This window comes from Truepera radiovictrix DSM 17093 (genome assembly GCF_000092425.1).
Taxonomy (GTDB): Bacteria; Deinococcota; Deinococci; order Deinococcales; family Trueperaceae; genus Truepera; species Truepera radiovictrix.
Map to the genome: position 1 here is coordinate 90,001 of NC_014221.1, position 56,436 is coordinate 146,436.

General features: G+C 67.6%; 49 protein-coding genes, 2 tRNA genes, 2 rRNA genes, 2 pseudogenes and 1 CRISPR repeat array (2 of these 56 cut by a window edge). Of the genes and pseudogenes, 33 read left to right on the forward strand and 22 right to left on the reverse strand.

Features of this window, described 5'->3' with window-relative positions:
* Both TRAD_RS00400 and rrf read left to right on the forward strand, forming a co-directional pair.
* Positions 1-1,332: ribosomal RNA gene (locus tag TRAD_RS00400) — 23S ribosomal RNA — on the forward strand (it extends 1,620 nt beyond the left edge of the window).
* Positions 1,333-1,383: 51 nt separating this feature from the next.
* Positions 1,384-1,500: ribosomal RNA gene (gene rrf, locus TRAD_RS00405) — 5S ribosomal RNA — on the forward strand.
* A gap of 375 nt (positions 1,501-1,875) precedes the next feature.
* On the opposite strand, the gene TRAD_RS00410 is transcribed toward rrf, so the two are convergent.
* Positions 1,876-4,434 (reverse strand): S8 family serine peptidase, encoded by a 2,559-nt coding sequence (locus TRAD_RS00410; protein ID WP_013176601.1) that lies wholly within the window; start codon positions 4,432-4,434, stop codon positions 1,876-1,878.
* Positions 4,435-4,443: 9 nt separating this feature from the next.
* Positions 4,444-6,117 carry a carboxypeptidase-like regulatory domain-containing protein gene (locus TRAD_RS00415; RefSeq protein WP_013176602.1) on the reverse strand — a complete coding sequence of 558 codons (1,674 nt, stop codon included), beginning with the start codon at positions 6,115-6,117 and terminating at the stop codon, positions 4,444-4,446.
* Between the two features lie 494 nt (positions 6,118-6,611).
* On the opposite strand from TRAD_RS00415, the gene speA reads away from it, so the two are divergent.
* Both speA and TRAD_RS00425 read left to right on the forward strand, forming a co-directional pair.
* Positions 6,612-8,525, forward strand: coding sequence for a biosynthetic arginine decarboxylase (gene speA / locus TRAD_RS00420; protein WP_013176603.1), 1,914 nt, complete (start codon positions 6,612-6,614; stop codon positions 8,523-8,525).
* Positions 8,526-8,644: 119 nt separating this feature from the next.
* Positions 8,645-8,719 (forward strand) — tRNA-Asn (locus tag TRAD_RS00425).
* A gap of 187 nt (positions 8,720-8,906) precedes the next feature.
* On the opposite strand, the gene corA is transcribed toward TRAD_RS00425, so the two are convergent.
* Positions 8,907-9,905 (reverse strand): magnesium/cobalt transporter CorA, encoded by a 999-nt coding sequence (corA, locus tag TRAD_RS00430; RefSeq protein ID WP_013176604.1) that lies wholly within the window; start codon positions 9,903-9,905, stop codon positions 8,907-8,909.
* Here corA and TRAD_RS00435 point away from each other — a divergent pair.
* From TRAD_RS00435 to TRAD_RS00465, 7 genes are all read left to right on the forward strand, one after another.
* Positions 9,844-10,626 (forward strand): Clp protease N-terminal domain-containing protein, encoded by a 783-nt coding sequence (locus tag TRAD_RS00435; RefSeq protein WP_083770696.1) that lies wholly within the window; start codon positions 9,844-9,846, stop codon positions 10,624-10,626. The two genes, corA and TRAD_RS00435, sit on opposite strands and share 62 nt — an antisense overlap.
* Before the next feature lie 48 nt (positions 10,627-10,674).
* Positions 10,675-11,475, forward strand: a complete 801-nt coding sequence (hisF, locus tag TRAD_RS00440; protein WP_041947075.1) for an imidazole glycerol phosphate synthase subunit HisF — start codon at positions 10,675-10,677, stop codon at positions 11,473-11,475.
* Positions 11,472-11,669, forward strand: coding sequence for a hypothetical protein (locus tag TRAD_RS00445; RefSeq protein WP_013176607.1), 198 nt, complete (start codon positions 11,472-11,474; stop codon positions 11,667-11,669). The genes hisF and TRAD_RS00445 overlap by 4 nt, the downstream gene beginning before the upstream one ends.
* Positions 11,662-11,997, forward strand: a complete 336-nt coding sequence (locus TRAD_RS00450; protein WP_013176608.1) for a type II toxin-antitoxin system PemK/MazF family toxin — start codon at positions 11,662-11,664, stop codon at positions 11,995-11,997. Before TRAD_RS00445 ends, TRAD_RS00450 begins: the two co-directional genes overlap by 8 nt.
* Positions 11,994-13,136 carry a trans-sulfuration enzyme family protein gene (locus TRAD_RS00455; RefSeq protein ID WP_013176609.1) on the forward strand — a complete coding sequence of 381 codons (1,143 nt, stop codon included), beginning with the start codon at positions 11,994-11,996 and terminating at the stop codon, positions 13,134-13,136. Before TRAD_RS00450 ends, TRAD_RS00455 begins: the two co-directional genes overlap by 4 nt.
* Before the next feature lies 1 nt (position 13,137).
* Positions 13,138-13,794, forward strand: a complete 657-nt coding sequence (locus TRAD_RS00460) for a nucleoside/nucleotide kinase family protein (RefSeq protein ID WP_013176610.1) — start codon at positions 13,138-13,140, stop codon at positions 13,792-13,794.
* Positions 13,795-13,896: 102 nt separating this feature from the next.
* On the forward strand, positions 13,897-14,907 hold the full coding sequence (locus TRAD_RS00465) for a deoxyhypusine synthase family protein (RefSeq protein WP_013176611.1): 1,011 nt from the start codon (positions 13,897-13,899) through the stop codon (positions 14,905-14,907).
* A 21-nt stretch (positions 14,908-14,928) separates the two neighbouring features.
* On the opposite strand, the gene TRAD_RS00470 is transcribed toward TRAD_RS00465, so the two are convergent.
* The 3 genes and pseudogenes from TRAD_RS00470 to TRAD_RS14910 form a co-directional block, all read right to left on the reverse strand.
* Positions 14,929-15,201 (reverse strand): amphi-Trp domain-containing protein, encoded by a 273-nt coding sequence (locus tag TRAD_RS00470; RefSeq protein WP_013176612.1) that lies wholly within the window; start codon positions 15,199-15,201, stop codon positions 14,929-14,931.
* A gap of 146 nt (positions 15,202-15,347) precedes the next feature.
* Positions 15,348-16,108, reverse strand: a pseudogene (locus TRAD_RS15540) (IS5 family transposase).
* Positions 16,109-16,239: 131 nt separating this feature from the next.
* On the reverse strand, positions 16,240-16,836 hold the full coding sequence (locus TRAD_RS14910; RefSeq protein WP_013176613.1) for a TetR/AcrR family transcriptional regulator: 597 nt from the start codon (positions 16,834-16,836) through the stop codon (positions 16,240-16,242).
* Positions 16,837-16,936: 100 nt separating this feature from the next.
* Between TRAD_RS14910 and TRAD_RS00480 the strand changes: the two genes are divergently transcribed.
* The 5 genes from TRAD_RS00480 to TRAD_RS00500 all read left to right on the forward strand — a co-directional run bounded on the left by TRAD_RS00480 (position 16,937) and on the right by TRAD_RS00500 (position 21,866).
* Complete coding sequence (locus TRAD_RS00480) at positions 16,937-18,148, forward strand: cytochrome P450 (protein ID WP_013176614.1); 1,212 nt, start codon at positions 16,937-16,939, stop codon at positions 18,146-18,148.
* Positions 18,149-18,294: 146 nt separating this feature from the next.
* Positions 18,295-18,822, forward strand: a complete 528-nt coding sequence (locus tag TRAD_RS00485; RefSeq protein ID WP_013176615.1) for a DUF4126 family protein — start codon at positions 18,295-18,297, stop codon at positions 18,820-18,822.
* 168 nt (positions 18,823-18,990) lie between these two features.
* The gene (locus TRAD_RS00490; protein WP_013176616.1) at positions 18,991-20,190 is read left to right on the forward strand and encodes an NAD(P) transhydrogenase subunit alpha; all 1,200 of its coding nucleotides are present in this window, start codon (positions 18,991-18,993) and stop codon (positions 20,188-20,190) included.
* Positions 20,174-20,473, forward strand: a complete 300-nt coding sequence (locus TRAD_RS00495; RefSeq protein ID WP_013176617.1) for an NAD(P) transhydrogenase subunit alpha part 2 — start codon at positions 20,174-20,176, stop codon at positions 20,471-20,473. The genes TRAD_RS00490 and TRAD_RS00495 overlap by 17 nt, the downstream gene beginning before the upstream one ends.
* Before the next feature lies 1 nt (position 20,474).
* Entirely contained in the window at positions 20,475-21,866 is a 1,392-nt protein-coding gene (locus tag TRAD_RS00500; RefSeq protein ID WP_013176618.1) for an NAD(P)(+) transhydrogenase (Re/Si-specific) subunit beta, read from the forward strand.
* Positions 21,867-22,114: 248 nt separating this feature from the next.
* A CRISPR array of direct repeats spans positions 22,115-22,451; the repeat unit is 36 nt; unit sequence GTTGCAAAAGGGTCTGCCCCGTCAGGGGATTGAAAC.
* A gap of 209 nt (positions 22,452-22,660) precedes the next feature.
* Here the strand turns inward: TRAD_RS00500 and TRAD_RS00505 are convergent.
* A tRNA-Ile gene (locus TRAD_RS00505) sits at positions 22,661-22,737 on the reverse strand.
* Between the two features lie 118 nt (positions 22,738-22,855).
* Here TRAD_RS00505 and TRAD_RS14915 point away from each other — a divergent pair.
* Positions 22,856-24,700 carry a lytic transglycosylase domain-containing protein gene (locus TRAD_RS14915; RefSeq protein ID WP_148221142.1) on the forward strand — a complete coding sequence of 615 codons (1,845 nt, stop codon included), beginning with the start codon at positions 22,856-22,858 and terminating at the stop codon, positions 24,698-24,700.
* Positions 24,701-24,726: 26 nt separating this feature from the next.
* The gene (locus tag TRAD_RS00515) at positions 24,727-25,251 is read left to right on the forward strand and encodes an HPP family protein (protein ID WP_013176620.1); all 525 of its coding nucleotides are present in this window, start codon (positions 24,727-24,729) and stop codon (positions 25,249-25,251) included.
* A gap of 21 nt (positions 25,252-25,272) precedes the next feature.
* Here the strand turns inward: TRAD_RS00515 and TRAD_RS00520 are convergent, their stop codons facing one another.
* Both TRAD_RS00520 and TRAD_RS00525 read right to left on the reverse strand, forming a co-directional pair.
* Complete coding sequence (locus TRAD_RS00520; protein ID WP_013176621.1) at positions 25,273-25,779, reverse strand: NUDIX hydrolase; 507 nt, start codon at positions 25,777-25,779, stop codon at positions 25,273-25,275.
* A 102-nt stretch (positions 25,780-25,881) separates the two neighbouring features.
* Positions 25,882-27,780, reverse strand: a complete 1,899-nt coding sequence (locus TRAD_RS00525; protein WP_148221143.1) for a polysaccharide biosynthesis protein — start codon at positions 27,778-27,780, stop codon at positions 25,882-25,884.
* Positions 27,781-28,410: 630 nt separating this feature from the next.
* Between TRAD_RS00525 and TRAD_RS00530 the strand changes: the two genes are divergently transcribed.
* From TRAD_RS00530 to TRAD_RS00545, 4 genes are all read left to right on the forward strand, one after another.
* Positions 28,411-29,424: a GNAT family N-acetyltransferase gene (locus tag TRAD_RS00530; protein WP_013176623.1), complete on the forward strand. Its 1,014-nt coding sequence runs from the start codon at positions 28,411-28,413 to the stop codon at positions 29,422-29,424.
* A gap of 259 nt (positions 29,425-29,683) precedes the next feature.
* Entirely contained in the window at positions 29,684-30,367 is a 684-nt protein-coding gene (locus TRAD_RS00535) for a sugar transferase (RefSeq protein ID WP_013176624.1), read from the forward strand.
* A complete protein-coding gene (locus tag TRAD_RS00540; protein ID WP_013176625.1) occupies positions 30,364-31,449 on the forward strand; it encodes an ATP-grasp domain-containing protein in 1,086 nt (361 codons plus the stop codon). The genes TRAD_RS00535 and TRAD_RS00540 overlap by 4 nt, the downstream gene beginning before the upstream one ends.
* A gap of 18 nt (positions 31,450-31,467) precedes the next feature.
* The gene (locus TRAD_RS00545; protein ID WP_013176626.1) at positions 31,468-32,526 is read left to right on the forward strand and encodes a sugar-transfer associated ATP-grasp domain-containing protein; all 1,059 of its coding nucleotides are present in this window, start codon (positions 31,468-31,470) and stop codon (positions 32,524-32,526) included.
* Here TRAD_RS00545 and TRAD_RS00550 read toward each other — a convergent pair.
* The 4 genes from TRAD_RS00550 to TRAD_RS00565 form a co-directional block, all read right to left on the reverse strand.
* On the reverse strand, positions 32,523-33,722 hold the full coding sequence (locus TRAD_RS00550) for a GTP-binding protein (RefSeq protein WP_013176627.1): 1,200 nt from the start codon (positions 33,720-33,722) through the stop codon (positions 32,523-32,525). The two genes, TRAD_RS00545 and TRAD_RS00550, sit on opposite strands and share 4 nt — an antisense overlap.
* A 474-nt stretch (positions 33,723-34,196) precedes the next feature.
* Positions 34,197-35,171, reverse strand: coding sequence for a ribonucleotide-diphosphate reductase subunit beta (locus TRAD_RS00555; protein WP_013176628.1), 975 nt, complete (start codon positions 35,169-35,171; stop codon positions 34,197-34,199).
* Positions 35,171-36,835, reverse strand: coding sequence for a ribonucleoside-diphosphate reductase subunit alpha (locus tag TRAD_RS00560; protein ID WP_013176629.1), 1,665 nt, complete (start codon positions 36,833-36,835; stop codon positions 35,171-35,173). Before TRAD_RS00560 ends, TRAD_RS00555 begins: the two co-directional genes overlap by 1 nt.
* A complete protein-coding gene (locus tag TRAD_RS00565) occupies positions 36,832-37,233 on the reverse strand; it encodes an acyl-CoA thioesterase (RefSeq protein ID WP_041947076.1) in 402 nt (133 codons plus the stop codon). Before TRAD_RS00565 ends, TRAD_RS00560 begins: the two co-directional genes overlap by 4 nt.
* 486 nt (positions 37,234-37,719) lie before the next feature.
* Between TRAD_RS00565 and TRAD_RS00570 the strand changes: the two genes are divergently transcribed.
* From TRAD_RS00570 to TRAD_RS00595, 6 genes are all read left to right on the forward strand, one after another.
* Complete coding sequence (locus tag TRAD_RS00570; protein WP_013176631.1) at positions 37,720-38,070, forward strand: hypothetical protein; 351 nt, start codon at positions 37,720-37,722, stop codon at positions 38,068-38,070.
* Positions 38,071-38,326: 256 nt separating this feature from the next.
* Entirely contained in the window at positions 38,327-39,268 is a 942-nt protein-coding gene (locus TRAD_RS00575) for a heme/hemin ABC transporter substrate-binding protein (protein WP_013176632.1), read from the forward strand.
* An 11-nt stretch (positions 39,269-39,279) separates the two neighbouring features.
* The gene (locus tag TRAD_RS00580; protein WP_013176633.1) at positions 39,280-40,179 is read left to right on the forward strand and encodes a heme/hemin ABC transporter substrate-binding protein; all 900 of its coding nucleotides are present in this window, start codon (positions 39,280-39,282) and stop codon (positions 40,177-40,179) included.
* Positions 40,176-41,207, forward strand: a complete 1,032-nt coding sequence (locus TRAD_RS00585) for a FecCD family ABC transporter permease (RefSeq protein ID WP_013176634.1) — start codon at positions 40,176-40,178, stop codon at positions 41,205-41,207. The genes TRAD_RS00580 and TRAD_RS00585 overlap by 4 nt, the downstream gene beginning before the upstream one ends.
* Positions 41,200-42,009, forward strand: a complete 810-nt coding sequence (locus TRAD_RS00590; RefSeq protein WP_013176635.1) for a heme ABC transporter ATP-binding protein — start codon at positions 41,200-41,202, stop codon at positions 42,007-42,009. Before TRAD_RS00585 ends, TRAD_RS00590 begins: the two co-directional genes overlap by 8 nt.
* An 18-nt stretch (positions 42,010-42,027) precedes the next feature.
* Positions 42,028-42,621 carry an antibiotic biosynthesis monooxygenase family protein gene (locus TRAD_RS00595; RefSeq protein WP_013176636.1) on the forward strand — a complete coding sequence of 198 codons (594 nt, stop codon included), beginning with the start codon at positions 42,028-42,030 and terminating at the stop codon, positions 42,619-42,621.
* Positions 42,622-42,656: 35 nt separating this feature from the next.
* On the opposite strand, the gene TRAD_RS00600 is transcribed toward TRAD_RS00595, so the two are convergent.
* The 9 genes and pseudogenes from TRAD_RS00600 to TRAD_RS00635 form a co-directional block, all read right to left on the reverse strand.
* Positions 42,657-43,616 (reverse strand): D-2-hydroxyacid dehydrogenase, encoded by a 960-nt coding sequence (locus TRAD_RS00600; protein WP_013176637.1) that lies wholly within the window; start codon positions 43,614-43,616, stop codon positions 42,657-42,659.
* Positions 43,617-43,686: 70 nt separating this feature from the next.
* Positions 43,687-44,331 (reverse strand): annotated as a pseudogene (locus TRAD_RS00605) (restriction endonuclease); the annotation flags it as partial.
* Positions 44,332-44,585: 254 nt separating this feature from the next.
* Positions 44,586-44,768, reverse strand: coding sequence for a hypothetical protein (locus tag TRAD_RS15545; protein ID WP_013176639.1), 183 nt, complete (start codon positions 44,766-44,768; stop codon positions 44,586-44,588).
* Complete coding sequence (locus TRAD_RS00610) at positions 44,765-45,295, reverse strand: ATPase (protein WP_013176640.1); 531 nt, start codon at positions 45,293-45,295, stop codon at positions 44,765-44,767. Before TRAD_RS00610 ends, TRAD_RS15545 begins: the two co-directional genes overlap by 4 nt.
* A gap of 1 nt (position 45,296) precedes the next feature.
* The gene (locus TRAD_RS00615; RefSeq protein ID WP_041947078.1) at positions 45,297-45,938 is read right to left on the reverse strand and encodes a DNA methyltransferase; all 642 of its coding nucleotides are present in this window, start codon (positions 45,936-45,938) and stop codon (positions 45,297-45,299) included.
* A 178-nt stretch (positions 45,939-46,116) separates the two neighbouring features.
* Positions 46,117-47,595 (reverse strand): NAD-dependent succinate-semialdehyde dehydrogenase, encoded by a 1,479-nt coding sequence (locus TRAD_RS00620; protein ID WP_013176642.1) that lies wholly within the window; start codon positions 47,593-47,595, stop codon positions 46,117-46,119.
* On the reverse strand, positions 47,588-48,949 hold the full coding sequence (gabT, locus tag TRAD_RS00625) for a 4-aminobutyrate--2-oxoglutarate transaminase (RefSeq protein WP_013176643.1): 1,362 nt from the start codon (positions 48,947-48,949) through the stop codon (positions 47,588-47,590). Before gabT ends, TRAD_RS00620 begins: the two co-directional genes overlap by 8 nt.
* Before the next feature lie 150 nt (positions 48,950-49,099).
* Complete coding sequence (locus tag TRAD_RS00630) at positions 49,100-50,452, reverse strand: flavin monoamine oxidase family protein (protein WP_013176644.1); 1,353 nt, start codon at positions 50,450-50,452, stop codon at positions 49,100-49,102.
* Complete coding sequence (locus tag TRAD_RS00635) at positions 50,449-51,132, reverse strand: GNAT family N-acetyltransferase (RefSeq protein WP_013176645.1); 684 nt, start codon at positions 51,130-51,132, stop codon at positions 50,449-50,451. Before TRAD_RS00635 ends, TRAD_RS00630 begins: the two co-directional genes overlap by 4 nt.
* Positions 51,133-51,721: 589 nt before the next feature.
* Between TRAD_RS00635 and TRAD_RS00640 the strand changes: the two genes are divergently transcribed.
* The 5 genes from TRAD_RS00640 to TRAD_RS00660 form a co-directional block, all read left to right on the forward strand.
* A complete protein-coding gene (locus TRAD_RS00640; protein ID WP_013176646.1) occupies positions 51,722-52,576 on the forward strand; it encodes an ABC transporter permease in 855 nt (284 codons plus the stop codon).
* A 27-nt stretch (positions 52,577-52,603) separates the two neighbouring features.
* On the forward strand, positions 52,604-53,515 hold the full coding sequence (locus TRAD_RS00645) for an ABC transporter permease (RefSeq protein ID WP_013176647.1): 912 nt from the start codon (positions 52,604-52,606) through the stop codon (positions 53,513-53,515).
* A gap of 372 nt (positions 53,516-53,887) precedes the next feature.
* Positions 53,888-54,670 carry a Bug family tripartite tricarboxylate transporter substrate binding protein gene (locus TRAD_RS00650; RefSeq protein WP_221401622.1) on the forward strand — a complete coding sequence of 261 codons (783 nt, stop codon included), beginning with the start codon at positions 53,888-53,890 and terminating at the stop codon, positions 54,668-54,670.
* A 5-nt stretch (positions 54,671-54,675) separates the two neighbouring features.
* Positions 54,676-55,116, forward strand: coding sequence for a tripartite tricarboxylate transporter TctB family protein (locus TRAD_RS00655; RefSeq protein ID WP_013176649.1), 441 nt, complete (start codon positions 54,676-54,678; stop codon positions 55,114-55,116).
* Positions 55,117-56,436: the 5' portion of a tripartite tricarboxylate transporter permease gene (locus TRAD_RS00660; protein ID WP_013176650.1), read on the forward strand. The gene runs 201 nt beyond the window's last position; the window shows 1,320 of its 1,521 coding nt (coding positions 1-1,320); the start codon lies at positions 55,117-55,119; its stop codon lies beyond the right edge, outside the window.

The following is a 56,436-nucleotide window of genomic DNA, read 5'->3' on the forward strand; positions in this document are numbered from 1 at the left end:
ATCCAGGGTGCCAAGAAAACCCTCTAAGCGAAGAAGCGAGAGCGCCCGTACCGAAAACCGACACAGGTGGGCGAGTGTAAAAGCACTAAGGCGCGCGAGAGAACTCTCTCTAAGGAACTCTGCAAAATGGCCCCGTAACTTCGGGAGAAGGGGTTCCGCGGGTACCGTGAGCGAAGGCTTGCGGGAGGCGGGCACAGGAAATCGGCTCTAGCGACTGTTTACCACAATCACAGCACTCTGCGAACCCGGATAGGGGAGGTATAGGGTGTGACACCTGCCCGGTGCCGGAAGGTTAAGTGGAGGGGTGAGAGCCCTGAAATGAAGCCCCGGTGAACGGCGGCGGTAACTATAACCGTCCTAAGGTAGCGAAATTCCTTGTCAGGTAAGTTCTGACCTGCACGAATGGTGTAACGACTGGAGCGCTGTCTCGGAGAGAGACTCGGTGAAATTGAACTGGCCGTATAGATGCGGCCTACCCGCAGCAGGACGAAAAGACCCCGTGGAGCTTTACTACAGCTTGATATTGGCGTTAGGACCGATCTGTGTAGGATAGGTGGGAGACGTTGAAGCCGGTGCGCCAGCATCGGTGGAGTCGCTGGTGAAATACCACCCTGATGGGTTCGGACGTCTAACCTGCGCCTGTGATCCAGGTGAGGGACAGTGTTAGGCGGGTAGTTTGACTGGGGTGGTCGCCTCCCAAAGCGTAACGGAGGCGCACAAAGGTTCCCTCAGCACGGTCGGAAATCGTGCGTAGAGCGTAAGGGTATAAGGGAGCTTGACTGCGAGACATACAGGTCGAGCAGGGACGAAAGTCGGTCCTAGTGAACCGGTGGTACCGAGTGGAAGGGCCATCGATCAACGGATAAAAGTTACCCCGGGGATAACAGGCTGATACCGCCCGAGCGTTCATAGCGGCGGCGGTGTTTGGCACCTCGATGTCGGCTCGTCATATCCTGGGGCTGGAGAAGGTCCCAAGGGTCCGGCTGTTCGCCGGTTAAAATGGCACGCGAGCTGGGTTCAGAACGTCGTGAGACAGTTCGGTCTCTATCCGCTGTGGGCGTAGGAAAGTTGAGGAGAGCTGTTCCTAGTACGAGAGGACCGGAATGGACGCACCGCTAGTTTCTCAGTTGTCTACCAAGGGCATAAGCTGAGTAGCTATGTGCGGAACGGATAAGCGCTGAAAGCATCTAAGTGCGAAGCCGACTCCAAGATGAGCTTTCCCATCCCCTTGTGGGAGTAAGACCCCCGGAAGACCACCGGGAGATAGGCTGGGCGTGTACGCACGGCAACGTGTTTAGCGGACCAGTACTAATCGGTCGAGGACTTAACCTCTAGTTTATGGACTCATCCCCCTTATCGCCGTTTCGCTGTCGTTATTTTGCTCTTCGCGCCTATAGCGGCATGGACCCACCCGATCCCATCCCGAACTCGGAAGTTAAGCATGCCAGCGCCGATGATAGTTGGGGGGCGACCCCCTGCAAAAGTAGGTCGGCGCGAGGACCTTATCTTGAGGTGCGCTCATCGGCTACGGCTGGTGGGCGCTTTTCTTGTTTTGCCCCTTTTCGCCCCTTTAATTCACTGAGCTCAGTACCGACTCTACCTCAAAGGTGTAGAGCATGGACGCAGCTTTGCGTCCCTAGTATGGGCCTGGTATGGGGCAGCAGGCGAGCCTTCAAACCCTGTGGCTTTCAGCAGTGTTCGTGGCGCAGAAGCTCTCACCACAAGACAGCCTGGTTGCCGACTGCAGCAAAGCTGCTCTCGAGCCCACAGGTCTACAAGCAAATCGGGTCTATAAACAAACGAGGTCCGGACGCAACTCCGGACCTTCGCCACTGCTTTGAGTACGGCTTCCTCAGGCCTCGAGCGGCGCCGCGCTTACTCGGTAGGTGGGTTCAGGTGGCGTGTAACGCTGAAGTTGTAGGGGCCGGTGGTGGCGTTTTGCGGGTTGATCGCGTCCCAGGGGGCGACGACGAAGTAGTAGAGGCCACCCGTCTGTGAGGCATAAAGGACCCTCGAGGCGCGCCCGTTGTAGTCGTCGTTAAAGGCGACCTGTTGACCCGCCTCGTTGTAGACGCCCAACAGGGTGTCGGGCTGCCCGTCGACAGCGGTCACGATGTCCCCGACGACCGTCGCGCCAGCGGGCACCTCCACCTGGAAGATGTCGGTGTCGCCTTCGGTGAGCTCGGCGTCGAGGGCGCTGCCCAAGGGGATCCTCTGGGCGTCGGTGAAGTCGATGTTCTGAATCGAGGTGCCGATGACCACCGCCGAGCCGTTGGGCTCTTCCTCCTCGCCGATGTAGCGCGCGATGTCGAGGTCATAGAGGTTAAAGGGGCTGTTGCTCCCCTCGAGCCCGCTCGTCTCCGTCACCTCGATGTAGGCGAGGCCGTCTTCGGGCGCTTCGAACTCGACGAAGGGGTTGAGGGTAAAGGCCTGGGTGCTGCCGCTCTGGGCGATCGGCGTGCCGGAGGCGTCGTAGACCGTGAGCGCCGGGGCGACGTTCCCCGAGGCGGTTTTCAGGCTCGCGCGGTAGACGCTGCCGGCCGTGACGGGGATGCTGTAGACGTCGACGTCGCTCGCAGCTTCCGGGTCGTAGAGGCTCGCGCGCACGGTGACGCCGACCTCCTCGAGCTCGGCAGCCGTCTCCAGGGTGTTGTTGGGTTCGAAGGGGTCTTCGAAGGGGCTCAGCTCGAGCGCCAACCGCACCGCCGTGGCTTCGCCGGGGCGGATCTCTACGCTCGTCTGCGCGGTTCCGACCTCGATGCCGTGGACCGACCGGTAGGGTCCGCTGGCCTGAAGGGTGTAGCGACCCGACGGCATCTGCTGAAAGAGGCCGATGCCCAGGGGGGTGAGCAGGGTGCCGTCGGACGTTTGGGTGTACTTCACCGCGGCGTCCCCGTCTTCCGGGATGAGCGTGAGCCCAACCTGCGGGACGCGGATGTCGGGGTTACCCGCCCACACGACCTCGGCGAGGAGGGAACCGCCGTCGGGGATGGGGTCGCCGGAGAGCACCCGGGCCACGGCCGCCGCCGAGTCGGCGATGCCCGCGCCCAGCGCGCTGCGCTCGTAACCGCTCGGTTGGAAGGCCGTTTCAGTCAAAACGCGCTGCACCTGAGCGGCGCTCGGGAGGGCGGTGATGTTGCCCTCGGCGTCGCGTTCGGCGCCCGCTTCGAGGATGAGCGCTGCGGTGCCGGCGACCGCTGGGCTCGAGAACGAGGTGCCGTTGATGTAGGTGTAGGCGACCTCCGGCTCCTCCTCGCTGCACGAGGCGCCGTCGGGGGTCGCGAAGATGCAGCCCCGCGTGGTGGTCGTCCAGATGTTCTCCCCCGGGGCGGCGAGGTCGAGGTGCAACCCGCGGTTGGAGAAGTTCGTACGCGTCCCCCGCGCGGTCGTCGCCGCGACGTTGATGAGCCCGGGGTTCCACGAGGGGAACGAAGGCCCTTCGGTCGGCGTATTGCCCGCCGAGGTCACCAGCACGATCCCCGAGGCGAGCATCAGGTCCATTGTGTCCTTGATGAGTTGGTTGTAGAAGGCGCCGCCCCACGACATGTTGACGATGTGGACGTACGGCCCCGTCTCGGGGTCGGTGCCGGGGGCGCGGTCGTCGCCGCCGAAGGCGAAGTCGGGGCCCAACACTGCAAAGATCGCCGAGTTGACGATGGCGCTCAGCACCAGACCGCCCTGCTCGGGTTCGTTGATCGCCAAGGGGACGATGCTGGCGCCGTAGGCGGTACCGCGCCCGCCGAGGTCGTTGCCGACCGCCGCCGCGGTCCCCGCGACCGACGTGCCGTGAAAGCCGACGCCGTCGTGCGGCGTTTCGGGGGTAATGAGAGCGGCTTCGATGGGAACCTCGGGGTTCGAGGCGGCGAAACCGTCGAAGCCCGGGTAGAACATGTTGTCGACCAAGTCGGGGTGGCGGTGGTCGATAAAGTCGTCGTGGATGCCGATGCGGATGCCGCTGCCGGAGACCCCTTGGCTCCACGCCCCGAGCGAATTCATCTGCCGGTGCATCCACTGCCGGCCAAACTCGGGGTCGGAGACGCTGACCTGGGTGGGCGAAAGGGCGGTCGTCGCGACGCCCCGAGCCGGTTCGGGCCGAAAGTGCACGAGGTTGGGTTCGGCGTAGCGCACCCCCTCGAGCCGTTCGGCGCTGACCTTGGCTTTGGGGACGCTGAGGCGCGGCGGCAGCTGCAGGAGCGCGGCGCGCAGGAGTGGCCAGTCTTGCTGCACGGTAGCGCCGAGCCGGCGCGCGATGGCCTCGGGGGAGGCGCCCTCGCGGTAGCCGACGATGAGCTGGCCGCGGATAAAGCTCTGGTCGCCGACGCGGTCGATGGTGTAGGAGGGCGTGGGGTTGCGGACGCTGGGGGCGGGCGGGTTGAGGGTGCACGCGGCGAGCGCTAGGGCGAGGAGCAGCGTGCCGATAACAGAGCGCGTCACAAGGGCCTCCTAGAAGCTGCCGTCACCGGTCGAGAAGGTGTTGACCGGGCCGTCCGAAACCCCGAAGCCGACGCCGAGCAGGTCGAAAAAGTCGGCGGCGATGGAGACGGCGTTGACCCCTTCGACCTCGTTGTCTTCCGTGATGGTTCCGTTTGCCGTGACCGCGATCGGCTGCCAGTCGTAGCCGTGAAACGGTTGCAGCGTCTCGTTGACGGCGGTGCCGTCGAAGTTGTGGGGGATGCCGCCCGCGGTGATGCCGCTGTCATCGCGCAAGACGGCCACCCACTCGACCGGGCTGCCTTCGGCGTGAACGCGGTCTAGCACCAGCGCGCCGATAAAGAGCAAGCTGCTGCGGTTCTCTACGGAGAACTCGTAGACGGGGGAGACCGAGACGTTGGTCGCGTTGTTGCTGGGGGAGAGCGCGTTCACGTAAAAGGCGGGCAGGGGGGTGACGCTGCTGTCGCCGGAGAGGGTGTTCTGGTCGCCCAAGATCGCCTCGATGCGGTAGGTGGCCTCGACGCCCGCCTCGAGCCCGGCGGTGGCGTCGCGGAAGGTGCAGATGATCCCCGCGTCCGGGTCGAGCGGGCCGGGCTGCTCGTCTTCGGTGAGCGTGGCGCAGATCTGCTCCGGACCGACCTGCCCGATGGGCCAGAAGCGGCCCTGGGTGGCGAGCCGACGGTGCACCCGAAACGCCGTGGGGAGCGCCCCACCCTGGTAGGCGAAGTCGACGTCGACCCAGGTGATGACCTCGTCTAGGGCGTTTTGCGGCCCCAGCGTCGGCGCTCCCCCTCGAGCCTCGGTGGCGAGGCGTTGCAGCGCGCTGACGTCGTTGTTGCGAACGGCGTCTAAAAGCGCGCGTCCGTCGAAGGGGCGGATCCGGCTGAGCGGTCCGAAAACGGCCGTGTCGCCGAAGGTCACCGCGAACGCCCCCAGATTGGTGACCTCGGCGAGCCGCCCTGCGGTTTCGGCCGGGGTGATGGTGACGTAACGGATCACCTCGGTGCGGTTGAAGTTGACGTCGTAAGCCACCACGTGGAGGCTGGTCTCGCCGCTAAAGGCGGCCGTGGGCAGGTTGACGGTGGTCTCGACCCCGCCGTCGAAGGGGAAGAGCGTCCCGGGGACGGCGGCGTTGAGAAAGCCCGAGGTGCCGCGGCTGGTTCCCAAAGCGGCGGTACCGAAGCTGAAAAAGCCGTTGCTTTCGGGGGAGGCGACGGTGCCGCTCACCGTAAAGCTGAGCGCCCCCTCGGGGCCCCCGGGGAAGCTGTCCCCGTTCTCGACGCTAATGCTCAGCGTCGGGGGGATCGTCGGCAAAAAGGGGTCGAACGCCTCGGCCTGGATCGTGTCGTACCTGGTCTCGGCCTGGTCGTCGACCCGCAGCCCCTCGACCCTCGAGGTGGCGTAACCGTCTTGCGTAAAGGTGAGGGTGTGCAGGCCCGCCGGGACGTCCATGATGCGGTAGAGGCCGCTTTCGTCGGTAACCGCGCTCAAGTCGGTGCCGGCGACTGCAACGGTGGTGCCCGCGACGTTGGTGCCCGCCTTGCGGTTGACGACGTACCCCGCGATGCTGCCCGTGCCGGGTTGCCAGGTGGTCTGATCGAGAGGGGGGGTGCCGCTTGGGGTCCGCGCGCACGCCGCGAGCAGGAGGAGCAGGGCAAAAAGCGCCCGTCTGGGAGTTCGTCTCATGGCTGCCTCCGTGAAACGGATCGTCTTCCGGATGACGTGAGGAGTTCTGTCGCGCTCCGGAGCACGCTCCGGAAGCCGCTTTTCGCCGGTGACCTGACGCCTCCTCTCCGGCTCAAAGAGCCTTCACGAACCTCATGCAGGCTGCGCGTATTAAACCACATTCGGTCGTCCGAAAACGTGTCTACCGAAGGGGCGAGCGCTCTGCCAAAGCGCTTTTTGGGGGTCCTACCAGACCGAGGAAGCTTCGCCGGGTGGCGCACACGCGAAGGCTCGGCGACGTGCTATTGTCACTAGGGTTTTGGCGGCCCTGACGCTGTCCGGCACGCAAGCGCTCAACGGCTCTGACCGCAGCGTCGACGAGCCCGGCGCCCCGGTGGCGCGAACCGTACGGTAACGGGTCCCGCACCCAGCAAAGGTGACATCGAGCGCTGGTATCTCGACCTTCGGTCAGCGTGTGCGCCTGACCGACTCGCCGGTAGGAGGAGGCTTCGGTTTTGAAAAGCGTGCTAGACAAGCGGCGGCTCAGCGCGAGCGACGCAGCCGACCTCTACGGGGTGCCGACCTGGAATGGCGGCTACTTCCAGATCGGCGCTGGCGGTCTTATGGAGGTCGTCACCGGCGAACGCGAGCGCGTGCCCCTGCCCGACATCATCGCGGAGCTGCGCGAGCGCGGCGTCTCCCTGCCGCTTATCCTGCGCTTCCCGCAGATTTTGGAAAACCGCTTAGAGCGCCTTAACCGCGCCTTTGCAGAGGCGCGGGAGAAGTTCGGCTACGAGAGTCACTACCAAGGGGTGTTCCCCATCAAGGTCAACCAGCGCCGCGTCGTCGTCGAGACGCTCGCCGAGGCGGGGGCGCGCTTTCGCACGGGGGTCGAAGCGGGTAGCAAGGCGGAGCTGGCGCTCTGCTTGGTGCAAGACATCCACCCCGAAGCGCTCCTATGCTGCAACGGTTTCAAAGACGACGACTTTATCCGCCTCGCGCTCTGGGGGCGGCGGCTCGGCAAAAACGTGGTGATCACGCTCGAGAAATTCACCGAGCTCGCGCGCGTGCTGCGTATCAGCGAGGAGATGGGCATTCGGCCGGCGTTGGGGCTGCGCTACAAGCTGCACGCCCAGGGCTCCGGGCAGTGGGAGGACTCGGGCGGCGACCGCGCCAAGTTCGGCCTCAGCACGAGCGAGATGCTGAGCGTCACGCAGAGTTTGCGCGAGCGGGGGATGCTGGACACGCTGGTGATGGTGCACTGCCACGTGGGTTCGCAGGTGACCGACATCCGCAAAATTCGCACGGCCGTGCGTGAGGCGGCGCAGACCTACGTCGAGCTGCGCGAGCTCGGCGTCGAGATCCGTTACCTCAACGTCGGGGGCGGGTTGGCGGTCGACTACGACGGTTCGAAGACGAGCTTTTACGCCTCGGCCAACTACGGGTTGCAGGAGTACGCCGACACAGTGGTCTACACGGTGTTGGAGACCTGTCAACAGGCGTCGGTGCCGCACCCCGTGCTCGTGTCCGAGTCCGGGCGCGCGCTCACGGCGCACCACGCCCTGTTGGTGCTGCCGGTGATCGACGTCGTGGGGCCCACCAAAACGGCCGTGACGCTCCCGCCGCTGGAGGGGGAGCCGCACACGCTGGTCGCCGACATGCGCGAACTTTTAGAGACGCTCAGCGTCAAAAACTACCGCGAGGTCTTCTACGACGCGGCGAGCAACAAAGACACCATGCATAGCCTTTTCGACCTCGGCTATTTGAGCATCACCGAGCGCGCGCACGTCGAGGAGCTCTACAACCGCATCCTCGCCAAAATCGCCCGCATCATCCGCGACCTCGACTACGTCCCGGACGACTTCGAGGATCTGCCCAAACTGCTGGCGGACAAGTACATCTGCAACTTCAGCCTCTTCCAGAGCCTCCCCGACCACTGGGCGATCGGTGCGCTTTTTCCCATCGTCCCCCTTTCGCGCCTCGACGAGCCGCCCACCCGCGACGCGACGCTCGTCGACATCACCTGCGATTCGGACGGCAAGATTGAGAAGTTCATCGACCTGCGCGACGTCAAAGCGACCCTGCGGCTGCACGAGGTGCGCAAGGGCGAGCCGTACTACTTGGGGGTCTTTTTGATGGGCGCCTATCAGGACGTGCTCGCCAACGCCCACAACCTCTTCGGCCGCGTCAACGAGGCGCACGTGCGCGTCTCCGAGGACGGCTTTACGGTCGAGCGCATCGTCAACGGTCAGAAGGCGCGGCGGGTCATCGAGAACATGGGGTACGAGGCGCCGCAGCTGCGCGCTTGGCTCTTCGAGGAGGCCGAGGAGGCGCGCGCCGAGGGGCGCCTTTCGGCCGAGGAGGCGGAGGCGCTGGTGGCGACCTACAACGCTGAGCTCGTCGGCTACACCTACCTCGAGGATATCTAGGGCGAGATAGCTAGCGGGGCCCACCCCAGACGGCGCGGCGGGGCGTGCGTGTTGCCCCGCAGACTTGCCAAGGGGGCGAGCGTTTGTTAAACTACCCCTTGCCCCTAAGGGGCGCGCGTTCCGCGGTAGCTCAGTGGTAGAGCGATCGACTGTTAATCGATTGGTCGCAGGTTCGAGCCCTGCCCGCGGAGCCAAAAGAAAAGCCGTCAGAGACGGCAAAAGTAAAACCCGCCGGGAGTGGCGGGTTCTCTTTTTGGGTGCGTTTGCACCTTATTTGCACCTACGGTACAGCTTCAGTTAGGCTCACCGCGTTCGGTGAGTAAGCCGACAGCGAGATGGGGGCGCGTCTTACGGGGCCAAGCCGTTGTGCCGAAGCCCCGTTCACCACCACCCCTTGCGCTTAAAGAACACGAGCAGCGACCCCCCGATGGTCACAAAGGTGGCCCAAGCGAAGAGGTAGCCGTAGCGCCAGGCGAACTCGGGTTCGTACTGAAAGTTCATCCCCCACACCCCTGCCAAAAAGGTCAGCGGCAAGAAGACGGTCGAGACGGTCGTCAGCGTGCGCATGACCTCGTTGAGGCGTTGGTTTTCGATGTTGAGGTAGACCTCGAGCAACCCCGTGAGCACGTCGCGCGCGGTGTCGAGGCCGTCGTAGACCCTGGCCAGGTGATCGGCGACGTCGCGCAGATAGAGCGCCCCTTCGGGGGAGAGCTCGCTCGCGTGCCGGGAGAGCTGCGCGACGTTTTCGCGGGCGCTAGAGGCGTGGCGACGGGCGGCGATCATCGTGCGCCGCAGCGTAAAGACCTCCTGGTAGAGGGGGCTTTCGCGTCGTCCTCCGCCGTGGTCCTCAAACGCGCGGCGCTCGAGCGCGTCGGTGCGGTCCTCGAGCTCGTCCAAAAAGGTGAAGAAGGTGTCCGTGCCGCGCTGCAGCAGGGTGTAGAGCACCTCGACGGGGGTGCGCTCGGCGAAGCGGTCGAGCTCCTGCCAGACGGCCTCGAGGTAGCCGACCGGTTCGTGGCGGAAGGTGATGAGCGCGCGCTGCTGGGGAAACCAGAAGAGGTCGATCTCCTCGGTACGTTCGGTGAGCGCTCCGGGTTCGGCGAGGGTGCGGAAGATCAGGAAGAGGTGCTCGGGGTAGCGCTCGAAGCGGCTCCAGTGCTCGGTGGCGAGGGCGTCCTCGAGGGCGAGGGGGTTAAACGAGAAGCTCTCCTGGAGCGCCGCGACCTGCTCGCGGGTGGGGTTCTCGAGATCGATCCAGACGCCGTGACGTTGCCCGCACCAGGGCGCGTCGGCGCACGCTGAAAGGTCCTTGACGCGGATGTTGGGGTGCGGCGCTAGGGCGGGCTCGGGGTGGGGCGTGAGGGGCGCGGGGTCTGCCATAGAGCGCAGCCTACTCGGACCGGCGGTGGCTTTGCCGCTTCGCGTGACATACGCCGCCCGCGGGGTTGGGGCCATCGCTAGAGCCGTCAAACACGCTGTTAAAAGCGTGATAGCGTTGAGGCCTAACGTAACTAGCGGAGGGGTGAGACGGTTGAACCACTTTGATCGTGGGGCAAGGTTGGTGGTTCACTTCGCGCGCGAGGAGAGCGCGCAGCTCGGCCACACCATGGTGGGGCCCGAACACCTGCTGCTGGGGCTGCTGCGCGAGGGCGGGGGCGGCGCTAGGGTGTTGCACGAGCTGGGGTTGAGCCTCGAGGGGGCGCGCCGGCGCGTCGTCGCGCTCATCGGTGTCGGTGCCGGTCTGCCGCGCGGCGAGGTCGCCGCGCTCACCCCGAGCGCGCGCCTGGTGATGGCGTTCGCGCTCTCCGAAGCGCGCGCGCTTGGGAGCCGTTTGGTGACGACCGAACACCTGCTCCTCGGGCTCTTACGCGGCGGTGACGGGCTGGTTTTCAGGGTGCTGCAGCGCGCCGGGGTGGCGCCGAGCGAGCTTCGCCGCCGCCTTAAGCTCTCGGGCGCCGCTGCGGGGATGCCCGAGGAGCGGCTGCTGGCGCCCCTGTACTTTCGGGCTGCCCCCGAAGCGGCGCCCCCGCCCGCGACGGCGACCCGGGGGGGGTGGCGGCTGCTGGGGCGCGGGGCGCGGCACCTGCTGCGGCGGCGTTAGGGGGTGCTGCTCGGAGCCGAACGGGGCGCGGGCTGCTATGCTGCTAGGGTGTTAGCCAAACGCATCATCCCCTGCCTGGACGTGCACAACGGGCGCACGACCCGCGGCCAACAGTTCGGCCGAGCCGAGCACGGTGAGCTAAGAGACGTCGGCGACCCCGTCGCCCTGGCGCTGCGCTACGACGAGGGGGGCGCCGACGAGCTCGTCTTTTACGACATCACCGCGACCGCGGAGGGGCGGGGCGCGATGCTCGACATCATCACGCAGGTGGCCGAGCGCTGCTTTATGCCCCTCACCGTCGGCGGAGGGGTGCGGACGCTCGCCGACTTTCGCGCGCTCTTTTTGGCGGGGGCCGACAAGGTCTCCATCAACTCGGGGGCGGTGGCGAACCCCGAGGTGGTGCGCGCGGCAGCCGAGCACTACGGGTCGCAGGCGGTGGTGTTCTCCATCGACGCCAAAAAGCGCCCGGACGCCTCCGGTTGGGAGGTCTACGTGGCGGGGGGGCGCAAGGCCACGGGGTTGGACCTGCTCGAGTGGGCCGTGCGGGGTCAGGAGCTCGGGGCGGGGGAGATCGTCTTAAATAGCATCGACGCTGACGGGATGAAAACGGGGTACGACCTTGAGGCGACCCGCGCCGTGGCGCGCGCCGTGGACATCCCTGTGATCGCCTCGGGGGGGGCTGGCAACGCCCTTCACATGCGCGACGTACTGCTCTACGGCGAGGCCGACGCGGCCCTGGCGGCGGGCATCTTCCATAGCGGCCAGACGACCGTGGGCGAGGTCAAGCGCCTCTTGGCCGCGGCGGGCGTGCACGTGAGGCTCGTGCAGCATGCTACACTCGGTTGGTGAAAGCCTTTGAGGTGCCCGTCAAACTCTCCGAAGGGAAGCTCGAGCTGCCCGACGAGCTTTTGGGTCTCGCCCAGAACCCCAGCGCGCGCCTGTTGCTCCTCGTCGACGAGGAGGACGATTGGGTACGGCTGAGCGAAACCCAGTTCGCCGCGGGCTATACGGACGCAGACAGCATCTACGATACGCTTGAGTAGCCCCCGCTTCTCTGCGGGTGAGGTCGTCTTGCTCACCTTCCCCTTTACCGGAGTGCTCGGCGCAAAGCGCCGCCCAGCTCTCGTTCTTTTGGACGCGGGCGACGAGGACATCCTCGTGGCCCGCATCACGAGCGCTCTTGCACGTAGCGCCTTTGACGTCAAGGTGCAGAACTGGCGGGGTGCAGGGTTGTTGCTCCCTTTGGTGGTCAGGCTCCACAAGCTCGCGACCCTCGAGAAGCGGCTCGTGGCGCGCATGTTGGGGGCGCTCGGCGCAGAGGACAGGGACGCCGTACGTGGCGTGCTCGCCACCATGTGGACGGCGTTATGAACCGCGAGCTTCGGCTCGAGACCCTCGCCGTGCACGCGGGCGCCGAACCCGACGCGGCGACCGGCGCGGTCACCCCACCCATTCACCTCTCGACGACCTTCGAGCGCGACCCCGACGGCTCATACCCCAAGGGCTTCGTCTATAGCCGCACGGACAACCCCAACCGGCGCGCGCTCGAGGCGGCCCTGGCGGCGCTCGAGGGGGGCGAGGCGGCGGCCTGCTTCGCCTCGGGTTCGGCGGCCGTCGCCAGCGTGTTGCGCACGCTCCGCCCCGGCGACCACGTGCTCGCCCCCGACGACCTCTACCACGGCGTCCGCAAGCTGCTCCAACAGGTCTTCGTCCCGTGGGGGCTAGCGGTCAGCTTCGCCGACCTGTCGGACACGGCGGCGGCGGCGCGCGCGCTGCGGCCCAACACGCGGCTTATCTGGGTCGAGACCCCCTCGAACCCGCTGCTCAAACTCACGGACATCGGGGCGCTCGCGGCGCTCGCGCGTGACGTCGGGGCGCTCTTGGTGTGCGACGCGACCTGGACGCCGCCACCGGTGACGCGCGCGCTGACGCTGGGCGCCCACCTGGTGGTGCACTCCACGACGAAGTACTTAGCGGGACACTCGGACGTGCTCGGCGGGGCGGTGGTAGCGGCGCGCGCCGACGGGACCTTCGAGCGGCTGCGCGCGGTGCAGAACCTCGAGGGGGCGGTCCCGTCGCCCTTCGACTGCTGGCTGGTGCTGCGCAGCCTCCGCACGCTCCCCTACCGGATGCGCGCTCACTGCGACAACGCCGCTAGGGTGGCCGCCTTTTTGGCGGGGCACGCGCGGGTTGCGAGCGTCCACTACCCCGGCCTCGCCTCGCACCCGGCCCACGCGCTCGCCGCGCGGCAGATGGCCTACCCGGGCGGGATGCTCTCGTTCCGGGTCCGCGGGGGAGAGGCGGCGGCGATGGCGGTCGCGGCCCGCGTGCGGCTCTTTACCCGCGGCACCAGCTTAGGCGGGGTGGAGAGCCTCATCGAGCACCGCGCCAGCATCGAGGGGCCGGAGAGCACCACCCCCCGCGACCTCCTGCGCGTCTCCGTGGGGCTCGAGCACCCGGACGACCTGATCGAAGACCTCGAGCAAGCTATGGCTGAGGACCTCACGTAGGATGAACCTTCGCCGAGCGCTCCTCGAGGCGGTCGCCGAACGTCTCTTGGCGACCCCTTCGCCCTTCGTCCTCCGGGTCGCCATCGACGGGGTGGACGGCGCGGGCAAGACGACCTTCGCCGACGAACTCGCGCCCCTTCTCGCCCCAAGCCGAGCGGTCATCCGCGCCTCCGTGGACGGCTTTCACCATCCGAGAGAGGTGCGCTACCGACGTGGGCGCACCTCGCCGGAGGGGTTCTACCGCGACTCGTACAACTACGGGGCGCTAAAGCGCTTTTTGCTGGACCCCCTGAGCCCCGGTGGGTCGGGGTACTACCGGACTGCCGTCTACGATGTTGAAGCGGAGCGGCCGGTCGAGGTGCCCGAGAAGCTCGCGGCGCCCGGTAGCGTGCTGCTGCTCGACGGTATCTTTTTGCACCGCCCCGAACTGCGCGACGCCTGGGACGTGTCGGTGTGGCTCGAGGTCCCCTTCGAGGTGTCCGTACCCAGAGGCGCTGCTCGCGGGCCCGGCTTCGGCTCCCCCGACCCCCACGCCGAGAGTAACCGCCGCTACATAGAGGGGCAGAGGCTATACATGTCTGAAGCCGAGCCTCGGCGCCACGCCACGATGGTCGTCAACAACGAGGATGTGAACGCACCCTATGTCGTGGCGCGATGAGTCGGCAGTGGCGACGCGCAACGAGCGATGCGTGCAGGGTTTCTACTCACTGCTCGTCGCGCGGAACTCACTGCTAAGATAGGCGAGATTGCGAGGAACACCATGTCTCAGACCGCTCAGACCGCAGCGCAAGCCAAGACCCAAGGTCCTGTTTCCGACTTTATCCGCCACCACTACCGCCACTTCAACGCCGCCGCGCTCGTCGACGCCGCCGACGCCTACACGGCGCACCTCGCCTCGGGGGGCCACATGATGGTGACGCTCGCGGGGGCCATGAGCACCGCCGAGCTGGGGCTCTCGCTCGCGGAGATGATCCGCGCCGACAAGGTGCACATCATCTCGTGCACCGGCGCGAACCTAGAGGAGGATGTCTTTAACCTCATCGCCCACGACTTTTACGAGCGGGTGCCCGCGTGGCGCGACCTGAGCGCCGAGGACGAGCAGGCGCTTTTGGAGCGCCACATGAACCGCGTGACCGACACCTGCATCCCCGAAGAGGAGGCGATGCGGCGGCTCGAGCGCGCTTTGCTCGACGAGTGGCGGCGCGCGGACGCGGCCGGCGAGCGCCTGTTCCCGCACGAATTTCTCTACCGCCTCATCCGCTCGGGGGCGCTTAAAGAGCACTATCAGATCGACCCCAAAGACTCGTGGTTGGTGGCCGCCGCCGAAAAAGACCTGCCGATCGTTGTCCCCGGTTGGGAGGACTCGACGACCGGCAACATGTACGCCGCGCACTGCCTCACCGGCGAGATCACAAACGTCCACACGGTCAAGACCGGCATCGAGTACATGATGGCGCTCGCCGAGTGGTACACGAAGACCGCGCCGGAGCACTCGGTAGGCTTTTACCAGATCGGCGGCGGCATCGCGGGCGACTTTCCCATCTGTGTGGTGCCGATGCTGCACCAGGACCTGCAACGCGAAGGCGTGCCGATGTGGGGCTACTTCTGCCAGATCAGCGACTCGACGACCTCCTACGGGTCGTACTCGGGCGCGGTGCCCAACGAGAAGATCACCTGGGGCAAGCTCTCGGTCGACACGCCCAAGTTCATCATCGAGTCGGACGCGACCATCGTGGCGCCTTTGATGTTCGCGCTGATCCTCGGCTGGTGAGCCCCCGCGGGGCGGTCCGCGCTAACTCAGCTCGACCGCCCCGCCCTCGTCGCCGTCAAACCACGCGAGTTCGACCTCCAAGCTGTGCTCGACGCCCCGCGCTCCCTTCTCCTCGTCCTCGACCTGGAGCTCGAGCGTGAGCTGCTGCGGGGGCTCGAGCACGACCTCTTCGCCCCCCGAGCGCAGCGTGATGCGGCCCTCGTCGAGCTTGTCGGCGAGCTGCCGGAGAAACGCGCTCACCTCGCCGCGGCTTTTACGCTCCTCGCTCTTAAACCGTCTCACTTCCCTTCCCATCGGTCCTCCTTTAGGGCTGCGGCCCTCGCCGCTACGGCCCCCTTTAGGCGTACCACCTGAGTGTGAGCGAACGACGAGCCGCGCGCGGCTCTACAGTGAGGCGCTGAAGCAGCGGTGATCTACTAAATCTAGGTTCTGTTGACGTTTCACCGTAGCCAGATGAGGGTAGAGGCAAAATGGAGGAAACTGAGGTAATTGCGAGCGAGCTTGTCGAAGCGCGAGAAGCAACGTCTGTAGTGTTTCAGCTTGCCAATGAAACATTCGATGAGGTGGCGTTCTTTGTAAAGCTCCGGGTCATACGCGCTGGGGTCTTTGCGATTTGACCTGGGTGGAATAACCGCTTGTGCTCCGTTCTCGGCGATAGTGGTGCGGATGTGTTCGGCGTCGTAGCCTCTGTCGCCAAGAACGAAGTCGGCTTCGTACCCCGTCAGCAAGGCCTCAGCGTGAGGTGCCTCGTGCGCTTGACCTGCCGTGAGCAAGAGACGCAAAGGATTGCCCAAAGCATCGACGGTTACGTGAATCTTGCTGCTGAACCCACCTCTGCTGTAACCGAGGGCTTGCGCTTCTTGCCCCCTTTTACTTTGGGTGCGCCCGCAGCACAAGCATGTGCGCGAATCACTGAGCTGTCAATCATTACGCTTTCCATATCGGGGTCGGCGGCAAAATGCTCGAACATCTCATGCCAGACTCCCCGCTCGCTCCAGCGGTCAAAGCGTTTGTAGACGCTGTTCCAACTGCCATACTTCTCTGGCAACAAGCGCCACTGTGCGCCGCTGCGGTCCATCCACATCACAGCCTCGATAAAGCGTTTGCACTTACGCGCTTTGCCCACATGTACCCGAGGGTGCTCGCGTAGAAACTTGAGGATTTTTCGCCACTGGTCTTGCCTGAGTTCTACCGTGCTCATACCTATTTCTAGCATCTACGCTCGTTAAAGTGTCAACAGAACCTACTCACAGGACGTGGAAGCGAAGGGCGCGGCACCCTCCGAGCTCGCTACGCGTTTGGTACCGGGACATCGGGGCGCTGCGTACCCGATCACCCCTTTGCTTGCAGCGCCGCCTTGGTCGGCCCGACGATAAGCGCGCCAAACACGTCCCCCATGCGCTCAGGGGGATAGGGCATGTCCCGCTCGAGCCACCACTCGAGTAACGCAACGCAGGCGTGGACGACGTGATGCGCGGCGACCTCCAAGGGCACAGCGCTCCCCGGACGGTCGTCGAAGGTCTCGCGAAAGCTTCTCGCGGCGACCTCCAGGGCGCGTTGCAAAGGGCCGTGGTGGCGGGTGCGCAGCAGCACCCGGTAGAGCGCGGCGTTGGCGGCGGCGTGCCTAAAGAGCCGCGTGCCCGCCCCCCTGGGGTCGTCGGTGGCCGACAGGGGCCCCAAGAGTTCGGTGAGCTCCCGCAGCGTCGCCTCCGAAACGGCCTCTAAGAGCGCCTCTTTGCTCGCGTAGTGCCGGAAAAAGGTGGCGTAGCCGACGCCCGCCCGCTCGGCGAGGTCGCGGACGCTCAGGTGCTCGAAGCCGCGCTCGAGGGTGAGCGCGACGAGCGCCTCCCCTAGGGCGCGGCGCGTGCGGGTGACGCGCAGGTCCTCCCCCGCGGCGCGCTTAGGCGTCTTTAGCGGCGTCGGCGTCAACTGTCACCTCCCTCATCGTGGTGGGTGCTCCCCAGGGATATGATACACCGTGTTTCATACCGCTCGTCACACCGGTGACGAGACGAGGGGTGAAGAGGCCATGACGGATTCGAGAGAAGGCTGTCCCGTTCACGCCGCGCCTCAGAGCGGGCTCAAGGATGTCCGCAAGGTCGCTCGCCGGTCCGCGCCGGGGGCGCCCGCTATAGAGCGCCGCGGCGAGGTCTGGCACGTCCGCTCATACGCGCACGTCAGGGCGATTTTGCGCGACGCCGAGGCGACCCGTCAAGCGGGCTTTAACGCCGAGAGCGTCGGGGCCATCCGGATGCGCCAACCCGTGCTCTTTCAAGACGGCCCCGAGCACAAACGCTACCGGACCGCCGTGGCGCGCTTTTTCACCCCCAAGACGGTGAGCGAGCGCTACCGCGCGATGATGGAGGCGCTCGCTCGCGAGCTGATCGCTGAGCTTGTCCAGCGCGGCCGCGCCGAGCTGAGCGCGCTGAGCTTGCGGCTCGCGGTGCAGGTCGCGGCGCAGGTCGTCGGGCTGACGAACTCGAGGGGGATGGAGGGGCGCTTAGAGGCGTTTTTCCGCCTCCAGCGCTTTGACGGCCTCTCCCGGAGCGCGCGCGTTCTAAGCGGCGCGCGCTCCCAACTCCGGCTGCTGCGCTTCTACCTCCTCGACGTGCGCCCCGCGATCGCGGCGCGGCGCCGCGCGCCCCAAGAGGACGTCATCAGCCACCTCCTCGAGAAAGGCTACAAGGAGGCCGAGATCTTGAGCGAGTGCGTCACCTACGCGGCGGCGGGGATGGCGACGACGCGCGAGTTTATCAGCTTAGCGGCGTGGCACCTGCTCGAAGATGGCGAACTCCGGCGCACCTACGTGGCGGGGGACGCCGCCACGCGGCAGCGCGTGCTGAGCGAGCTCTTGCGGCTCGAGCCCGTCGTCGGGCACCTCTACCGCCGCGCGGTGCAGGAGATCACGCTGGAAGGCGCGGGCCAGACGGTCCGGATCCCCGCCGGCGCCCTTTTGGACCTCTACGTGCACGCTGCCAACACCGACCCCGAGGCCGTGGGGAGCGCGCCTTTGGCAGCGTGCCCGGCGCGCGCGCTCGCGCCCGGGGTGCAGCCGGCGGTCATGAGCTTCGGCGACGGCGCGCACCGCTGCCCGGGGGCCTTTATCGCGCTTCAAGAGAGCGACATCTTTCTGCGGCAGCTCCTGGCGCTCCCCGTGCGCCTCGTGCGCCCCCCCACCCTGCGCTACAACGCGCTGATCGAGAGCTACGAGGTGCGGGGGCTCGAGGTCGCGCTGGATTAGCCCGAACGCGCCTGGCGTGGGGGCGACGGTTTCGCGGAGCGTGGCTGCCGGTGTCTCCGGAACGTCACGAACGTCACCAAGAACGCTTTCCCACGACGCTCTCTCACGTCGTCGACCCGAGGATAGCTGCCATGAGGAGGACACGCATGCCCACCCCACGCGCTAAAGCCGCCCACGCACGAGCCGCCTACACACAAGCCGCCCCCGTACAAGCTGCCCTCATAGGCGTCGCCGCCGGGATGCGCGCCGCCGTCGCCCCCGCTCTCGTCGCGCACCACGTGAGGCGCTCTCCTCACGCTCCCTTGGGGCGGCTCGGCTGGTTGGGCTCGAGGCGGGCGGCGGGGGCGCTCACGCTGGCCGCCGCCGGCGAGCTCGTCGGCGACAAGCTGCCCGCGACGCCCGACCGCACGGACCTCGGACCGCTCGTCGGACGCGCCCTCTCGGGGGCGCTCTGCGGCGCCGCGCTCTGCCGCGCCGCGGGGGGGCGCGGGGCGCGCGGCGCGCTCGTCGGGGCGGTTTCGGCGCTGGGGGGGGCGTGGGCGTTCTTTCACCTGCGGCGGGCCCTCACGGCGGCGGGGGTGCCGGACCTCGCCGCGGCGCTCGCCGAAGACGGCCTGGTCTTGGCCCTCGCTGAAGCGGCGCTCGGCGCCCCCCGCAGCGACCGGGTTGGCTGAGCCCCGCCGCGGACGGTGTAGCGTCAGGGTCTAAGCGCGTGCGCCGGGCGGTGTGCAGGGGCGCGCCTTACACCGCGCACCGCACGCACCCCTCTGCTACCGTTTCCGTATACTGGGGGTGGTCCCCAACTGTTCGGAAGGCTCGCCGTGATCCCTGAAAGGACCCCTATGCGGATTGCTTTCCCCAAAGAAGCGCCTCCGGAAACGCGCGTGACCCTGACGCCGACGGTCGCCGCGAAGTTCGCCACGTTGGGTGCTGCGGTTAGGCTCGAGGCTGGCCTCGGCGCCCCCTTAGGCTTCTCCGACGACGCCTACCGCGAGGCCGGTGCGGAGGTCGTCCCCAAGGAGGGGCTTTTGGAGGGCGCTGAGGCCGTGGTGCGCCTGAACCCGCTACGCGAGGACGAAGCGCGCGCGCTCCCCGCCGGCGCCGTCGTCGTGGGCCTGCTCGACCCCTTTCGTAATCTGGGCGCGGTGCGCGCGCTCGCCGAGCGGGGCGTCAGCGCGCTCTGCATGGAGCTCATCCCCCGCACGACCTACGCGCAGAAGATGGACGCGCTCTCGTCGCAAGCGAGCCTCGCGGGCTACGCCGCGGTGGTGCTCGCCGCCGAACGCCTCGACAAGGTGCTGCCGATGATGAGCACCCCGGCGGGCACCATCGCGCCGGCGCGGGTGTTCGTCGTGGGGGCGGGGGTCGCCGGGCTCCAAGCGATCGCGACCGCCAAGCGCCTCGGCGCGCGCGTCGAGGCCTTCGACACCCGCCCCGTGGTCGAGGAGCAGGTGCGCTCCTTGGGCGCCAAGTTCGTCAAGATCGACGTCGGCGAAACCGGCCAGACAGCGCAGGGCTACGCCACGGCGCTCACGACGGAGCAGCTCGAGCGTCAGCGGCAGGGGATGGCGAAGGTCTGCGCGGCTTCGGACATCGTGATTACCACCGCCCAGGTGTTCGGCAAACGCGCGCCGCTACTCCTCACCGAGGAGATGGTCGCCGGCATGCGCCCCGGCAGCGTCATCGTCGACCTCGCCGCCGCTACGGGGGGCAACGTCGCGGGCACCGTGGCGGGGGAGGAGGTCGTCAAAAGGGGCGTGCGCCTCGTCGGGCTCACCAACCTGCCGGGCGCGGTCGCCCGCGACGCCTCGCAGATGTACGCCGCTAATGTCTACAACCTCATCGAGCACCTGTGGGACAGGGCGCAGGGGCGCGTGGTGCTCAGGCTCGAGGACGAGGTGACGAGCGCGTGCCTGCTGACGCACGAGGGCGCCGTGCGGCACGCGGGGGTGCGCGAGCTGCTCGAGTCACTCGGGGCGCCTACCCAAGCGGAGGCCGCCAAAGCAACGGTTACGGAGGAGCACCATGAACCCACCCCCTGACACCCACACCCTCCTGCTGCTGCTCTTTATCTTCGTGTTGGCCCTTTTTCTCGGCCGCGAACTCATCACCAAGGTGCCGTCGCAGCTCCACACCCCGCTGATGTCGGGGTCGAACGCGATCTCGGGGATCACCATCGTCGGGGCGATTCTCGCGGCGGGGAGCGAGGGGGCCTTTAGCACGGCGCTCGGGGTCGTCGCCCTGGTCGCCGCGACCATCAACGTCGTCGGCGGCTATCTGGTCACCGACCGGATGCTCGGCATGTTCAAAAAGGGCGGGCGCTAGCGTGAGCGTGCTGACCAACCTCCTCTACATCGCCGCGTCGGTCTTCTTTATCTACGGCCTTAAGATGCTGGGCCGCGCCGACACCGCGCGCCGCGGCAACCTCGTGTCGGCCATCGGGATGCTCCTAGCGGTCGTCGCGACGCTCCTCGTGGGCGGCCTCAACCTCGTCTGGGTGGCCGTCGGGGTGCTCGTCGGCGCCGCCATCGGGGCGGTCGCCGCGTACCGCGTCAAGATGACCGCCATGCCGGAGATGGTGGCGCTCTTTAACGGCTCGGGGGGGCTCGCGAGCCTCCTGGTGGGGTGGGCGGAGTACCACCGGGCGCTCCTGACGCCGACCTTTACCGCTGTGGCCATCTTTTTCGCCGTGCTCATCGGCGGGGTGGCCTTTACGGGGAGCCTCGTGGCGTTCGGCAAGCTCTCCGAACGGCTCCCGGGGCGGCCCATCCTGTTTCCCAACCAGCACCTCTACAACGCCGCGCTCGGGGCCCTGGCGCTCGCTTTCGGCGCGATGTTCGCCTTAGCGCCCGACACGGTGGGCGGCTACCTGGCCTTCGCCCTCGCGCTCCTCGCCGCGCTCGTGCTGGGCGTCACGCTCGTCATCCCCATCGGCGGGGCGGACATGCCGATCGTCATCTCGCTGCTGAACGCCTACTCGGGGATCGCGGCGAGCGCGGCGGGGTTCGTGCTGCAAAACAACGTGCTCATCGTCGCGGGCTCGCTCGTCGGGGCGAGCGGGTTGATCCTGACGAGCATCATGTGCAAGGCGATGAACCGCTCCCTGACCAACGTGCTCTTCGGCGGGTTCGGGGCGGCGCAGGGCGCTTCGGCTGCGGGGGGGGCGCAGGGGGAGGTCCGGGCGATCACGGCCGACGACGCCTACTTCTTGCTCGAGGCGGCGAGTAACGTGCTCATCGTCCCGGGCTACGGCATGGCGGTCGCGCAGGCGCAGCACGCCGTCAAGGAGCTGGCTGACCTCTTGGAGGAAAACGGCGCGGAGGTGCGCTACGCCATCCACCCCGTCGCGGGCCGGATGCCGGGGCACATGAACGTGCTTTTGGCCGAAGCGAACGTGCCCTATGAGCAGCTCGTCGAACCCGACGACGTCAACCCGACGATGGACGCCGTCGACGTCGCTATCGTGATCGGCGCAAACGACGTGGTCAACCCCGCCGCCCGTGAAAACCCCGGCAGCCCCCTCTACGGGATGCCGATTATCGACGTTGACAGAGCGCGCACGGTGTTCGTGCTCAAACGCTCCCTGGCGTCGGGCTTCTCGGGGGTCGAGAACCCACTGTTTTTCAAGGAGAACGCCCGGATGCTCTTTGGCGACGCCAAGGGGACGGTGTCGCAGCTCGTCGCGGCGTTTAAGGAGGCGTTGCGGGACGCGGCTTAAGCGTCCACCACCTCGAGCGCCTGGTATACTACGGTCGTCACTACCCGTGGCGAGAACCTTGACAACCCCCTATAGGTCGTCTCCGATCGGCTCAGTATGTCTCAGAGTTAGTCATTTGTCTTTAGCGGTTATCCACAGCCAACGTCTAGTCCTTTTGGGGTTATCCACAGGCCAAGCTGTGGATAACTTAGGGGGTGTCAAATGACCCCTCAAAAACCCCTTGCCAGACGGCCCTCCCAGAGGGTAGAGTTGCAAAAGGGTCTGCCCCGTCAGGGGATTGAAACTTATGAGGCGTTCCAAAGCCCTTTTCACCTCCTGGCTGGTTGCAAAAGGGTCTGCCCCGTCAGGGGATTGAAACACGGAAACAGGGCCGACCCGTCTCCCCTTCAGAATAAGTATAGTTGCAAAAGGGTCTGCCCCGTCAGGGGATTGAAACCGGCACCACCACCCAGTGGGTCTCGTCGGCGTACCAGATGTTGCAAAAGGGTCTGCCCCGTCAGGGGATTGAAACCCTCTGACGGAGAGCCGTAGAGCCTCCCCGTCATTTTTGTTGCAAAAGGGTCTGCCCCGTCAGGGGATTGAAACTAGTGGTGCACTAGCTGCGCCTCGAAGAGGTCGAGCGGCACGTTTTGAACTGGCCTGGGGGTTGGTAGAGGATTGCTCCAGTTGCCTAAAGCGCGGTGAGCCTAACTGAGGCTGTCCCGTAGGTGCAAATATGGTGCAAACGCACTCCAAAAAAAGCGCCCGCCATCTCCGGCGGGTTTTACTTTTACCGTCCCTGACAGGTTTTGTTTTGGTGGGCCCTGTTGGACTTGAACCAACGACCAATCGATTATGAGTCGACTGCTCTGACCGACTGAGCTAAGGGCCCGCGTCTAAGAGAGCTGGCCCCAGCATACCACGCTCGAGGCTGTGCGGCCCGCGGGTTCGGTGCGCTGGAGCGGCGCGTTCTCAAAAAACTCTAGCGCTCCCCGGCTAGACTGGGGAGCGTGTCTCGTCGGCAGCGCGTGCTTTCGCTCCTTCTGCTCATCGGGTGCGCCCTGTGGCTCGCCCTCGAGCTGCGCGTGGGGGCGGCGCGGGCGCTGCCCTACCCCGAGGTCGCGGCCGCGGTGCGTTCGGTGTACGAGGGGGAGCCGCTCCTGGCGGACTACCGGGCGGTCGAGGCGATGGTGCGCCGCGGCGACATCGAAGGGCTGAGCGCCTTTGTCGCGGAAGCGCCCGAGAGCTTTTTGCGCTACCGCACCCTGCTCGCGCTCGCGCGCGACGTGCGCGTGCCGATGGCGCGCCGCGCCGCGTTCTACGAGCACCTCCTCGCGGCGGGGCTTATCGAGCCTCTAGCGCGCGAGGAGGTGCGCGCGGCGTTTCTCGAGGTCGCTCGGGTCGCGGAGCTCGCCGGGCAGACCGAGCGGGCCCTGGACGCCTACACGCGCGCCCTGCCGCTGCCGGCGGCGGCGCTAGGCGTCGCGCGGCTCGAGCCGGACGCCGAGCGGCGTGCCGAGCTCTTGTTGCGCGTGGGCGCCCCCGCGGACGCGCAGCGGGCGCTGGCGCGCGCTCCCAAACCCCCGCCGCCGCTTCTGGCCGCGCGGGTCTACCGCGCGCTCGGCGAGCACGAGCGGGCGCTGGAGCAGCTCGAGCGGCTGCTGCAGGCAGAACCCACGCACCTGGAGGGGCGGACCGAGCGCGCTTGGGTACTCCTCGCGCTGGGCCGCACCGACGAGGCGGCGGCGGCCTTCGGGTCGCTGGATGAGGTCGCGCGGACGCGCGGGTTGGCCGCGCTCGCCGCCGCGCGCGGCGCGTACGCGGAGGCGGGGGAGCGCTACCGCCAGCTCGCCGAGAGAAGCGGCGAGGCGGGGGCGCTGTGGCGCGCGACCGAGATGTTGGAGCGCGCCGGGGAGCCCGAGGCGGCGCTGCCGCTCTACCTCGAGCTCGCGCAGAAGCGTTCGCCCTACCGCACCGACGCTGCGTACCGCGCGCTCGTGCTCGCCGAGCGTCTGGGCGACGCGGCCGTGGCGCAGCGCGCGGCGGCGCTGCTACCCGAAGACGCCTACTTCGGCGCGCTGCGCCACGGCCTCCCCGAGCTGCTGCCGGTCTCGCGCCTCGAGCGGGCCGCTCCGGAGGTGCTTGAGCGGGCCGCGGCGCTCGCGCGCGTGGGCGACCGCGAAGCTGCCATCGGCGAGCTGCTCGTGGCGCTCGCCGCGGCGCGCGGCAGCGAAGCGGAGACGGTCGCCCTCGCCGAGGCGCTGCAGGACCTCGGTGAGTTTCGCCGGAGCGCGCAGGCCGCGACGCGGTGGCTTGAGCGCGGCAGCCGCGACCCGCGCACCTGGCACGTGGCCTTTCCGCGGGCCTACGCACAGGTCGTCGAGCGTTACGCGGCAGCGTGGGGGGTCGAACCCGAGCTCGTCTGGGCGGTGATGCGCCAGGAGTCCGCCTTTTATCCGCGCGCGGTCTCAACTTCGCGGGCGATGGGGCTTATGCAGATCGTACCGGCGACCTGGGCGTGGCTCGCCGAGCTCTTAGACGACGCCGCCGCCGACCCCTTTAGCGTCGCCGACAACGTCCGTTTCGGCGCCTTTTACCTAGGTTCCCTCATGGACCTCTTCGGCGGCGACCTCGAGCGGGTCGTGACCGCCTACAACGGTGGGCCGGGTTACATCGGCGCGATCGCCGCGCTCGAGGCGGTGCAGCGCGACCCCGAGGCCTTTTACCGGCTGATCGACCGCCAGGAGACGCGCGACTACCTGCAGAAGGTGATGTGGGGGTATCTGGTCTACCGCGACGTGCTGGGCGACACCCGGGTAGCGGAGGTGCAGGCGGCGCGCGCCGACCCCCCGTAGGCTAAAATCCCAGAGAGAAGGTCGGCATGGCGCAACGCGACAGCCTCAAACCGCTCGAGGGGGCCTCACGCTCCCTGCGCGAACGCCTCAACCTCGCCGACGAGCTGGTGATGGCCCTGTTGCCCACCGCGACGGTGCTCACCGTGCTCGCCTTGGTCGAGGTCTTCAGCCAGCAGCGCCTGCTTTTTGCCTCGCTCGCCTCGAGCGCCTTTCTCATCTACCTCGACCCGCTCCACGGGGCAAACCGCAAACGCACGCTCGTCGGGGCGCAGCTCCTCGCGGCCAGCTTGGGCTTGGTGACCTACGTCGCCTTCGGCCCGGGCTACCTCGCGGCGGGGGGTGCGATGACGGCGACAATCCTCCTCATGGTGGTCTTAGACCTCATGCACCCCCCGGCGGTCGCGACCGCGCTGAGCTTCGCGCTGCGCGCCGAAGGGGCGAGCGACGCGCTCCTGTTTGCCCTCGCGGTGGCGATGACCGCCGCGCTCGTGGGGTTGCAGCAGTCGGCGCTCTGGTTGCTCGCGCGGGCGAAGCGGCGCGCAGCGCGGTAGCTTGATGGCGTGACAGTCGCGCTACGACCAGCGCACCTCGCGGATCGCGGCGCCCTCGTAGTAGGCGGTGCCTAGGCGCACGGCTTCGCCCCCCTGCGGCGCGCGCATGACGTCGCGCACGAGCTCCGGCAGGACGCGCGCGGTCGTCTCGATCAGGTCGCGCGCGGCGAGGTCGCGCGGCGACACCCAGTGCAGCGTCCCTTCGGTGCACTCGGGGAGGACGTCCACGGTGAGGCGCGCCGTGAAGTAGAGCAGGGCGGTCAGCGGTTCGCCGGGGCGGTTGTGCAGCAGCACGCGGCGCAGCGACAGGTCCTCTAGCGCGTCCGCCGAGAGCCCCGTCTCCTCCTGGAGCTCGCGCAGCGCGGCGCCCCGCAGGTCGCCGAGCTCACCGGGTTCGACGCGTCCGCCGAGGCCCGTCCAACGCCCCGGGGCGAAGCGTTTGTGGGGGGCGCGCTGGAGCAGCAGCCAGCGGTCGCCGCGCTGGAGGAAGAGGGCGGTGTAGAGGGCGAAGGCGTTGGGTAGGAGCATGGGTACGGGTAACGCTAGGCGAGGGGGCGTCGGGTCGACGAAGGGGGTCTCAAGAAAAAGGCTAGCGCGGGGGCGCCAGCCGTAACGCGTGTGGCTCCGGGACTAAGCCGGCACGTCCTCGAGGAGCGAGCCGCTGATGTACGCCTTGAGCTCCCGGCGGATGACCGCGTGGTCGGAGCGCAGGGCGGCCTCTTGAAGCGTCTGGACGGTGCGCTCGAGCGCCCCCTGGTCGAGGGGTGAGGGTTTGGCGACGAAGATCTTTTCGTGGGCAGTGGCGTCACCGCGCTCCTCGTCGGTCATGAGCTCTTCATAGAGCTTTTCGCCGGGGCGCACCCCGGAGAAGGCGATGGGGATGTCCACGTCGGGCTCGAACCCCGAGAGCTTGATGAGGTCGCGGGCGAGGTCGACGATCCGCACCGGCTCACCCATGTCGAGGATATAGATCTCGCCGTTTTTCCCCTGACCGGCCGCCTGCAACACGAGCTGCGACGCCTCGGGGATGGTCATAAAGTAGCGCGTCATGTCGGGGTGCGTGACCGTCACCGGACCCCCCGCGAGGATCTGCTGCTTAAACACCGGGATGACGCTGCCGCGGCTGCCCAGGACGTTGCCGAAGCGCACCGAGACAAAAGTCTGCTCGGGCGAGGCGCGCAGCGCGGCGCTCTGCACGAGCCGTTCGACCATCCGCTTGGAGGCGCCCATGACGGACGTCGGGTTGACGGCTTTGTCGGTCGAGATGTTGACGAAGTGCGTCACGCCGTACTTAAGGGCGAGCGTCACCAGGTTTTTCGAGCCGATGATGTTGTTAAACACCGCCTCTTCGGGGTTGAGCTCCATGAGCGGCACGTGCTTGTGCGCGGCGGCGTGAAAGACCACCTCGGGTTGGTAGCGCCGGAAGACGTAGTCGAGCCGGACGATGTGCTGCACGCCCGCAATGACGCTGTGGTAGGGGATGTCGGGCCAGTCGCGCTCGAGCTCGCGCTCAAGGGTGTAGATGCTGTTCTCGCCGCGCCCGAAGAGGATGAGCTCTTTGGGCCGGAAGCGGCAGATCTGCCGCACGAGCTCCGAGCCGATCGACCCGCCCGCGCCGGTAATCATCACCACGCGGTCGGTGAGGTAGCTTGAAATCGCGGCGGTGTCGAGCTCGACCGGCGGGCGGCGCAGCAGGTCTTCGATCTGCACCTCGCGGATGCGGCTGATCCCGACCTGGCCGCTGAGGAGCTCGTAGACGCCGGGGATGATGCGGTACTTGAGCCCCGCCTTGGCCCCTTCGATGCGTCCGACGATCTCGCGCACCACGCGGCCGTCCGACGAGGGGATGGCGATCAGCACCTCGTCGACGTCGTGGCTACGGACCACCTTGTTGATGTCTTGGGTGGTCCCCAAAACCGGCACCGTGGCGATGCGGTAGCCCACCTTTTTGCGGTCGTCGTCCAAAAAACCCACGGGCCGCAGCCCCATCTCCGGGTGCCGCAGCATCTCGCGGACGACCAGTGAGCCCGCCTCCCCCGCGCCGATCACCAGAACCGACTTGGCGCGGCGCGCGCTATGTTGGCCGAGCGAGGCCTCGTGCCGGTAGCGGGCAAACGCGCGCATCCCCGTCATCAAAAAGAGCGTCACCAGACCGTCGAGAAAGGCGACCGAGCGGGGGATGTCGAGGCTGGGGCCGAGCCACAAGAGGATCAAACTGCCGAGCGCGGCGGCGCCGATAACGGCCCGGACGATGTCGCCGAGCTCGCGGAAGGCGACCTTGGTCCAGCTCCGCTGATAGAGGCCGAAAAACGAGGTCGTGGCGAGTTTGAGGGCGAACAGCCCGGCGGTCGCGACGGCCATCGGGCCCAGCGTGTCGGCCGGGGGCGCCCAGTCGTAGCGGATAAAGAAGGCGATCGGCGTCGCGAGCAGCCACGACAGGGCGTCTAACGACAGTTTAAAAAGCCGGTTGAGCCGGCTCGGTTTGCCGCTCGGCGGGGGGGACTTGGGGCTCTCGGTCGCAGGTGGCATCTCAGGCATGGGATCAGGTCGCACGGCCCCTCCGGAAGGTCTCGTCCCTCTTTACCGTAAGCCGGGGTGCGTTAACAGCGCCGAGCGCTGCAGTGTGGGCATAGGTGACCGTGCCACGGGGCACGCAAAACCCCCCCGGTGCGCGGTGCAGCTCACGGTGCGGCTGGCGCGTGGGGGGCGGCGCCGCACACATGGGGCTATCATGAGAGCTTCGGCGATGAGGAACGTGACGGCGTTGGGTCATCAAGGTAGGGTTCTGCCTCTCGTGGTGGCGTTCGCGGCGAGCGCGCCAGTCAAAGGCTCGTTGTTTCGGTGCCGAGGCGGGTTGCTGCCAGCGGCCTAGGGGCACTCGGGGTGACGTGGCGTCGCCGCGTTGCCCGAGCGGTGCGCAACGTCCTCCTAGAGGCGAGCTTAGCGCATTCTGCGCGCGAGGGCTGTGACGCAACCGCGTCGGCTGCGCAGCCGACGGCAAACACCAGCCTAGTACACGAGACCACAGCGCCCTTAAGCGAAGCTTAAAGGCGCAGGCGTGCGTACCGCTCGTCGCGTGAGGGCCGCTGGCTCCCTCGAGGCGTCCGAGCGTGAACGCTGCGGCGCGTCTCACATTTGCTTTCGTTAAACTACACCCTGATGCCGGACGCCGAAACCCCGCCCCCCCGCCCCCGCCCCTTTGTCGAGGCCGACTACCCGGCGCTCGCGGCGTTGCAGCGCCGCGTCTTCCCCGAAGCGCCCCTCTCCGAAGCGGCGCTTCGTTACGAGGACGCGCGTCTGCAGGAGCCGTACCGGCGCGGCCGGTGGGTGATGGGGCAGCAGGGCGCGCTGGTCGGTTGGGGGGGGTTTTATCAGCACCCGTCGTGGTATCACCCCGACCGCTACGCGCTCGAGCTCGGCGTCGCCCCCGAAGCGCAGCGGCAGGGGATCGGGGGGGCGCTCTACGGGGCGATCATAGGGGCGCTGCAAGCGCACGGCGCGCGCGCTGGTGAGGTGCTCGAGCTGAGGACCTCGGTCAGGGGGCGCTACCCGCAGCAGCTGGCGTTTTTTACCCGGCGGGGTTTTGCGGAGCGGCAGCGGAGTTGGCTCCTCACGCTCGAGCTCGCGCGCTTTACACCGGCGCCGTGGGAACCGCTGCTGGCTGAGCTCGGCCAGCAAGGCTACGCGTTTGCCAGCGTAGAGGAGCTCGAGCGCGACGAGACGCAGCTCTACGCGCTCTACACCTTTTACCAGGAGCTCGTCGCCGACGTGCCGCGAACCCAGCCGTTTACCCCCTGGAGCTTCGAGCAGTTTCTCGCGCACCGCCGCAGCGCGCCCAACTTGCTGCCGGAGGGTTCGTTCGTCGCGCTCTACAGGGGCACCTTCGCGGCGGTGAGCGAACTCAAACGGGGCGCGACGCCCGAGCAGCTGCAAACGGGTCTCACCGCCGTGCGGCGCGCCTACCGCGGTCAGAAGCTCGCGCTCGCGTGCAAGGTGATGGCGCTGCGCTACGCGCGGGCGTGCGGCGCGGCGGTGGTGACGACGCGCAACGCGGCGAGCAACGCGGCGATGCTGAAGGTCAACCGCGCCCTCGGTTTTACCGTCGAAGACGCCGACATCGAGCTCGCTAGAACCCTCGACCCGGGCCGCGCCGACGGTTCGGGAGAGGCCTAAAGGCCATGGGCGCGCGCTTCCCGGTAGCGGGGTGGCCGTTGCGGGGACGCAAGGGGCTGCGACCCGTTAAGGTGTGGCGTACGGCTGGCGGTATGAGCGGCGGTGCGGCGTGGTATAAGCTCTTGGCGGATGGGGGGCGGGTACCCGGCTCTGCTACGCCGCCCGCGTGTGGCGCCTGCCCACGGGCGGTGTCGCGGTCAAGCGGTCAGCCGGTGGCTGCAAAGAGCGAGGGTGCCGCCGCTGGAATGGAGCATCGCAGATGAGTGAGGCGGCAAAGGGCGCCGCAGGGCTGGCGCAGCGGGTATTGGAGATGAGTGGCGCGCGCTACGAGCGCCTGAAACGGGCGCTCGACGTGACGTTCGCTGCCCTCGGTCTTCTCGTGTTGGGGCCCCTCATGGCGGTGATCGCCCTCGTCATCCGCTGGCGCATGGGCGCCCCCGTCCTCTTTCGGCAGGTGCGCCCGGGCCGCTTCGAGCGCCCCTTTACGCTCCTGAAGTTCCGCACGATGCACGACACCAGAGGCGCCGACGGCGAGCTGCTGCCCCCGCCGCAGCGCATCACCCCGCTAGGGGTGTGGCTGCGCAAGACCAGCCTCGACGAACTCCCGCAGCTTTTTAACGTCCTGCGCGGGGACATGTCGTTCGTGGGGCCGCGCCCGCTGCTCGCGAGCTACTTGCCCTACTACCGCGAGCGCGAGCGGCTGCGCCACCGCGTCCGGCCGGGGATCACCGGGCTCGCGCAGGTCAGCGGGCGCAACCGCCTCCCTTGGGATGAGCGCCTCGAGCTCGACGCGCGCTACGCCGAGACGCTCAGCCTCGCGCTGGACGCCCGCATCGTGCTCGCCACGCTCGTCAAGGTGCTGCGCCGCAGCGACGTGCTCGACATCCCGCTCGACCACGGCGGCTTTATCAAAGAGCGGGCAGCTCGAGGGGAGGGGGGATGAAACGCCAGTCAGGGGCCTCCGTACCGGACGCGAGCGGCGCCGACGTCGGACGTCCGGGGGGGGCGCAGAGCACCCTCAACATCTTGCTCACCAGCGCGGGGCGGCGCAACTACCTCGTCGAGTACTTCCAGGAGGCGCTCGGCGGCCGGGGGCGCGTGTTCGCGGCCGACGCCAAGTCGAGCGCGCCCGCGCTGCAGGAAGCCGACGGCATCCTCCTGGTGCCGCCTATTGGCCACAAGCACTACATCGACGCGCTCGTGGAGTTTTGCCAAGAGGAGCGCGTTGCCCTGTTGGTGCCGCTAAATGACCTCGAGCTCCCCCTGCTGGCGTCGGCCAAAGCGCGCTTCGAGGCAGTCGGGACCACGCTCGTGGTCTCGTCGCGCGAGGTGGTCGACCTCTGCTTTGACAAGTGGGCGGCGTACCGCTGGCTCTGCGGTGAGGGGTTTTTAACCCCTCAGACCTACCTCAGCCTCGAGGCGGCCAAAGCGGGGCTAGAGCGCGGCGAGCTCCGCTTTCCGCTGGTGTTAAAGCCGCGCTGGGGGTCGGCCTCGGTGGGGCTCGAGTTCCCCCAAGACCTCGAGGAGCTCGAGCTCGCCTTTGCCCTCGCGCGCCGGCGCCTCGCGCGCACCTCGCTGGCAGGCGAGGCGCCGGGCAACGCGCTGCTGATCCAGGCCTTTGTCGCCGGCGACGAGTACGGTTTAGACGTCGTCAACGACCTTCAGGGGGGGCACGTGACGACGTTCGTCAAGCAGAAGCTGGGGATGCGGGCGGGTGAAACCGACAGCGCCGTGACGGTCGCCGACGCGGCGCTGCAAGACCTCGGTGCGGCCTTGGGGCGGCGCTTGCAGCACCTCGGCAACCTCGACTGCGACGTGCTGGTCAACGAAACCGGGGCGTGGGTGCTCGAGCTCAACCCGCGCTTCGGCGGCGGCTACCCCTTTTCGCACGTCGCGGGCGCGAACCTGCCCGCGGCGCTGCTCGCGTGGGCAGCGGGGGAGACGCCGGAGCAGGCGTGGTTCCAGACCCAAGCGGGGGTGGCCGCGTCGAAGTATAGCCGCCTCATGCTGGTGCGCCGGACGTAGGGCGGGGGCGCAGGCTCTATGCTCGGTAAGCTGCGGCGCACCGCCCAAACCCTGCGCAGCGCTGCCCTCGCCGAAGTGGCGGGGGGGGCGGCGCTGCCGTTGCCCCAGAAGCTCGCGCTCTGGCGACGGGGCTTTAAAAGCACCTCGTACGTCCTGTTCGACCTGGCACACCACCCCCCCGAAGCGTACGTCTCGGACCTCGAGGTCGCCCGAGCGCGTCGCATCAACGGCGCTTTCGGCCGCATGCTTAAAGACAAGCTGCTCTTTGAGGCGATGCTGCGGCCCTACGCGCGGGTGCCAAAGGTGCTGGCCCTGATCGAGCGCGGGCGGCTCGTCTGGCTGCCCGAGGTGGGCGAAAGAGGCGATAAAGGGACGCTAGAGGCGCTCTTTGCACTGTCGCCTGCTGGCGTCATCGCCAAACCCGTGCGCGGCAACAAGGGGCGCGGCGTGCTCAGCTTGCAGCAGCAGGAAGGGGCGCTCCTGCTGAGCGGTCACGCGGTGACGGCGGCGCGCGCCGAGGAGGTGTTCGCGCAGCTCGACGGCTACCTCGTCGTCGAGCGCGTCGAGCAAGCGCCGTACGCCGCGCAGATCTTTCCGGGGGCGGCCAACACCGTCCGCGTCCTTAGCATGCGCGACCCCGACACCGGCGAGGTCTTTTTCCCAGCGGCGATGCACCGCTTCGGCGGGGTCCGCACCCAACCGACCGACAACTTCCAGACGGGTGGGGTAAGCGCCGCTATCGACCTCGCGACCGGACGTCTCGGGCGCGCGGTGCGCCACCCCAACGTTACGGGGGGGCGGCTCGTGTGGCTCAGCCACCACCCCGACACGGGCGCTCTCATCGAAGGGGTCGTGCTACCCCACTGGGAGGCGCTCTTGGCGACGTTGGCGCGCGTCTTGGAGGTCTACCCATTTTTGCGCTACGTCGGTTGGGACGTGCTCGTGACCCCGGAGGGGGTGTGCCTCATCGAGGGCAACCACAACGTCAACCTAGGGTTGCAGGTGCACGGGCCGCTGCTGCGCGACCCGCGCGTGCGGCGCTTTTACGAAGCGCACGGGGTGCTGAGGCGCCGTTAGGGGTGCGGCACCTCCCAGGCCGGCAGCGGGTCGGCGAACTGCGTCCAACGCGCGACGTCCTCTAGCTCCTCGTCGGTGAGGAGCGCCCAGCTGAGCCGTCGGCGGATCGCCGCTTCGTCCATGTCAACGCCGATAAAGACGAGCTGCTGCTCGCGGTCGCCCCACACCGGGTGCCACGAGGCGAGCAGCGCCTGGCGCTCGGCCTCCGGCAGCTCCCACGACGCCTCGGGCAGCGTCGCCCACCAGGTGCCGATGGGGTCTAGGGTGTAGGTCGGTCCGGCTTTGGAGAGGAGGCCGACGTAGTCCGGGCGGGTCGCCAACCAGAAGGTCCCCTTGGCGCGCAGCACCGCCTCTAGGTGCGGGTCGGCGAGCGCCGCGGCGAGCCGCTGCGGGTGAAAGGGGGCCCGCGCGCGAAAGACAAAGCTCGAGATGCCGTACGTGTCGGTTTCGGGGCGGTGTTCGCTCGCTAGCTCCTGCAACCACGCCGCGGACTGCGAGGCCGCCTCGAGGTCGAAGCGGCCGGTGTGCAGCACCGCCTCGAGGGGTACGCGGCCCCTTTCGGCGCGGTAGAGGGCGGCTCGCGGGTTGAGCGCGCGCAGCACCGCCTCGAGGCGCTCGAGCTCGGCGTCGCCCACGAGGTCGGTTTTGTTGACCACGATGACATCAGCCCACTCGACCTGGTCGGCGAGCAGCGCGGCGACGGTGCGTTCGTCGCCCTCGCCGGCGCTCTCGCCGCGCTCGGCGAGGTCGTCGTCGCAGGCGAGGTCGCGCGGAAAGGTGGCCGCGTCGACCACCGTCACCAGGGCGTCGAGCCGCGCAACTTCGGACAAGCTCGCACCGGTCGCGTCCTCAAAGACGAACGTCTGCGCGACCGGTAGCGGCTCCGAGATGCCGGTCGACTCGACGAGCAGGTAGTCGAAGCGGCCCGCGCGGGCGAGCCGGCTGACCTCGCGCAGGAGGTCGTCGCGCAGCGTGCAGCAGATGCAGCCGTTGCTGAGTTCGACGAGCGTCTCCTCGGTGCGGCTGAGCCCAGCGTCCCCGCGCGCGACGAGCTCGCGGTCGATATTCACCTCGCTCATGTCGTTGACGATGACGGCGACTTTGAGCCCTTGGCGGTTACTTAGCACGTGGTTGAGCAGCGTCGTTTTGCCCGCGCCGAGAAAGCCGGAGAGGACGGTGACGGGAAGGGGGAGCAAGGGGGCCTCCTAACGGGGAGCTGTGGGGCGGTGAGCCTAGGAATGCGGCGCCTCCGTGACCCTGTCCGGGGCGCTAGATGAAAAACAGTTATCATTTAGGCACACCAGAGGGGTTTCGTCAACCACCTCATCGAGTGCGCCGTATCCCTCTGGATTTTCGGTCCGAAAGAGCAGCGTGGGGAGAGCGTCGCCGCCCGGGGGTAGGCGCATCCATGAGACAATTTTCTCGACAAAGGCCGCGCCCGGATGGGCTCAGCCCATCCGGGCGCCGTCGGTGGCGCGCACCGTCCGGGAGTGCGCGCCCTCATGGGGCTTGTGGGGAGGGGCGCGTCGCTAGCCTTTCGGCGGGTGTCTTCGCGTTGGCTACGCCCTCACCGTAAAAGGCGCCCCCAAAGCGCCTTTAAAGCCGCGCACCTCGAGATGAAAGTGGCCGCTTTTCGTGCGGGCGGTTTCGCGCGGCCGCTACCTGGAGCCTCAGACCGCGAAGAGGTCGTCGGCGGTGATCGGTCTCGTCTTTTTCGCGTACGCCGTCGGGCGTTTGTGGAAAAAGTCCACCTGTTTGCTGCTTAAGAGCTCCTCCTCGAACCACCTCGTGGGCGCTAGGAGCGCCGGGTCGACCTCCCAGAGGGGCGCCTCACCGAGCGCCACGAGCGCGCCGTTAAAGCGCGCCTGCATAAAGGCCTCGAGCTGCGCGAGGGGCAGAAACGGCAGCGCGCCGGCTTCGCAGATCCAGCGCAAGATTGCGCGCTCGGCGCGCTCGGCGTCGACGCAGGCCGCTCTAAGGCGCGCGCTAAAGGCGGCGCCAAACCACTCCGGACGCTCGCGCCTCAGGGTCTCGACGAGCTTGTAGCCGAACATCCCGTGGATCTGCTCCTCTTTGCTGGTCGCCTCGACGATGTTGGCGACCCCCTTAAAGCGCCCCGTGGCCTGGTTGAAGGCTTTGAGGATGAGAAACTGCCCGAAGAGGCTGACGTGTTCGACAAAGGCGCTAAAGAGGGCCACGCTAAAGGCGTCGTCTCGGCCGTCTTGCCGCACGGGCACGAGGTGGGCGTCGAGCACCGCGAGGCGTTCGCCGAGCGCGGGCGCCTCGTGCAGCCGTGCAAACGCGTCGGTCAAGCCGAGCAGCTCGAGCAGGTGCGCGTAGGCATCTTGGTGGCGCACCTCCGACTCGGCGAAGGTGTAACCCACCGCGCCGACCTCGGGTTTGGGGAACTTCCGGTAGAGGTCGCCCCAAAAGGTCTTGACGGCCACCTCGACCTGGGCGATGGCGAGGAGCGCGCGCGTCAGCACCTGGCGCTCGGCCTCACGCACCCCGACGCGGTAGTCGTTCACGTCTTCGGTGAGGTTGTACTCGGTGTGCAGCCAGTACGAGTGGCGGATCGCGTCGCGGTAGGCCAAAAACTCGGGGTACTCGGCGGGTCGGAGGGTGCTGCGGCGTTCGGTGAGCATCAGGCCTCGCAAGCGGAGCAGGTCAGCAGCTCGCGGTTCAACGCCTGGGCGGCGCTGATCGCGTGCTGGTAGTAGAGGCTTTTAAGGCCGCGCGCGTGCGCCTCTAACACGAGGGCGTTGAGGTCGCGCGCGGGGGTCTCGGGGTGGATCATGAGGTTTAACGACTGCCCCTGGTCGATAAACGCTTGGCGCCCCGCCGCCTGCACGATGATGTCGCGCGGGCTGATCTCGCTAAAGGTGGCGAACACCCCCTTCTCCTCGTCGCTTAAGCAGTCGAGGTGCTGCACGCTGCCGTCGTGCGCCAAGATGCTCCGCCACACCGCAGGGGTGTCGTGGCCGCGCTCCCGCAATACCTCGCGCAGCGCGGGGTTGCGGTAGGTCACGACCGCCTTGGCGAGGTCGCGCACGTAGTAGTTCGAGCGCAGCGGTTCGACGCTCGGCGACACCCCGCCGAGGATAAAGGCGCTCGAGGTCGTCGGTGCGACCGCGAGCAAGGTGGTGTTGCGCCGCCCCGTCCCCTCGCAGAGCGCCGGTTCGCCGTAGCGGCGGGCGAGCTCGGCCGAGGCGTCGTCGGCCGCCTCGCGCAGCTCGCGGAAGATCTGGCGGTTGAGGAGCGCCGCCTGCAGGCTCCCGAAGGGGACGCGCCGCGCCTGCAAGAGGCTGTGGTAGCCGACGACGCCGACGCCCAGGGCGCGGTGGCGCACGGCGAAGCGCCGCGCCCGCTCGAAAAAGGGCAGCGAGGCGCTCTTGTCGATAAATTCCGTCATCACCGCGTCGAGGAAAAAGACGAGCAGCCTGACCGCGTCGGTCGCGCGCCACGCGTCATAGGTCGCGAGGTTCATGCTGGCTAGGTCGCAGACGAACGACTCGTCTTCGGCGACGGGGAGCATGATCTCGGTGCAGAGGTTGCTCGAGCGAACCACTAGCCCCCGGTCGCGGTAGACCTCGGGGGCGCCGCGCGTGGCGTTGTCGGTAAAGAGCACGTAGGGCAAGCCGACCTCGGTGCGCTTTTGCAGCACCTTGGCCCACACGCGGCGTTTGTCCGCGTCGCCTGCGCGCATCGCCTCGAGCCACGCGTCGCTCACCGCGACCCCGAAAAAGAGGTTTTGGATGGGGTTGCCGTCCGAGCGGATCGCCAAAAACTCCTCGACGTCGGGGTGGTCGATCGGCAAATAGGCGGCGAACGACCCGCGCCGCGTCGCCCCCTGTTTGGTGACGTCGATGAGCGTGTCAAAAAGCCGCAAAAAGTTGACCGCCCCCTCGGAAAAGCCGTTGTCGCGAATTGGCGCGCCGCGAGGCCTAAGGTCGCCGAAGTAGGCGCTCGTCCCGCCGCCATACTTGCTCATGATCCCGACCTCGGCGGCTGCCCCCAAGATCCCCGCCATGCTGTCGGGGACGTACGAGCCAAAGCAGCTGATAGGCAGGCCGCGCGAGAGGCCGAAGTTCGCCCAGATGGGCGACGAGAGCGAGTAGAAGCCGCGCGCGAGGTAGTCGAAAAAGCGCTCGGCGAAGCCGGGGAGACCGAGGAGCGCCTCGGCCCGTTCGCTGATCTGCCTGAGGCGCCCTTCGGGGCTCACGCCCGGGAGCAGGTAGCCGCGGCGCAAAAAGGCGCGGCTCTCTTCGGTGAGCCACGCAAAGCGCGGCGCGCTCACGGGGGCGCTCACGCCCCCACCCTTTGCGCCAGCGGCGGGACCGGCACCGGTTTGCCGTCGTCACCGAGCGCCACCAGGGTAAAGGCGCCGCGGCAGGCGAGCTCGCGCCCCTCGCGCTCCATCGGTTCGATCCACATCTCGACGGCGACCTCGAGCGAGGTGCGGCCGGTGCGCGCGACCTGCGCCACGAGCTCGACGATCGACCCTTCGGGGACGGGGCGCCGAAACGACAGGTCGCTCGAGTGCACGGTGACCACCCGGCGGCGGCAGTAGCGGGTGGCGCAGATAAAGGCGGCTTGGTCCATCCAGGCCATCGCCTGACCACCGAAGAGGGTGTGGTAGTGGTTGGTGTCGCTTGGAAAGACGGGGTGGACGAGCCGCGTCTCGGCGGCTCTGGTGGTTGTGGGCATAGACTCCCCCTCGCTCGGAGACGTCCGAACGTCCGGCGCGCTGACGAGCGCCGTGCACAGCTCACGTGAGCGGTCGACGGGTTGCAGCGGTTGAGATTGCAGCGGGTGGGTGTCCCAGCTGGCCGCGCGCGGCGGCGAGCGGGCGCGCAAGGGTCTAGGGTCCTGCCATCGGCCACCTCTTTCGCCTCTGACGCGGAGGCTACAGGGTTACGCCGCACCGTGGGTACTCGGGCTTCGCTTGGTGACCCAAGCGTTACCGTTGCGCGACAGCGCCGGACTCTCACCGGTCTTCCCCCAAGGCGTCCGTCGGCCGAGGGCCATGGACGACCGAGCGGTGCGGCGGCTGCTACAACTAGCAGCAGGTAAAGAGCACCCTACAACATGTGGTTGGGCTTGGCAAGCGGTCGCCCGGAGCCTCCCGGGCCGCAGCGCGCGGGACGTTTATCCCCCTAGCGCGGCGCGCGGCCTGTTAGGATACGCAGCGAGATGAGCGCCAGGGGTTGGTGGAGGTCGGGTGCGTGGACGCCGGACGTGGGGACGTCGCTCCGCCGCGGCTTCCGCGTGGGCGTGGCCGGTTACGCGCTCGCCTTTCTCGTCACCGCGCTGCTGCTCGCCCCCCTGATCGCGGACAGCTGCAGCTTCGGCCTTCACCCCCATAGCGACGCCCAAGCACACCACCTCTGCGCCACGGTTTCGGTGGCCTCAGCTGAGGCGACGGTCGACGCGCCGAAGCCTCAGCTGAGCCGCGTTGGCGTGCGCCCCAGGGGCGGCGTGCAGTACCTCGAGCGCCGCACCCCACCCCGCGCCAACGGTTCGCGCGCCCCCCCTGTCGCCTAGCGCACGCCCCTCCACAAAGACCAAACGGGAGCCGTACCGCGGCTACCCCTATGCCGGTGCCGTCGTCCGCGCACCCGCACCGCTGGCGCGGCTCACGGAGCCACGCCCCATACCCGCATCTGGCACGGGTCGACGGCGTCTACCTGCGGCGTCTTTACACCGGCGCCACCCCGGCGCGGTGAACGCGCGCCGAGACCTCGCTGCAGCGCCGCGCTCACCGCGCGCGCTACGTGCCTATGGCGAAAGGAACCCCTTGATGAACGTCTTGTCCGTTTGCCCCCCGCTTCGCGCCCTGCTCGTCGCCCTCGCCGTCCTCGCCCCGGCGCCCGCCGTCGCCGCGGGCGCTATGGGCGCTGCGGTGCCGCCCGAAGCGCGCATCGTCAGCCTGCACTTCTACGCCACCGAGGCGCTCTTGGAGCTCGGCCTGAGCGAGCAGGTCGTCGGGATCGACATCATGTCGCGCAGCTACTACGACGCTGCGCTTGACCGCAGCTTTGCAGAGCTGCCCGTCATCGGTCACTGGGCCGACCTAAGCGCCGAGAGCGTGCTCGCGCTGCAGCCGACGCTCGTCGTCGGGACCGAGCGGAGCGGCCCCGAGACGGCGGTGCGGCAGCTCCAGGGGGCGACCGAGGTGCTCCTATTGGACCCGCGCGACGACCTTGCGGGGGCGCTGGCGCGGGTCGGGCAGCTCGCGGCCCACCTCGGGCTCGAGGGGCGCGCGGCGGCGCTCGAAGCCGAGATGGCGGCGGTGCGCGCCGAGCTCGCCGCGCGCACGGCCGCGGTCGAGCCCGTCGGCGCCCTCGCGCTCGCTTCGCACGGCGGCGTCGAACGGGTCTGCGGGCGCGGGCCGCACGAGACGCTGCTCGAGCTCGCCGGCCTCACGAACCTCGCGCCGCAGGTGAGCGCCTGCGAGGAGCTGAGCCGCGAGGCGCTCGTCGGGATCGACGCCGAGGTGCTGGTGTTCTCCAACCCCGAGACCTTCGACTTTTTCGGCGGGCACGAGGGGCTGAGCGCCCACCCGGTCTTCGGTCGCACCGAGGCGGTGCGCCAGGAGCGCTACATCGTCCTGGGGAGCGCCGAGCAGGTGCTGGGCGTCGGGTTGCGCACCCCGAGCTTTGCGCTGGCGCTGCACGAGGCGGTCTACGGCCACGAGGGTCCGGTCGTGATCGAGCGCGATTTGGCGGTGGCGCCGCTATGAGGCGCTACCTAATGGGGGTCGTTTGCGCAGCGCTGGTTGCGTTGCTGGGCTCGGCGCTGGCCCAAGAGCGCATCGTCAGCCTCCACCAGAAGACGACCGACGTGCTTTTCGACCTTGGGTTGGCCGAGGCGGTCGTCGGCCGCAGCTTCCACTCGAGCCCCTTCGTCGACCCCGCGTCGGGCGTGAGCGCCGAAGACCTTCCCGACATCGGTTTCGAGTTTAACGTGAGCGCCGAGGCGGTCCTCGCGCTCTCGCCCACCCTCATCGTCGGCACCGAGGACAACGGCCCGCCGCAGGCGATAGCGCAGCTGCGGGGCGCGGGCGTGCCCGTGCTGCTGGTGAGCGCTCAGAGCGACCTGGAGGGGAGCGCCGCGCGTATCCGGGAGATCGCCGCGGCGCTGGGGGTGAGTGGGCGCGGCGAGGCGCTCCTCGAGCGGCTCGAGGCGCAGCGCCAGGCGTTGGAAGCGCGCCTCGCCGCCACCCCCGAGCGCGTCGGCGGCCTCGTGATGGTCGGCTGGTCGGGGGCGCCGCAGGCCTGCGGCGGCGATTCCGACTTTCACGCCATGTACGTTCTGGCGGGCGGCCACAACCTGTTAGAGGCGCTTAACGGCTGTCCGGAGATCAACCCCGAGGCGTTGCCCGAACTACCGGTCGATGTCCTTTTCTTCCCCGCCCTCAGCCAGTACGAAGCGGTCGGCGGCGTCGCCGGTCTGCGCGCGCGACCTGGCTTCGCCCAGCTGCGCGCGGTGCAAACGGGGCGCGCGGTGATCATGGAGAGCCCAGCTTTTCGCGGTATGGGAGCGAGTGCGCCGCGGTTTGCTCAGGCGATCCACGAAGCGCTCTATGAGCACGGCGGGGTCGTGCTGGTGACGCCAGAGGGCGCCGTAACCCCCTACGCCGAGGCGCCGTGAGCGCGCGCTACCGCACGGCGCTCGTGGGCTGCGCGCTCGCGCTCCCGCCGGCGCTGCTGCTGGCCGCGGGGCTGGGCGCCTTTTACATCCCGCCCCTTGAGATCCCGCGGGTGCTGCTCGAGCGCGGACTCGGCTACGAGGTGCTGACGCAGATCCGCCTGCCCCGCGTGCTGATGACCGCGCTTGTCGGCGCCGGGCTGGCGGTGGCGGGGGCGGTCTTGCAGGGGCTCTTTCGCAACCCGCTGGCCGAGCCGAGCTTGATCGGCGTGAGCTCGGGCGCCGCGCTGGGGGCCGCGGTGTGGATCGTGCTCCTGGGCGGGGGTTTCGGCTCCGGTCAGCCGGTGCGGGCGAGCGCGGCCTTTCAGTGGGGGTTGCCCCTCGCTGCCTTCGTCGGCGCTTGCGTGACCACGCTGCTGGTGTGGCGCGTCGCGCGAACGGGCGGGCGCACGCTGGTCGTGAGCTTGCTGCTAGCGGGGATCGCCATGAACAGCTTGGCGGGTGCGGGCATCGGCCTGATGCAGTTTTTCGCCGACGACCAGCAGCTGCGCAGCTTCGTCTTCTGGACGCTGGGCGGTTTTAACCGGGTGAGCTGGCGCGAGTTCTGGGTCGCTGCGCCCCTTATCGCGCTCGCGCTGGCGCTCCTGCTGCGCCAAGGGAGGCGCCTCAACGCGCTCGTGCTCGGCGAGTCCGAGGCCTATCTGCTGGGCGTCCAGGTCGAGCGGGTCAAACGGCGGGCGGTCGTCTTGAGCGCGCTGCTGGTCGGTGCGAGCGTCGCGGTCGCCGGGGTGATCGGTTTCGTGGGGCTGGTGGTGCCGCACATGTTCCGGCTCGTCGCTGGCCCCGACCACCGCTACTTGCTGCCCGGTGCGGCGCTCATGGGCGCGAGCTTGCTGCTCGTGGCCGACGTGCTCTGCCGCACCCTGCTGGTTCCGGCCGAGCTGCCCATCGGCATCCTCACTGCGCTCGTCGGCGGCCCCTTTTTCATCTACCTGCTCACCGTTCAGCAGCGCGAGGTGCTGCGTGCTTGAGGTGTCGGGGCTCGGTTACCGCGCCGCGGGGCGCTGGTTGGTGCGCGACGTCGCGCTGCAGGTGCCGGCGGGGGAGTTCTGCGCCATCTTGGGGCCCAACGGGGCGGGCAAAACGACCCTGCTGCGCCTGCTCTCCGGCGAGCTTACCCCCAGCCGCGGCGCGGTGCAGCTGTTGGGCAGACCGCTGAGCAGCTACGCGCCCCTGGCGCTCGCCCAGCAGCGCGCGCTGCTCAGCCAGAAGCGGCACCTCGAGTTCCCCTTCCGCGCCCTCGAGGTGGTGATGCTCGGCCGCTTGCCGCACCAGGCGCGTGGGCACGAGACGCCGCGCGACCGCGCCGTCGTCGCCGAGAGCCTGACGCGGGTCGAGGCGCAAGGGCTCTCCGAACGCGTCTACCCGAGCCTCTCCGGGGGCGAGGCGAGCCGCGTCGACCTAGCGCGCGTCTTGGCCCAAGAGCCGCAGCTGCTGCTGCTCGACGAACCGACCAATCACCTCGACCCGCGCCATCAGCTGGCGGTGTTGGCGCTGGCGCGGGAGCTCGCCGCCGGCGGTTGCGCGGTTATCGCCACCATGCACGACCTGAACCTAGCGGCGCGCTTCGCCGACCGCCTGGTGCTGATGCACCGCGGCGAGGTGGTGAGCCTCGGGAGCGCGAGCGAGGTCCTGACCGAAGACCGGTTGCGCAGCGTCTACGGCGTCGAGGCCCAGGTGACGCAGCTGCGCGGCCGCCCGCTGGTGGTCCTCGAGGGGGCGACGCCGCGCGACCCGCAACCCCATGACCCGCACGCCCTCGTCAGCGTTTAGACGCCAGAAGGAGAGACGATGATCGTTGCCATGAACCGGTTCTACCTCCACGACCCCTGGGCCGAGCGGTTGCGCCGGCGCTTTTTGGGGCTCGAGCCCTCCGACCACGCGCACGCCCCGCCAGCGGGGCTCTTGCGCAGCTGCATGCTCGTGCCCCGCTGCGGCGACCTGCCGCACGTCTCGGTGGCGCTGTGGGAGGACATGGCCGCCCTGCGCCGCTGGGTGCAGTCGGACGCCTTTAAGCGGAGCCACAGCCCCCAGAGCCCCAACCGCCTCCCCCCCGAGGCCTTTTCCCGGCGGCGCGAGCTCGAGCTCTACACCACCTCCGCCCCGCTCCCCGAGCTGAACGCCGGCGTGGTGAGCTTGTGCCGCGTGCGCCCCCAGGGGGCGCAGCCGCCGCGCAGCGCTTCAGAGCGCGGGCTCCCCCTGACCCCCATGGGCGCCGGCCAACCGTGGGTGCTCCTCGACGTGTGGCGCGACCTCAGCTGGGCGCTCGCCGCCGCCGAGCACTACGAAGGCGCGGTGGGGGAAACGGGCGAGGTGAGGCTCGAGGTCTACCCGCAGGTGCTCGTCAAACCCGCAGCGCCCTACGCGAGCGCCTCCGAAGCGTAGCGCGCAGCCTGTGGCCCATCACCCACGGGCTACGGCTAGTACCCGAGCGCTTTGTCGACCACGTGCGTGAGGGGCTCGCCGGCGCGGTAGCGCCGCAGGTTCTCGAGGAAGATCGCGAGCGCCCGCGCGTCGTAGTGCGGCGTGTCGCCCGAGGTGTGCGGCGTGATGATGACGTTCTCCAGCTCCCAGAGGGGCGAACTCTCCGGCAGCGGCTCCTCCTCGAAGACGTCCAAACCGGCGCCGGCGATCCACCCCTCTTGCAGCGCGCGCACGAGCGCCCCCTCGTCGACGAGCCCGCCGCGCCCGATGTTGACGAGGTGGGCGCTCCCCTTCATCCGCCGCAGCTCGCCCTCGGTGATGACGTGGCGCGTGTCGCGGGTTAAAGGCAGCGTCAAGACGACGGCGTCGGCCTCGGGCAAGGCCGCGTGCAGGTCGCTAAGCGCGACCATCTCGTCGACGTGCGCCACCGGTCGGTCCGGGTTGCGCCGCACCCCGACGACGCGCATCCCAAACGCTTGGGCGAGCTGCGCGGTGCGCGCGCCGATAGCGCCCGTGCCGAGGAGCAGCATCGTCTGCCCCTGAAGCTCGAAAAAGGCACCACGGTCTGTGGGCCACCGGCGCGCGGCCTGGTCGCGCAGCGCCTTGGGAAGACCGCGCGCAAAGGCGAGCAAGTACGCAAAGATGTGCTCGCTAATCGGCACCGCGTGGATGCCCGAGACGTTGGTGAGCACGAAGTCTTTCGCCACCAGCTCGGGGTGCTTGAGGAGCCAGTCCGCCCCCGCCCCCCACTGCTGAAACCAGCGCAGACGCGGGGCGCGCTTCATGAGGTCGCGGGGAAAGGAGCCAACAGCCACCTCGATGTCCTCTAGGCGCGCTGTGATCTCGGCGCGCTCGCGCGTAAAGACGACCTCTAAGCCCTCGGCCGCCCCCAGGATGGCCGCGCGCTGCTCGGGTGAGAAGCGGTCTTCGGAAAAGCCGACGAGAAGAACCCTCATGAGGCTCGAGTCTACTTTACTGTCGTTCTACTGACGCTGCTTGGGCGCTGACACACCATGAACCCTTCTTTTACTCCCTAGCCACCACGGTGTCATAAAGGCCGTAGTAGGTGAGCTCTTCGTGGCTCTCAATACCGGTGTAGCGCAGTGAGGCGTCCTCGTAGCGCCGAAAGGCGAAGACCGCCTGATTCATCTGCTCAGTGTTAAAGACCCGCAGGCGCACGAGCAGGTGGAAGTCCTCTACGGTCAGGCCGGTAACCGTTAGAAAGAGGTCGGGCTCGAGCTTGGTGATAACGTCCTGGAGCGTGTTCTCGCGGAAGTCGGTCAGGTACATAAACGCCGGGATGCGCGTGGCGAACTTGATGAGCTTCTCCTGAAGCTGTTTGCGCTTGCTCTTATACTCCTTCTCCTCGTCAGACAGCTCTTTCTTCTCCTTGGGTGTGAGCTCGCGCTCTTTGCCTTTGCTCTTCAGTTCCTTAATCTTCTCGCTCTTGTTGATGATGGTCTCTAGGATGTTGTCGCCCAAGCTGCGCCAGCCCTCGATGCGCTCGACGGCGGCCAGCGCTTCGGGATTCTCGAGGATGCGCCGCAGGGTGTCGTTATCCACATTCACTAAGAGCGCCGACTCCCACTTGCGGGCTAAGAGCGTCGCTGAGGTACCCGCCATGGCGATGTCGAGGATGCCGCCCGCGTCTATCTGCGTCATGTTCGCGCCCGCCAAACCTTCGGTGAGGCGGCGGGTGACTTCGCGCAGGAACACGCCCGACTTGGTGCAGGGGTCTAAAAAGCGCACGGCGGGGTCTGCCCAGAGGTTGGCACCGCCGTGGTCTACGGCCCACGCTTCGGCGAGCGTGTCCAGCATGCGGTTGGCGAACTCGGGCGGGGTGAAGACCTCGTCGTTGGAGAGGTTGGCGATGCACGTTAAAACGTCGGGGTTGCGGCCCCGCAACGAGAATGCCGCCTTGCCGTTCACCGCTTGCCTGCGCGCAGCTCAGCGGCAGAAATGCGCAGCAGTTTGCCATCCTTTACCACGACGATTGCCGTATCGGTCTGAATGGCCGTTTGGCGCGCCATTGCCGCCGCGCGGCGTAGAGCAGCAAGCGAGCCGCGCAAGTCCGGATCTTTCGCCAGAGAAAGCTCCTGCTGTGTCATTGGTTTTCTCCCCACTCCAGTAGGACAGGCTCCGTTCCGCTATTGTCGTATATTGCCCATTTACTTACCGCCTGCCGGTAGTGTGGCAGGTTGCGGAGGCCTGACGTGAAGCGTCGGCGGATGACGGCTTCAGGGATACTGTGCCCGCCCTGACGCACCCGCTCGGCCACGCGGGCGAGGGCGGTCTCCACATTGGGCAGCATCAGAAAGAACAGATTGACCCGGTAGCCCTGAGCGCGCCACGCTTTGATGCGCCGAAGGTAGCTCAGGCTGGCGAGCGTAGTCTCGAAGGCGAAACTTTCACCGCGCTGCGTGTGCCGTTCGATTTCTTCCAGCATGAGCCGCCCGGCCTTGATGGCCGCTGTCTCCGGTGCGAACGGCGCGAGGCCTGCCGCGATCAAATCCGCGTTGATGAAGCGCGGCAACCCAGCCTCGGCGGGCAGGAACGAACGGGCGAAGGTGGTTTTGCCCGCGCCGTTTGGCCCAGCGATGATGATGATTTTCTCCCTCGACGCACCTCCCGGCATCTCACGCGCCTTCTCTGCCCATTTCGCCCAATTCCTTGATGGTCATCGGCGGGTAGGATTTCGTCGGCTTGAAAATTTCGTGCTTGCCCAGGCTAGCGAAGAGCGAACCCTCGGCACTGAAGGTGGACGACATGGTGAGAGTGTCGAGGTGGAAGTCGCGGCGCTGATATTTGCCTCGGCCCAGGTAGCCCCACTCGGCGAAGGTGATGGCCGCACCTTCATGGGTTTGCATTTTGAGCGCGTCGCCGTGCACCAGGTTTTGCGCCAGCACATGGGACGCGGCGCGGTAGAGGTCGTCTGAAGCGTCCAGGTTCAAGTAGTCGGCGAAAATTTCTAGCAAGTTGGCGCGGCATTCGGCGATGTTGTCGGCCAAAAGCTCGATGCCGTAGACGCACATCAAGGCGAAGAGCGCGTAGTGCCGCCGCTCAAAGTCGGAGCGGCCGTACTTAAGCTCCACGGCGGCGAGCTTGCGGCGCAAGACCTCCACCAGGAAGTTGCCGCTGCCGCAGGCCGGCTCCAAAAAGCGGGCGTCGATGCGCTCGGTCTCGCCCTTCACCAGGTCGAGCATCGCCGCGACCAGCCAGGGCGGGGTGAAGACCTCCCCGTGGTCGGCGACGCGTTGTTTGGACTTGACGAGCTTCACTGGTGCACACATCGATGAAACGGCTTTCTGATGAGTGTTGTGGCAAGGCACAGGGGGCCCGCGGGTTTTTGCCGCTCTGGGACCGTTACGATCCTTGATAGGTGAGCCGGAAGAGGCGTTCCGGCTGGGCCGCGCCTGTCGACCATCTCATTCTACGGTTTCGGGTTAGAACACAGCGCTACCCCACCCCACCCGTAAAGACCGTCTTGGTCTCCATGTACTCCAAGAGCCCCTCGCTCCCCGTCTCCCGCCCGAACCCGCTCCCCTTGACCCCGCCGAAGGGCGCCTCGGGGGTCGCGGGCAGCCAGTCGTTGACGCACACCAGACCGACCTCGAGCCCCTCGCTCATGCGGACGCTCGTGTTGAGGTCGTTGGTGAGCACAAAGCCCGCTAGCCCGTACTCGCTGCGGTTGGCGAGCCCTAGCACCTCGTCGGCGTCCCTAAAGGGGATGAGCGGCATCACGGGGCCGAACACCTCCTCGGTGTGCACGGGCATGTCCGGCGTGACCTCGCTGAGCACCGTCGGCCGGTAGAAGTAGCCCTGCCCCGCCGGGCGTTCACCGCCTGTTTCCAGCTTCGCCCCCGCCGCCACGCTCCGCGCCACAAGGTCCGCGACGCGCTCCCGCTGCGTTTCGTTGATGAGCGGCCCGACCTGCGTGCTCTCGTCTAAGCCGTGACCGAGCCTGAGCGCGCCCATCAGCTCGGCGACCCGCTCGGCAAACGCGCGGTAGAGGCTCTCGTGGACGTAAAAGCGCTGCGGCGCGACGCAGACCTGGCCGCAGTTGCGCGTCTTCCAGGTCACGGCGCTCTTGGCCGCTCTCTCCACGTCGACGTCGCCGAAGACGATGACGGGGGCGTTGCCGCCGAGCTCCAACGAGAGCCGTGTGACGGTCCTGCTCGCCTGGTCCATGAGGAGCTTGCCGACCCGCGGCGAGCCGGTAAAGGCGACCTTGCGGACGCGTGGGTCGGCCATCATCACCTCGGCGACCGCCGCCGGGTCGCCATTTACGACGTTGATGACGCCGTCGGGCGCGCCGCCCGCTTGGAGCGCCCGGGCGAGCAGCATGGCGCTGCGGGGGGTGTACTCGGAGGGCCGCCCGACCACCGTGCAACCGGCGGCGAGGGCGGCGGCCCACGTGCGCACGAGGTTGTAGACGGGGAAGTTCCAGGCGGTGATGGTGCCGATGACGCCCATCGGCTGGTGCAAGACGGTGATGCGGCGGCCCGGCGCGCGCGCCGGGATCACGCGGCCGTAGGCGCGCACCCCCTCGCCCGCGAACCACTCGAGGTACCCGCAGGCGCTCGTCCACTCGGCTTTGGCCTCGGCGAGCGGTTTGCCCGACTCCTCGGTCGAGACGCGCGCGAGCGCCGCCACGCGGGGGCGGATCCAGGCGGCCGCGCGGTTTAAGACCTCGGCGCGCTCGTAAGGCGTCCGCTTCGCCCACGCCGGAAAGGCGGCGGCCGCCGCGTCCACCGCCGCCTCGGCGTCCTCGCGGCCGCCGAAGGGCACCCTCGCGATCAGCCCTTCGGTCGCCGGGTCGATCAGCTCCCAGGTGCCGCCCCCGGCGGCGTCCACCCACGCCCCGCCGATGAGCTGTTTAAAGACAAAGCCCTGCTCCGTCTCCGCGTTCATCCCCGCGTTCAGGGTGTTAGTCACCGCTCACCACCTCCTGGGGCTCTTTGGGCGCGAACGCCGCGGCGAACGCCTCGCGCAGCACCGCCATCCCTTCGTCCAGCTCGTCGTCGGAGAGGTTTAAGGGGGGCAGAAAGCGCAGGCAGTTGCTGTAGAGACCGGCGCGCAGCACGATGAGGCCGCGCTTTAGCGCTTCGGCCGTCACGCGCTGCACCGCGTCGGGGTCGGGGGAGCCGTCCTCGCGGACGAGCTCGAGCGCCAGCATCGGCCCGAGGCCGCGCACGTCGCCGATGGCGTCAAACGCGCGCTGCAACCCCTCGAGGTGCCCCCGCAGCCGCTCGCCCACCTCGCGCGCGCGCCGCAAAAACGCCTCGTCGCGAATCATCGCCACGGCCTCCAAGGCGGCGACGCACGCGAGCGGGTTGCCGCTATAGGTGCCGCCCAACCCGCCGGGGTGCGGCGCGTCCATCACCTCCGCGCGCCCCACCACGGCCGAGAGCGGCATCCCCGCCGCGAGCGACTTGGCGACCGTGACGAGGTCGGGTTCGACGCCGTAGTGCTCCACGGCGAAGAGCTTGCCGGTGCGCCCCATCCCGCACTGGATCTCGTCGGCGACGAGCAGCATCCCGTGCTCCGTGCAGAGCTCGCGCAGGCGGCGCAAAAAGGGCGCGGGGACGGGGAGAAAGCCGCCCTCGCCCTGTACCGGTTCGATGACCACCGCCGCGACCGCGCTCGGGTCGACGTGCGCGACGAAGGCGCGCTCGAGCCCGCGGATCGCCTCCTCGACAAAGGCCGCCTCGCTCATCCCCGGGGGGCGGCGGAAGAGGTTGGGAAACGGCAGCCGGTAGACCTCCGGTGCAAAGGGGCCGAAGCCCTTTTTAAAGAGCCCGTACTTGCTCGTCATGGCGAGCGTCAGGTTCGTGCGCCCGTGATACGCCCCCTCGAAGACGACCACGGCGGCCCGGCCGGTGTGCGCGCGGGCGACTTTGACCGCCGTCTCGACCGCTTCGGCGCCGCTATTTAAGAGCACCGCTTTTTTGGGGCCGCTTACGGGGGCGATCTCGCACAGCAGTTCGGCGAGCGCGACGTAGGGTTCGTAGGTGCCGACGATGGCGCACAGGTGTACGAGCTTTTCGGCTTGCGCTTTAAGCGCCCCGACGACCCCCGCTGGCGTGTGCCCGACCGCTAACGTCCCGATGCCGCCGGCAAAGTCCAAAAGCGTGTTGCCGTCGACGTCGGTCACGGCGGCGCCGTGGGCGTGCGCGACGGCCACTGGCGTCAGCTTGGCGGCCCCGCGCGCGGTCGCGGCTTCGCGGCGGCGCGTGAGCTCCAAGCTCTTCGGCCCCGGCAGTTCGGTGATGAGACGGATGGTTCCCATAAGCCTCCCTGATGGTGCGCCGGTCGCGCTGCTGAGTCTGCCGCCGGTGCGCGCGGCAGCTACAAGACGCGTTAGAGCACCCCGACGCCTCGTTGGTGGCACGTATTGTACGGCTTGTGCGTCCTCGACGCGAGGCGCGTCCCGAGGGGTCTAGCTCCTGGCTCGAGGCCGCTCGGCGTGGGCGGCGCGCTCCGGCACCGGGTCGGGTGCGCGCGCGCCGCCGCGGTGGGCGCTTCGGGCGAGGTGGGCGCAGACCTCGGCGGCGGCGCGACGGCCGCTCAGAAGGGCCCCGTGCACCGTCGCCGCGCGGTGTTCGGGTTCGGTGGCCTCGCCCGCCCAGAAGAGCGGCGGTGTCGGCGCGGCGAGCTTTTCGCGGGCGCCGTCATGGCCGGGGAGCACGAACGAGTAGCCGCCGCGCGTGTAGGGGTCGTCGGGCCAGTTGACGAGCCGGGCGCCTAGGGGGGTGAGCTCCGGCCGGCCGAGTTCGCTCCGAAAGGACGCCAAGGCCGCCTCTAGCGCCCCCGCCTCGCCCAGCGAGAGGAGCTCGGAGGCCCAGTCGCCGGAGACGAACGCCGTCCAGACGTGCTCCTGCGCAGGGGGCGTGTGGCCGAACGACGGCGACCACCACATGGGCGGGTTGAGGCGGCTATAGAGCGCCATGACGTGCGGGGGCAAGGGCGCCTCGGCGAAGCGGTAGACCAGTTTGATGACCGGCCCCATCTTGAGGCCCAACAGGGCGCTCTGCTTCGCGTCGGGGAGCTCCGGCGAAAAGCGGATCGCCCCCGCCTGAAGGACGCCTAGGGGTACGGTGATGATCGCGGCTTCGGCGTCGTAGCGCTCCTCCCCCAGGGTGCGCACGTGCACCCCCGTGCCCGGCGACCAGCGCACCTCGGTGACGGGGTCGTGCAGGTGCACCTCGAGCCCCGCGGCGAGCGCCCGCACGAGCGCGTCGTAGCCGCTGAGCAGCCGGAAGTCTTCGGAACCGCTCTCCTCGCCCCCTTCGCGCAAGCCCTCCAGCACGGCCCGCGCACTTAAAAAGCGCATCGATTCACCGCACGCGTTGGCGAACGAGCGCCGCACGTAACGCAGCTGCGTGGCGGAGAAACCGATGCGTCTTAAGTAGCTGTGAAAATCCTCGCCGGGCAGCGCGTCGACCTCGGGGAGCGCCCACGAGCGGGTGAGGTCGAAGTCAGGGCATTGCGAGCGCGCCTCGCGCATGCTGAGGAGGCGGCCGTCCTCGAGGCGCACGAGCGAGTCGTCTTGCTTGGGCCAGGGGAGCGTCTCGAGGCCGAGCGCGCGCACCAGCTCCCAGGTCGCGGCGCGCTCGCCGTGGATGAACTCGGCGCCGAACTCGACCGGCACCGAGGCGAAGTCGCGGTTCGTGTAGGTGCGGCCCCCGAGGCGGTCTTTGGCCTCGAGGACGATGACCTGTTGGCCCGCTTCCTTGAGCGCGCGCGCCGCCGCGAGCCCGGCGACCCCCGCGCCCAGCACGAGCACCCTCATAGACGGGCGCTTGGTTGTGGCCCCGCTGCGGGGAGCCCCTGGGGGGCCGGGTGCGCCGCTCTTGCCGCGCGCTCCGGGCGCCACACGATCAGCATCCCCGCGTGATCGGCGTCGCTGTCCCAAGCGTAGTCCTCGATGACGCCGCAGGGTTTAAAGCCGCGCTTCATCTGCACGCTCACCGTCGGGTCGAAAATCTCACCGGCGATAACCTTGGCGGCGTACTCGCGCACCGACATGACGTCACGGTAGCGCCCGTAGCCCTTGAGCATCCCGCCGGCGTACATCCCCTCGAGCCCCAGCGCCTCGACGAGCGCGAACTGCGCCTTGTAGAGCGCTGAGGCGACGCCGCGCCCCTGAAACTCGGGGTGCACCGCCTTGTCGACGCCGTAGAGCCAGCGCCCCTCGGGGTCGTGGTTGGGGAGCGTGAGGTCGCCGATCATCGCCGACCAGCTTAAGGGGCGCGCCGAAGGGGGGTAGTCCGTGCGCATCGCGAGCGCAACGCCGATCACCCGCTCGCCCCCTGGCGTGTCGGTGACGACGACGAACTGCCCTTCGGGGAAGCGCCGCAGCATCTGCGCGACTTCCGCTTCGGACGCGCAGCCGCGCGTCCCGATGGGAAAACCGTTCGCGCGGCAGATGACCTCGTGGATGCCGGCGCCGTGCTCAGGCCGCGCCTGCACGACGTGGTAGGTGAGCTGACGCGGCGTCTGCTTGGGGGTTAGAGAGATGCGTTTTTTGCTTCGTACCTGGGTAAGGGGGGGTAGACGATCCTGATATATCTGCGATAAAGAACTTCGTGAGCCTCTCATAACGTCGTTCGGACAAAGCCCTAAACGTTGGAGGTATGAGTTCGTAAGAGATGGGAAAAACAAAGCGGGACGGCTAGCCTTTACGTCTTGCGTATCAGCCTCGTCCAGTGTCTCTCCACAACCTTCACGCGAGAGTTTTGGCCTCCCGAAACCCAAACGGCTTCATTTGGTTAACTCACACTTTAGGGTTGTCTTGAAACTTTCACTCTCCCTTTCAGCTCGTCTTAGGCCAGTGTAGCACATCCCGGGGCGTTTTGGGTAGGGGCGCACACGTTGCTCCCCACACCGGAGCTCGGCTTCCGGGGCGCGCACCACGACCACCGTCGCGGGAAAAGCGCGTAAGAGCGTCCGCCCGCGCGGCTGGGGGGAGACCTCCAAGCAGAGGCCGCCGGGATGCGGTATGATGCGCCGCATCTCGCGGTGACGGCGTCACCGGCGCGCGCGGCCTGAGGAGGCGTACTTGGCGGGTAGGGTACAAAGGACCGGTACCGGGGCGAGCGTGCTGCTAGCGCTGCCCGGACTTTTCTGGCTCGTCACCTTTTTTCTGCTGCCGCTCCTTTTCGTGCTCTACGCGAGCTTTCAGACGCGCGGCGCGGGTGGGTTGCCCGTCCCTCCGACGACCCTTGAACACTACGAGCGCACCTTCGACGTCTTCTGGCCCGTCATCTGGCGCACCCTCTACTTCTCCGGCCTCACGACCCTCGTCTGTTTGCTGCTGGGCTTTCCGGTGGCGTTTTTTATCAGCACGCGCAAAAGCGCGCGGGCGCGGCAGCTGCTGCTCTTTCTCATCCTGCTCCCCTTTTGGACGAACTTTCTGGTTCGCACCTACGCGCTGCAGACGATCCTCGGCCGCGAAGGCCCCCTCAACGCCCTGCTCTTAAACCTCGGGGTGATCCAGGCGCCGCTGACGATGCTTAACACCCCCTTCGCGGTGATGCTCGGGCTCGTCTACGGCTTTGTCCCCTTTATGGTGTTGCCCGTTTACGCCTCGGTCGAACGCCTCGACAAGCGGTTGCTCGAGGCCTCGAGCGACCTGGGCGCCAACGACTGGCACACCTTCTGGCGCGTCGTGTTGCCCCTGACGCTCCCCGGCATCGTCGCGGGTTCGATGCTCGTCTTTATCCCGGCGATCGGCGCTTTTGTCACCCCCGACCTCTTGGGCGGTACCCGCGGGTTGATGATCGGTAACCTTATTCAGAGCCAGTTCCGCGGGCGTGGCAACATCCCGCTCGGCTCGGCGATCTCGGTGGTGCTGATGGTGGTGGTGCTGTTGGGGCTGCTCGTCTACACCCGTTTCGGCGAGCGACGTGACTAGCCTAGGGGCGGTCGTGAGGAGGCGAGGATGACGGAGCGGACGGCACGCCCCCCGAACCCTACAGGGGACGCCGAGGGGCGCGGGCGCCTGCGGCGCGATCTCGCGCTGCGGCGCTGGGGCAAGGTCGGTTTGGTGCTCATCCCCGTACTCACCTACCTGTTTCTCTGGGTGCCCATCGTGGTGCTCATCGTCTTCTCGTTCAACGACGCCGCTTCGGTCTCCGTGTGGCGCGGTTTTTCGACGCGTTGGTACAGCAACCTCCTCGGGCTCGGTGGGGGCGCCTTTCAGACGGAGCTGCTCTTGCGCTCGGTGCGCAACTCGCTGCTGGTCGCCGGGGTGGCCACGGCGCTCTCGACGGTGATCGGCACGCTTTTTGCCCTCGCCGTGGCGCGCGGGTCGTTTCCGGGGCGGCGGTTTTTCGAGGCGCTCTTCTACCTGCCGGTGATCATCCCCGACATCACCCAAGGGGTGGCGCTGGCGGTCTTTTTCAACACGCTCTTCGCCGCCGCGCAAAACCTCTTTGGCGTGCGCCTGGTGAGCGGTTTCGGCACCATCATCATCGCCCACGTGGCCTTTAACATCGCCTACGTGGCCGTCGTGGTGCGCGCCCGCCTCGCCGCCATGGACCCCACCCTGGAGGAGGCGGCGCGCGACCTCGGGGCGAACCACTTCCAGACGTTTTGGCGCGTCACGCTCCCCAACCTCATGCCGGGGGTGCTCGGCGGGGCGCTGCTCGCGTTCACCATCTCGCTCGACGACTTCGTGGTGACCTTTTTTACCGCGGGCGTCGGCACCACCACGCTGCCCCTGTTCGTCTACGGCTTGTTGAAGCAGCGCGTGCCGCCGGAGATCAATGCGGTCTCGGCGCTTATGATCCTCGTGTCGATCGTGCTGGTCGCGGGGTCGCTGCTGCTGCAGCGGCGCCGTCCGGAGGCATAAGCTCTCGGTGCCGCTAGAGCATTGAAGTGTGTACCCGTTGTGGTGTAGAAAAGGCATGAAAATAAGCTAGGGCGTATAGAGTTGAGTTGCGGCATAGATGCTGCAGTTTGTTGGGGTGGGTGGCTCGAGCGCAGTCGGGCAATCCACTCAAAAGGGGGTTTTATGCGCGCTCTTGGTCCCTTTGCACGTTTTCAGATCTTCGTTTTCACCTTAGCGGTGTTTGGCTTGGGGTTAGCGCAAGGCTTTACGCCACGTAATCCCACTTGTATCGCACCAGCGGACCCGGGCGGCGGCTGGGATTTTACCTGCCGCAACATCGCTACGCTCCTCTCGGACATCGGAGCTGTGCGTGGCCGCCTAAGAACGCAGAACATGCCAGGGGCAGGGGGTGGCGTCGCCTACGCTCACGTCGTCGGTCAGCAGAGCGGTAACGACAACCTCATCGTGGCCGCCTCGACCGCCACAACCACGCGCATCGCCCAGGGGCAGTTTTCAGGTTTCGATGAGGATGACGTGCGCTGGGTCGCCGCTCTAGGTGCGGATTACGGCGTCATCGCCGTGTCGCCCGACAGCCCCTATGATGACCTCACGGAGCTCATGGAGGCGCTGCGAGCCGAGCCGGCGAGCCTCAGCATCGTCGGTGCCTCGGCCGTCGGGGGCTGGGACCACCTCAAGGTGTTGCTCGTGGCGCAGGCGGCGGGTCTAGAGAACCTGAGCGCTCTGCGTTACGTGTCGTTCTCGAGCGGTGGTCAGGCCATCGTCGAGCTTTTGGGGGGGCGCGCCGAGGTGTTTTCCGGCGACGTCTCCGAAGCGCTACCGCAGATCGAAGCGGGCAACCTCAAGGTTCTCGGCATCCTCGCCGAAGAGCGCGCCGACGGGCTCCTCGCCGAGGTGCCAACCGCGGCCGAACAGGGTTACGACGTCGTTGGGGCGAACTGGCGCGGCTTTTACATGCCCGCTGGAACGAGTGACGAGGCTTATACCTTCTGGGTCGAAGCGTTTAGGGAGCTCGAAGCGTCCGAAGCCTACGCGACCGTGCGCCAGCAGAGTGGGCTCTCCCCCTTCTGGCGCGGCGGCGAAGAGATGACAGCGTTCGTCTACGACGAGGTCGAGACCATCCGCGAACTTTCCGAGCAGATCAACCTCACCGAGTAGCAGCCGTGAGCGACCGCGTCGCCGCCCTTTTGCTTCTCCTCTTAGCGCTTTTTTTCGGCCTCGAAGCGTTAAGCTACCGTGCGGGAGACTTTACCGACGCGCTGGGGGCGCGCGCCTTTCCGCTCGCTGTAACGGCGCTGCTCGTCCCCTCGGCCCTCTACCTCCTGCTGCGCCCGCAGCCCGATAAGCCTTGGCCCCCCGCCCCCGTGTGGGGGGTTTTGGGGGTGGCCGTTGCGACCTTTATAGCGTACGCGCTGCTCCTCGAGCCGCTCGGTTTCATTTTCGCCACAACCCTTTTTTTCGTCGTGTTCGGAGCGTTTTTTGCGGCACCGTGGTGGCGCAGCGCGCTCGCCGGACTGGCGTTCTCCGCCGCGCTCTACGCCATCTTCGTCTGGGCGCTCGACCTCTACCTGCCCGTCGGCGGCCTTTTCGAGAGGTTTATTTAGGTGGACGTTCTTAGTTCGCTCGGCAACGGTTTCGGGGTGGCGCTGCAGCCGCTCAACCTCTTGGTCGCCTTTATCGGGGTGTTTTTGGGCACCGTGATCGGCATGCTCCCCGGGATCGGACCGATCAACGGCATCGCCATTCTCATCCCCATCACCTTCGTATTGGGCCTCGACCCCACCGCGATGCTCATCCTTTTCGCCGGCATCTACTACGGTTCACAGTACGGCAACTCGATCAGCACAATTTTGCTCAACGTCCCCGGCACCGCCTCGTCGGTAGCCACGGCTCTAGACGGCTACGAGATGACTAAGCAGGGGCGGGGGGGGCCAGCGCTCGCGATCTCCGCTATCGCCTCCTTTGTCGGCGGTACGCTCTCGGTCGTGGGGCTGATGTTTCTGGCGCCCCTGATGGCGCAGTGGGCGATCCGCTTCGGTCCCGCCGAGTACTTTGTGCTTATCGTCTTTACCTTTAGCACCCTTTCAGCGCTGACCGGCAAGCAGTTCGTCAAGGGCCTTATCGCCACGGCGCTCGGCCTCATGTTGGCGAGCGTCGGGATCGACCCCGGTACCGGCATCCCGCGCTACACCTTTGGTCAGCTCGAGCTCTACGACGGCCTCGACTTCGTGGTGGTGACCATCGGCTTTTTTGCGGTGTCTGAAGTTTTGACGCTCATTGAGAGCAGTCGTTTCGGCCAGGAGGGGCTGCACAAGGTCGGGCGGATCATGGTGTCTATGCGGGAGTTGGTAATGAGCCTCTGGGTGATGCTGCGCTCGAGCGTGCTCGGCTTTCTCGTGGGAGTGCTTCCGGGAGCCGGCGCGACCATCGCCTCGTTTCTCGCCTACACTGTCGAGCAGCGCCTCGTGGACCGGCAAGGCAGCTTCGGCAAAGGTGATATCCGCGGCGTCGCCGCCCCCGAAGCGGCGAACAACGCCTCGGTTTCAGGGGCGCTCATCCCGCTCCTTACCTTGGGTGTACCCGGCAGCGGCACGACAGCAGTCATTTTGGGGGCGCTCTTGGCTCTGAACCTAACCCCTGGCCCCCTCTTTATCGAGCGCAACCCCGAACTCTTTTGGGGTCTGGTTGCGTCTATGTACATCGGCAACGTGATGCTCCTGATTCTCAACCTCCCCCTCATCGGCCTTTTCGTCCGCATCTTGTTGGTGCCGCGCTGGATCCTCGTGCCGGCGGTCGCCACCATCGGTTACATCGCGGTCTACGCCGTCAACTCGTCCGTGTTCGACCTGATGCTGATGACGGCCTTTGGCGTGCTGGGTTACCTCATGCGGAAAACGGACTTTCCGGTCGCGCCCGTTATCTTG

Bases quoted from the DNA above. Each gene is read 5' to 3' on its own strand.
- TRAD_RS00540 (WP_013176625.1), top strand. From the start codon at position 30,364: ATGAAACGCCAGTCAGGGGCCTCCGTACCGGACGCGAGCGGCGCCGAC.
- TRAD_RS00565 (WP_041947076.1), bottom strand. From the start codon at position 37,233: ATGCCCACAACCACCAGAGCCGCCGAGACGCGGCTCGTCCACCCCGTC.
- TRAD_RS00515 (WP_013176620.1), top strand. From the start codon at position 24,727: ATGGCGCAACGCGACAGCCTCAAACCGCTCGAGGGGGCCTCACGCTCC.
- TRAD_RS15545 (WP_013176639.1), bottom strand. From the start codon at position 44,768: ATGACACAGCAGGAGCTTTCTCTGGCGAAAGATCCGGACTTGCGCGGC.
- TRAD_RS00460 (WP_013176610.1), top strand. From the start codon at position 13,138: ATGAACCTTCGCCGAGCGCTCCTCGAGGCGGTCGCCGAACGTCTCTTG.
- TRAD_RS00630 (WP_013176644.1), bottom strand. From the start codon at position 50,452: ATGAGGGTGCTCGTGCTGGGCGCGGGGGTCGCCGGGCTCGCGGCGGCG.
- TRAD_RS00545 (WP_013176626.1), top strand. From the start codon at position 31,468: ATGCTCGGTAAGCTGCGGCGCACCGCCCAAACCCTGCGCAGCGCTGCC.
- TRAD_RS00595 (WP_013176636.1), top strand. From the start codon at position 42,028: ATGATCGTTGCCATGAACCGGTTCTACCTCCACGACCCCTGGGCCGAG.
- TRAD_RS00535 (WP_013176624.1), top strand. From the start codon at position 29,684: ATGAGTGAGGCGGCAAAGGGCGCCGCAGGGCTGGCGCAGCGGGTATTG.
- corA (WP_013176604.1), bottom strand. From the start codon at position 9,905: ATGGCAGACCCCGCGCCCCTCACGCCCCACCCCGAGCCCGCCCTAGCG.
- TRAD_RS00525 (WP_148221143.1), bottom strand. From the start codon at position 27,780: ATGCCACCTGCGACCGAGAGCCCCAAGTCCCCCCCGCCGAGCGGCAAA.
- TRAD_RS00485 (WP_013176615.1), top strand. From the start codon at position 18,295: ATGCCCACCCCACGCGCTAAAGCCGCCCACGCACGAGCCGCCTACACA.
- TRAD_RS00580 (WP_013176633.1), top strand. From the start codon at position 39,280: ATGGGGGTCGTTTGCGCAGCGCTGGTTGCGTTGCTGGGCTCGGCGCTG.
- TRAD_RS00415 (WP_013176602.1), bottom strand. From the start codon at position 6,117: ATGAGACGAACTCCCAGACGGGCGCTTTTTGCCCTGCTCCTCCTGCTC.
- TRAD_RS00490 (WP_013176616.1), top strand. From the start codon at position 18,991: ATGCGGATTGCTTTCCCCAAAGAAGCGCCTCCGGAAACGCGCGTGACC.
- TRAD_RS00555 (WP_013176628.1), bottom strand. From the start codon at position 35,171: ATGCTCACCGAACGCCGCAGCACCCTCCGACCCGCCGAGTACCCCGAG.
- TRAD_RS00470 (WP_013176612.1), bottom strand. From the start codon at position 15,201: ATGGGAAGGGAAGTGAGACGGTTTAAGAGCGAGGAGCGTAAAAGCCGC.
- TRAD_RS00610 (WP_013176640.1), bottom strand. From the start codon at position 45,295: ATGCCGGGAGGTGCGTCGAGGGAGAAAATCATCATCATCGCTGGGCCA.
- TRAD_RS00495 (WP_013176617.1), top strand. From the start codon at position 20,174: ATGAACCCACCCCCTGACACCCACACCCTCCTGCTGCTGCTCTTTATC.
- TRAD_RS00530 (WP_013176623.1), top strand. From the start codon at position 28,411: ATGCCGGACGCCGAAACCCCGCCCCCCCGCCCCCGCCCCTTTGTCGAG.
- TRAD_RS00520 (WP_013176621.1), bottom strand. From the start codon at position 25,779: ATGCTCCTACCCAACGCCTTCGCCCTCTACACCGCCCTCTTCCTCCAG.
- TRAD_RS00480 (WP_013176614.1), top strand. From the start codon at position 16,937: ATGACGGATTCGAGAGAAGGCTGTCCCGTTCACGCCGCGCCTCAGAGC.
- gabT (WP_013176643.1), bottom strand. From the start codon at position 48,949: ATGGGAACCATCCGTCTCATCACCGAACTGCCGGGGCCGAAGAGCTTG.
- TRAD_RS00650 (WP_221401622.1), top strand. From the start codon at position 53,888: ATGCCAGGGGCAGGGGGTGGCGTCGCCTACGCTCACGTCGTCGGTCAG.
- TRAD_RS00645 (WP_013176647.1), top strand. From the start codon at position 52,604: ATGACGGAGCGGACGGCACGCCCCCCGAACCCTACAGGGGACGCCGAG.
- TRAD_RS00465 (WP_013176611.1), top strand. From the start codon at position 13,897: ATGTCTCAGACCGCTCAGACCGCAGCGCAAGCCAAGACCCAAGGTCCT.
- TRAD_RS00435 (WP_083770696.1), top strand. From the start codon at position 9,844: ATGTTGGGGTGCGGCGCTAGGGCGGGCTCGGGGTGGGGCGTGAGGGGC.
- TRAD_RS00570 (WP_013176631.1), top strand. From the start codon at position 37,720: ATGAGCGCCAGGGGTTGGTGGAGGTCGGGTGCGTGGACGCCGGACGTG.
- TRAD_RS00575 (WP_013176632.1), top strand. From the start codon at position 38,327: ATGAACGTCTTGTCCGTTTGCCCCCCGCTTCGCGCCCTGCTCGTCGCC.
- TRAD_RS00600 (WP_013176637.1), bottom strand. From the start codon at position 43,616: ATGAGGGTTCTTCTCGTCGGCTTTTCCGAAGACCGCTTCTCACCCGAG.
- TRAD_RS00455 (WP_013176609.1), top strand. From the start codon at position 11,994: ATGAACCGCGAGCTTCGGCTCGAGACCCTCGCCGTGCACGCGGGCGCC.